This window comes from Streptomyces sp. NEAU-W12 (assembly GCF_026242095.1).
Classification (GTDB): domain Bacteria; phylum Actinomycetota; class Actinomycetes; order Streptomycetales; family Streptomycetaceae; genus Streptomyces.
This window is the reverse complement of record NZ_JAPJDM010000009.1, coordinates 148,925-205,453: the sequence shown is the minus strand read 5'-3', so window position 1 is coordinate 205,453 and position 56,529 is coordinate 148,925. Positions and strand designations below refer to the sequence as shown.

The window sequence follows — 56,529 nt, the reverse complement described above, 5'->3', positions numbered from 1 at the left end:
CGTGGCCCGTTCTCGCCGGGCTTCTGGCGCAGCCCGGTGCGCGGCGCCCGCTTCACCTCGGTGCTCGGGCTGGTACTCCTCGTGGGCCTCACGGTCCTGTTCCTGACGGGACTCCTGTCGTACGCCGCGTACAACCCGAACCTGTCACCGGTGAACGACAAGACCCCCGGCAAGGGGGTCCTCGGCTTCTACCTCTTCTCCTGGCCGACCGACCCGCCCTGGCTCTACCGGCTCACCCAGGGCGTCCACGTCACGTTCGGGCTCGCCCTCGTCCCGGTGCTGCTGGCCAAGCTGTGGTCGGTGGTGCCCAGACTGTTCACCCTCCCGCCGGCCCGCTCGGTCGCCCACGCCCTGGAGCGGATCTCGCTGCTCCTCCTCGTCGGCGGCGCGCTGTTCGAGTTCGTCACGGGCATCCTCAACGTCCAGCTCGACTACCTCTTCCCCGGCTCCTTCTACGCGCTGCACTTCTACGGTGCCTGGGTGTTCTTCGGCGCGTTCGTCGTCCACGCGGTGCTGAAGACACCGGTGGCACTGCGCACTCTGCGGCGGATGAGGGAGGAACGGAAGGGCGAGGGGGACTGCGGCGACGGCACCGACGGCACCGACGGCCTGGTGGCTCCCGAGCCGGATCCACCGACCGTCTCGCGGCGCGGGGCGCTGGGGCTGGTCGGCGGCGGTTCGCTGCTGCTGTTCGCCACCTCCGCCGGACGCAGCTTCGACGGGCCGCTGCGCCGGACCGCCGTCCTCACCCCGCACGGCGGTCCCGAGCCCGGCACCGGACCGAACGCCTTCCAGATCAACAAGACGGCCGCGTACGCCGGCATCCGCCCGGCCGAGACGAGCGAGGACGCCTGGCGGCTGGAGGTCGCCGGATCCACCGGCACCGTCGTCCGGCTGGACCGCGCCGGTCTGCTCGCCCTGCCGCAGCACAGCGCGGCGCTGCCCATCGCCTGCGTGGAGGGCTGGTCCACCTCGGACCAGTGGTGGCGGGGCGTACGGCTGCGGGACCTCGCCGCGCTCGTCGGCCACGACGACCCGGTCGACGTGTTCGTGGAGTCGCTGCAGCGCCGTGGCGCCTTCCGCCGCGCCGCGCTGCACGCCCACCAGGTCGCCGACCCGCGCTCCCTGCTGGCCCTGTCCGTCAACGGCGGGGAACTGTCCCCCGACCACGGCCACCCGGCGCGCGTCATCGTCCCCGGTGCGCCCGGCGTGCTCACCACCAAGTGGGTCGCCCGGCTGACCTTCGGCGACCTGTGAGGAGCACTGCCCGATGACACCGTCCACCCGCTCCACTCGATCCGCGAGGTCCGCGAGGTCCGCGCGAGCAACGGCGCGGCTCCGGCCGGTGCTCGGCAGTCCTCCCCGACTCCTCCTGCTGCTCTGCTCGTTCGCCCTGTGCGGGTACGCGGGGGCGCGGCTGCTCGACGGTGACCGGTTCCTGATCGCCCTGTGGTTCGTGGGCGCGGCCGTGCTCCACGACCTGGTGCTGCTGCCGCTGTACGCGACGGCCGACCGCCTGCTGGTGAGGAGCGCCGGCCGGCACCGGGAGGGGGTGAACCACGTACGGGTTCCGGCCGCCCTGTCGGGCCTGCTGCTGCTCGTGTGGTTCCCGCTGATCACCGGCAGGGTCTCGGAGCGCTACGCCGGTGCCACGGGGCTGTCCGCCGACGGCTACGCGACCCGCTGGCTGGTTCTCACGGCCGTCCTGTTCGGCGGATCGGCGGTCCTGTTCGCGGTACGGACGCGGAGGCGGGGACACGGGCCGGTACGGCGTCGGCGGCGTGGGCCGGTGGTGGACGGGACCCCGCCGCCGTCCGCCGACGGCTGACGGGCGGGGCCGGGCCGGACAAGGGCGGACGGCGAGGTGGCGGACCTCGGCCGCCCGCCCTTGTCCGTACGGGCTCGTCCGTGCGGGCTCGTCCGTACGGGCTTCTCCTTACGGGGATCAGCGTGCGGGCCGGTCCGGTCGGCCCGTGCGCAGCGCGACGAAACAGCGCTCGCCCGTCGACCACCGGGCGTCGGTGCGCCAGCCCCCGTGGTCCGCGTGCCGCAGGAGGGCCGGAGTGCCGAGGCGGGCCCAGGGGAAGGCCGGGCCGGGGCTGCCGTGCGCGTCGGTGACCTGCACCAGGGCGCGTTCGTCGACGTCCGGGTGTGATGCCGTCTCGACGAGCAGCAAGCCTCCCGGAAGGAGTAGTTGAGCCATCCGGGCGAGCAGGGCGGGCGGATCGCCGCCGATGCCTATGTTGCCGTCCATGAGCAGGGCGGTGCCCCAGCGGCCGGTGCCGGGCAGCGGGTCGAAGACGGAGCGGCGCAGCGCCTGCCCGCCGCAGCGGACGGTCCGCGCCACCGCGGCCTCGCTGACGTCGATGCCCAGGCCCCGCCTGCCCCGGGCGCCCAGCGCGGCGACCAGGCGTCCGGGGCCGCAGCCCACGTCCAGCACCGTGCCCTCGCAGCGCGCGAGCACGTCCAGGTCGGCGGCGTCGGCCGCCGCGCACCACCGCTCGACGTCCAGCGGCAGCAGCCACCCGTCCGCACGGCGCAGGAACAGCGGCCCCCGGCCGGTGCGCAGGGCGTCGGAGTAGGGATCGGCGGACCAGGAGGATTCCGGGGAGGACACCCGCCGGCCGGGCGTCCGCCGAGGCGCCGTGCGTGCGGCAGCCGTTGCCCGCACCGGGCTCACCGGTGCGTCGCCGTCAGCCGTGCCAGCCGGGCGGCGAACCGTCCGCCCGGTGCCGCGCCGGCGACCACTTCGGCGTCGTACGCCGTGTCCACGTCCCGCAGCCGCGGCAACTCCCGCACCCGCAGACGCGCGAGCCGCCGCCGCTGCGCGGCACCCGTGTCCGGGGTCGACATGGGGACCCCGCGCAGCAGCCCGGGGTCGGGCACGGCCAGCCCCAGTGCCCAGAAGCCGCCGTCCTCGGCGGGACCGAAGTACGCGTCGCAGTCGGCGAAGTCCACCGTCAGCAGCTCCGGCGTCACCTGGGGCGTGTCCATGCCGATGAGGAGGGCGGGTCCGTCGCACTGCGCGAAGGCGGCGGCCAGCCGTTCGTCGAGGCCGCCCGCGCACTGCGGCACGACCTCGAGGCCGGCCGGCAGCCACGGGCCCGGGGCGCCGTCCAGCACCAGGACCCGCCGCCGTGCGGGGGTGCGCGTCACCACGTCCAGGGTGTCCGCCAGCGCGGCCTCGGCGAGCCCCGCCGCCTCCTCGGGCGTGAACGGCGGCGTCAGCCGGGTCTTGACCCGGCCGGGACGGGGTTCCTTCGCGATGACGAGCAGGGTCACGGGGCCGGGCGCCGGGGGAGCCGCGCTCATGAGGCCGCCCCCGTACGCTCCGGTGCCCCGCGCAGGACCCGGTTCATGTCCCGTACCGCCTGGAACGTGCCGCGCCAGGTGCCGGTCACCTTGGACGTGCCGGAGCGGGGCAGGTACGGAACGTCGTGCTCGGTGACCCTCCAGCCCGCGTCGGCGGCCCGCACCACCATCTCGAGCGGATAGCCGCTGCGCCGGTCGGCCAGCCCGAGGGCGAGCAGGTCCGTGCGCCGGGCCGCGCGCAGCGGACCGAGGTCGCGCAGTCGCAGTCCGGTGCGGCGGCGCAGCAGCCGGGCGAGTGCGAGATTGCCCGCCCTGGCATGGGCCGGCCAGGCGCCGCGGGCCTGCGGCCGGCGCCTTCCGAGCACCAGGTCGGCCTTCCCCGCCCGGATCTCCTGCACGAACGGCACCAGGTCGGCCGGATGCAGGGAGGCGTCGCAGTCGCAGAAGCACACGATGTCGGCGGTGGCCGCGGTCAGCCCCGCGTGGCAGGCGGCCCCGAAACCCCGCCGCTGCTCGCGGAGGACGGTCGCGCCGAGCTCGCGGGCGATCCGGTCCGAGCCGTCCGTCGAACCGTTGTCCACGACGAGCGCGCGCCAGCCGGGCGGGACGCGCTCCAGCACCCACGGCAGGGCCTCGGCCTCGTCCAGGCAGGGGAGGACGACGTCCACACCCGCCGACGGCGGAGCGGAGGAGGAAGAGAAGGGGGAGGTGGTCACAGCTTTCACCCTACGAACGCGAACCCGGCATACCGGACATCGGTTCCTTACGAAACACGGACGTCGGCGGCCGGCCGCCCCGGACGCGCGCGCGGGGTGCGAGGCTGACCGCATGGAGCAGCAGCAGTCACCCGCGGAGGCCGGCGCCCGGGTCCTCGTCGTCGACGACGACCCCACCGTCGCCGAGATCGTCACGGGCTACCTGGACCGTGCCGGATACGTCGTCGACCGGGCCGGTGACGGCCCCGACGCGCTCGCCAGGGCGGCGGACCACTGGCCGGACCTCGTCGTGCTCGACCTGATGCTGCCCGGCATGGACGGCCTGGAGGTGTGCCGCCGGATGCGCGGCCAAGGGCCAGTGCCGGTCATCATGCTCACCGCGCGAGGCGACGAGGACGACCGCATCCTCGGCCTCGAGGTCGGCGCCGACGACTACGTGACCAAGCCCTTCAGCCCCCGCGAGCTGGTGCTGCGCGTCGAGTCCGTACTGCGCCGCACCCGCCCCGCCGCCTCCCCCGCGCCCGGCGTCCTGCGCGCCGCCGGGCTCCAGGTCGACCCCGCCGCCCGCCGCGCCACCAAGCACGGCACCGGACTGGCTCTGACCATCCGCGAGTTCGACCTCCTCGCGTTCCTGCTGCGCCACCCCGGGCGGGCCTACGCGCGGGAGGAGCTGATGCGCGAGGTGTGGGGCTGGGACTTCGGAGACCTGTCCACCGTCACCGTGCACGTACGGCGGCTGCGCGGCAAGGTCGAGGACGATCCGGCACGGCCCCGCCTCATCCAGACGGTGTGGGGCGTCGGCTACCGCTTCGACCCCGCGAGCGGGGAGGACTGAGCGTGCGCGACATGCTGCTCATCGCCCTGTTCGCCTTCCTCGGCGCCGCCGCGGCCGGGGCGCTCGGCGCGTGCGTCCTGCTGCTGATCCGGCGGCGGACGCTCACCGCGCATCTCGCGGTCGTCGTGGCCGTCGCGGTCACCGCGATGCTCGCGGGCACGCTGGCCGTCGCACAGGCGATGTTCCTCTCGGCGCACGACCTGACCGTGGTGACGACCGTCGTCGCGATGGCCGCCGTGGTCTCCATGGCGACCGCGCTGCTGCTCGGCCGCTGGGTCGTCGCCCGCAGCCGGGACCTGGCGCTCGCCGCCCGTTCCTTCGGCGACGGCGGGGACTTCGCCGCCCCCGACGGTCCGGTCACCGCCGAACTCGCCGCGGTCAGCAGGGAACTGCAGGCCACCAGCGACAAGCTCGCCGAGTCCCGGAACCGCGAGCGCGCCCTGGAGTCCTCCCGCAGGGAACTCGTCGCCTGGATCTCCCACGACCTGCGCACCCCGCTCGCCGGGCTCCGCGCGATGGCCGAGGCCCTGGAGGACGGAGTCGCCGCCGAACCCGACCGCTACCTCCGCCAGATCCGCACCGAGGTGGAACGCCTCAACGGCATGGTCGGCGACCTCTTCGAACTCTCCCGCATCCACGCGGGCGCCCTCACCCTGTCCCTCTCCCGGATGTCCCTGTACGACCTGGTCGGCGACGCCCTCGCCGGCGCGGACCCGCTCGCCCGCGAGCACGGCGTACGGCTCGTCGGCGCCCGGGTCGAACCGGTGCCCGTGGAGGTGGACGGCCGGGAGATGAGCCGCGTCCTGGGCAACCTGCTGGTCAACGCGATCCGCCGGACCCCGGCCGACGGCACCGTCGCCGTCGCGGCCGAACGCTTCGCCGACGGCGTGGTCCTCTCCGTGACGGACGGCTGCGGCGGCATCCCCGACGAGGACCTGCCCCGCGTCTTCGACACCGGCTGGCGGGGCACCCACGCCCGCACCCCGCCCGCCGGCGCGGGCCTGGGCCTCGCCATCGTCCGCGGCCTCGTGGAGGCCCACCGGGGCACCGCCGCCGTCCGCAACGTCACCGGCGGCTGCCGCTTCGAGGTCACCCTCCCCGCACCGGAGAACTGACCCCCGCCGGCCTGCCCGCCCCCGTCCGGGGAGGACTTCAGTCCCCCCGCAGCCCCGCCGCCGCGAACTCGCGCATCCCGTCCTCGAAGGTGATCTCCGGTTTCCAGGACAGGCCGGTCCGCAGACGGGTGGAGTCGGCCGTGATGTGGCGGACGTCGCCCAGCCGGTACTCGCCCGTGACCACCGGTTCCGGGCCGCCGTACGCCGAGGCCAGGGCGTGGGCCATCTCGCCGACCGTGTGGGGCGTGCCGCTGCCCGTGTTGTACGCGGTGAGCGCGCCCCGCGCCGTATCGGCCTCCAGCGCCGCGGCATTGGCCGCCGCCACGTCCCGTACGTGCACGAAGTCCCGGCGCTGACGGCCGTCCTCGAAGACGCGGGGCGCCTCGCCGCGGGCCAGCGCCGAGCGGAAGAAGGAGGCCACGCCCGCGTACGGGGTGTCGCGGGGCATCCCGGGACCGTAGACGTTGTGGTAGCGCAGCGACACCGCCCTCCCGCCCGTCGACCGGGCCCAGGCGGCGGCCAGGTGCTCCTGCGTCAGCTTGGTCGCCGCGTACACGTTGCGCGGGTCGACGGGAGCGTCCTCGCCGACCGGGCCGGGGGAGAGGGCCGACCCGCAGGCGGGGCAGGCGGGTTCGAAGCGCCCGGCCTCGAGGTCGGTGACGGCGCGCGGGCCGGGACGCACCACCCCGTGCCGGGTGCAGGAGTAGCGGCCCTCGCCGTACACCACCATCGACCCCGCCAGGACGAGGCGCCCCACCCCGGCCGCCTCCATCGCGGCCAGCAGCACCGCCGTGCCCAGGTCGTTGTGGGAGACGTACGCGGGGGCGTCGGCGAAGCCGGTGCCGAGGCCGACCCTCGCCGCCTGGTGGCAGACGGCGTCGACACCGGACAGGGCGTCGCGCACGGCGCCGGCGTCGCGCACGTCCGCCGCCGGATCGGTGCGGACGTCGTACACCACGGGCTCGTGCCCGCGCGCCCGCAGCGCCTCCACGACATGGGACCCGATGAACCCGGCACCGCCGGTGACCAGTACACGCATACGGCCACGCTAGGCCCGCGCCCCCGCCCGAAGGCCGCTCCACGCCCCGCACGTCACCGGTCCGTAAGACCCGGAGTCCGGCATGGCGTCAACCGTCGGCGGGGCCCGGCCCGTCGAGGGGGGGAGCCGTACGGTGAGGACCGTCGGCCCCCCGTCCGCCGGTGCCCGGCCCGACCTCGCCGCCGTGCGCCCGGGCCGGGGACCTGGCGACCGCGAGGCCCGGCCCGCTGGCGCCCGGCCGCGGCCGCGGGCCTTGCCGACCCGGTGGAACCGGTCGAGCACCCGCTCCCGGCCCTCGGCCGGGATGCCGGCCCGTCGTCGGCGACCCGTGTCAGGCCCGGACACGGCCACGGACGCGTCGGCCCGGGCGCCGGGCGGGGTGCGCACGGCGGCGTCGGCCGACGGGTTGTCCAGCACCTGCCGGACGCGTCACGGGTCCACCCGCGGCCTCGGCTGCCGCCGCCCGCCGCCGCCCGCCGTCGTCTCCTCGTGGCCGTACTCCGTGCGGCTCCGCGCCCCCCGGCAGTGTCACCGTCAGGGCGCGGTCCGGGTGGCTCGCGCGGACCGCCGTCCACGACGGGCAGTCGTACGTCCTCCCCCGCTCCTCCTGCGGCACCCGGTCCCGGAGGCGTTCCGGACAGCGGGCTTCAAGGGCGTTTCCCGTGGTGGGCGCGGGGCAGGTGGCTGCGGGGGGCAGCCCGTCCGGCGGGTGGGTGTGCCACGGACGCGGGGCGCACGGGCCCGGGGACACGGACAGCACGTTCCCCGGGCGCTGTCACAGGTGCCGTCTACACTCGACCGGCGGCAGACCGCGCGGCCGTCTCGGCAAGAATTTCCAGCCACCCGAAGGGCATCCGGCGTCTTGATACGGATCGAATCAGTCACGAAGCGCTATCCGGACGGCACGGTGGCGGTCGACCGGCTCTCCCTGGAGATTCCCGACCGCTCCGTCACCGTCCTCGTCGGACCGTCGGGGTGCGGCAAGACGACCACCCTGCGCATGATCAACCGCATGGTCGAACCCACCGAGGGAACGATCCTGCTCGACGGCGAGGACATCCAGCGCCGGCCGGTCACCAGCCTGCGCCGGTCCATGGGATACGTCATCCAGAACGCCGGACTGTTCCAGCACCGCACGATCGTCGACAACATCGCCACCGTGCCCCGCATGCTCGGCTGGGGCAAGCAGCGGGCCCGGGAGCGGGCGGCGGAGCTGATGGAGCGGGTGGGCCTCGACACCGCCATGGCCAAGCGGTACCCGTACCAGCTCTCCGGTGGCCAGCAGCAGCGCGTCGGGGTGGCGCGGGCGCTCGCCGCGGACCCGCCGGTGCTGCTGATGGACGAGCCGTTCTCGGCCGTCGACCCGGTGGTCCGCAAGGGCCTCCAGGACGAACTCCTGCGGATCCAGGAGGAGCTGGGCAAGACCATCGTCTTCGTCACCCACGACATCGACGAGGCGGTCAAACTCGGCACCATGGTCGCCGTCCTGCGGGAAGGCGGCCGGCTCGCCCAGTACGCGCCGCCCGCCGAACTGCTGTCCGACCCCGCCGACGCGTTCGTCGAGGACTTCCTCGGCGCCGACCGGGGCATCCGCCGGCTCTCCTTCCTCACCACCGCCGCGCTGGAACTGGCCACCGACACCGTGATCCGGCCGGACGCCACCGCCGAGCGGATCGGCGCCGCCGACGCCGCCCACCTCCTGGTGACCGACGACGAGGGGCGCCCGCTCGGCTGGTCCGAGCCGCGCCGGCTGACCGCCGGGGACATCCGCACCGACCAGCTCCTGCCCTACGGGCGGCCGTTCGTGCCCGGCGTGGACTCGCTGCGGGTCGCGCTCGACTGCGCCGTGCTCTCCCCGACCGGCTGGGCCGTCGCCGTGGACGACGCCGGCCGGGTACGGGGCGTCGTCTCCCAGCAGACCATCGGCGACGCCATCCGCACCGCGCACCAGGACGGCCGCGCCGGCGACGAGAAGGTCGCCGGATGAACGGCTTCTTCGACATCCCCAGCGACCTCCAGCACACCTGGACCGGCCTGATCGGGGTGCACCTGAGGGAGGCGCTGGTCCCGGTCGCCGCCGGGCTGCTGCTCGCGCTGCCCGTCGCCCAGCTGTGCGGCCGCTTCCGCTGGCTGTACCCGCCGGTGCTCGGCCTGACGACCGTGCTGTACGCCATCCCGTCCCTGGCGTTCTTCGTCGTCCTGATCGACTACACCGGCCAGACCGAACTCACCGTGATGATCCCGCTGGCCCTGTACAGCCTGGTGGTGCTGATCCCGGCGATCGTCGACGGCGTGCGCTCGGTACCGGACGAGACCCTGGCCGCCGCCACCGCCATGGGCTTCGGCCCCGTACGGCGCTACACCCAGGTGCAGCTGCCGATCGCCGCGCCCGCCATCATCGCCGGCCTGCGGGTCGCCACCGCGTCCAGCATCTCCCTGGTCAGCGTCGGCGCCCTGATCGGCAACCAGGGAGCCCTCGGCAACCTGCTCGCGGCCGCGCAGAAGTACGACCGGCCCGAGCTCGCGGTGAACGCCGTGCTCACCATGGCAGTCCTGGCGATCCTGTGCGACGCCCTCCTGGTCCTGCTCAGGGTCCTGCTCACGCCCTGGATGCCCCGTGGCGCCCGGTCCGCCTCCGGGGCCGGGTCCGCCGTGCGGCCGGGACGGTTCGAAGAAGCCGAGGTCGAGGCCCCGTGAACATCATCGACTTCGCCCACGCGTTCTTCGGCGACAGCGCCAACTGGCAGGGCTACGACGGCATTCCGCAGCGCTTCCTCGAGCACGTCCAGTACTCGCTGCTGGCGCTCGCCGTCGCCGCCGCGATCGGCCTGCCCGTCGGCCTGCTGACCGGGCACACCGGCCGCGGCGGGAACGCGCTCGCCTTCATCGCCAACGCCGCCCGCGCCCTGCCCAGTTTCGGCCTGCTGGTGCTGGTGGTCCTGCTGATCGGCTTCGGCCTGCTGCCCGTGATGATCCCCCTGGTCGTCCTGGCCGTCCCGCCGATCCTGGTGACCACCTACGAGGCGGTCCGCACCGTGGACCCCTCACCGGTGGACGCCGCCCGCGGCATGGGCATGCCCGAGTCGCGGATCCTCTTCCAGGTCGAGGTGCCGGTGGCGCTGCCGCTCATCCTCAGCGGACTGCGCTCGGCGGCCATCCAGATCGTCTCCACGGCCACCATCGCCGCGTACGTCAGCCTCGGCGGCCTCGGCCGGTACATCATCGACGGGCTCTACCAGCGCGACTACGAGAAGGTGGTCGGCGGTGCCACCCTGGTGGCGGTCCTGGCGCTCGTCACGCTCACGCTGTTCTGGGCGGCGGGACGCTTCGTGGTGTCGCCCGGGGTGCGCAGGCGGTAGGAGCGGGCACCGGGGCGCCTCGTCGCACGGTCCGACGCGTACGAGTGCCAACCGTGATCCGGCCGCGCTTGACGGAGAGTGAAGCGGCTGGATTGGATCGGTGGATGACTCATACCGCCAAGAGCAGCTGGTCCAGAACGAGGCACACCGGTGCGGCGGCCGTCGCGCTCACCGCGGCGGCGGCCCTGCTCGCGGGCTGTTCGTCCGGCGACACCTCCGACAACCCCCTCGAGGAGGAGAAGGCGGAGGCAGGCACCGTCGTCGTCGGCTCCAACAACTTCGCCGAGAGCACTCTGCTCGCCGACATCTACGGCGAGGCGCTCAGGGCCAAGGGCCTCAAGGTCACCTACAAACACAACATCGGCAGCCGGGAGACGACCTACGGTCTGATGAGGAACGGCTCCATCACCGTTCTGCCCGAGTACAACGGTTCCCTGCTCGCCCACCTCGACCCCGAGGCCGAGCAGGAGTCCGCGGAGGCCGTCAACACCGCCGTCAAGGCCAAGCTCGACAAGAAGCTGACGCTGCTGGACCCGTCGCCGGCCGAGGACAAGGACTCGGTCGGCGTCAACGCCCGGACCGCCGAGAAGTACGGCCTCACCGAGTCGTCGACGCTCGCCGACCTCGAGGACATCGCGCCGGAGCTGGTGATCGGCGGTTCGCCCGAGTTCCAGACCCGGCGCCAGGGCCTGGAGGGCCTGAAGTCCGTCTACGGGCTGGAGTTCAAGTCGTTCAAGGCGCTGGACGCGGGCGGCCCGCTGACCCAGGCGGCGCTCACCCAGAACGAGGTGCAGGCGGCGGACATCTTCACCACGGACCCGACGATCGTGAAGGAGAAGTTCGTCGTCCTGAAAGACCCGGAGAACCTCTTCGGATTCGCCAACGTGACCCCGCTGGTCCACAAGGACGCCCTCCCCCAGGAGGGTGTGGACGCGCTCAACGCGGTCTCCGCCAAGCTGGACACCGAGACCCTGCTCGACCTCGACGCCCAGGTCCAGTTGGACAAGAAGGACCCGCTGGACGTGGCGAAGGCCTGGCTGGAGTCGGCCGGACTGGTCTGACGGGGAACGGGCGGCCGTCCCGGACGCTTCGCCGGCCGAGGCCCCCGGAGCGACGGTTCTTCTTCCGGGGGCGGGGCGCGGTCCGCAAAGGGCCGCGCCCCGCCTGCGTTCCCGGCGTGCCCCACCGCACCTGACCCGCGCCTCTACCCCGCCGGCGTGGCGGCGGCGATCAGCCGGTCCAGCAGGGCGATCAGCACGTCCCTGGACGACGTCCGGTCCCGCGCGTCGCACAGCAGCACCGGCACGCCCTCCGGGAGGGCCAGCGACTCCCGGATGTCCTCGACCGGATAGGGGTGCTCCCCGTGGAAGCCGTTCACGGCGATGACGAACGGGATGCCCCGGCGCTCGAAGAAGTCGATCGCCGCGAAGCTGGACTCGGGCCGGCGCACATCGACCAGGACCACCGCGCCCAGCGCGCCGAGGGACAGGTCGTTCCACATGAACCAGAACCGCTGCTGGCCCGGTGTGCCGAACAGGTACAGCACGAGGTCGTCGGAGACGGTGATCCGGCCGAAGTCCAGCGCCACGGTGGTGGCACGTTTCTCCTCGATGCCGTCGAGGTCGTCGACACCCAGGCCCGCCATGGTCAGCGGTTCCTCGGTGCGCAGCGGGGCGATCTCGCTGACCGAGCCGACCATGGTGGTCTTGCCCACGCCGAAGCCCCCGGCGATCAGAATCTTGACCGTGTCGGGTGCCGGACGCTCGGTGGGCGCCGTAGCGGTGATGTCAGAGCCGGCCAAGGCCGTCCCTCACTTTCTGCAGCAGATCCAGGTCCGGGGAGGTACGGGTGACGTGGTGCGGGGGGCGGACGGTGATCCGGCCCGCCTCCAGCAGGTCGCAGAGCATGATCACGACCACGCTCATCGGGAGGTCGAGGCGCGCCGCGAGTTCCGCCACCGCGAGGGGCTCCGCGCACAGCCGCAGAATGCGGGTGTGCTCGGGTTGCAGCCGGGTGGCCGCCTCGGGCTGGGGCTCGACCGTCGTCACCGTCGTGATGAGCGTGAAGTCGGCGCGGCTGGGCTGCGTCCGGCCGCCGGTCAGCGTGAACGGTCGGACGAGCCGGCCCGGGAAATCGCCTCCGCCCACCTCACGCGCCGGAGTCGGAGGAACCTGTCGTGCCCCGGGGCGCCGCGCTGAGGTGCTCGCCGATCTTCTTCACCAGCATGTTCATCTGGTACGCGACCACGCCGACGTCCGCGCCCGGGCCGGTGAGCACCACGAGGTGGGCGCCGGGCCCGGCCGAGGTCAGGATCAGATAGCTGTTGGCCATCTCGATGAGGGCCTGGCGCACCGGGCCGCCGCGGAAGTCCATGCTGACGCCCTTGCTGAGGCTCATCAGTCCGGACGCGGTGGCCGCCAGACGTTCCGCGTCGTCGCGCAGGAACCCGGTGGACTTGCTGACCACCAGCCCGTCCTCGGACAGGACCACGGCCTGGTTCACGTCGGCGACCCGCTCCACGAGTCCGGTCAGCAGCTGATCGAGCTGGGTGTGAGTGGCGGGTATGGGGCGTGTCATGACGGTGTTCCTTCTTCGGCGTTCGGCGTTCGGCGTTCGGCGTTCAGCGGTCGGCGGGCGGTGTCGGGAGGTCTCGGGAGGCGGCGGGCACCTCTGCGGGCACCCCGGGGGATGCTGTCATGGCGTCATCGGCGGCCGGCCGCGCACAACCGTCGTCGGAACCGGCGTCGTCGTCGCGTGCCTCGAACGTGCCGCGCTGGAAGCCGGCGAGGGAGGAGGCGGCGTGTTCCGCCGTGAAGTCCGCCGCGTCGTCCTCGACGGCCTGTGCCGACGCCTCCTCACGGAGTTCGGCGGCCAGGCTGGTCTGCGGCACCCGGCGGGGGAGCGGGGTGAGCCCGTTCGACCGGGGTGCGGGAGCGGTGCCGGCCGGGCGGGCGGCGGTCCGTGCGGGGGCCGCGGAGCGGGACGGCGACGGCGGCCCGCTGGGAGCCTGTGTGTTCGGGGTGCTCGGGGTGCTCCCGGTCTCCGGGGCGTCCGGGCCGTCCGTGGCGGACGTCCTGCCGGTGGTGCCGGCCCCGCTCGTGGCGTGCTCCGTGTCCGCCGGGCCTGCCGGGCCCGTGGCCCCGCCGTCGAGGGCCGCCGGAGCGGCCGTGCCGCCCGGGGCGCCCGCCGGGCGGTGTCCGTTCGCCGCGCCGCCGACGGCGAACGCGGCCTCCCGGGGGGTGCGTGCGGCCTCCCGCACCACGATCGCGTGCGGCACCAGCACGATCGCCGTCGTCCCGCCGTACGGCGACGGGCGCAGGGTGACGGTGATGCCGTGCCGGTGGGCCAGCTGGGAGACCACGAACATGCCGAGCCGGAGGTCGTCGGCGAGCGCCACCACGTCGAACTGCGGAGGGCTGGCCAACTGGGTGTTGATCGAGGCGTAGTCCTCCTCGGACATGCCGAGGCCCCGGTCCTCGATCTCGACGGCGAGGCCCTTGGCCACCAGAGCGGCGCGCACCCCGACGGGGCTCGGCGACGGCGAGTAGACCGTGGCGTTGTCGATCAGCTCGGCCAGCAGGTGGATGACGTCGGCCACCGCGGGCGGAGCCAGCGCGACCTCCTCGTCGGTGTGCACGTCCACCCTCTGGTACTCGGCGACCTCACCGACGGCACTGCGCAGGATGTCGATCAGCGCGACCGGCTCGCTCCACGAACGGCCGGGCCGCTCGCCGCTGATGATGACGAGGTTCTCCTCGTAGCGGCGCAGCTGGCTGGCCGTGGAGTCCAGTTCGTACAGGCCCTTGAGGACCTCGGGGTCGGTGTGCGTGCGTTCCAGCAGGTCGAGCTTGCTGAGCTGGAGGTTGACCAGGTTCTGGCTCTGCCGGGCGATGCCCAGGATGACCTTCTGGAAACCGAGCCGGGTGTCGGCGAGCTCGACCGCCGTGTGCACCGCGGTGCGCTGCGCCGTGTTGAACGCCTGGGCGACCTGGCCGAGTTCGTCGTGGCCGTAGTCCAGGGGCGGGGTCGCCGACTCGGCGTCGACCTTCTCGCCCCGCTCCAGCCGGGCCACGACCTCGGGCAGCCGCTCCTCGGCCAGGCTGAGGGTGGCCTCCCGCAGGCCGCGCAGCCTGCGGGACAGCGAGCGGGTGATCCGCCACGACATGCCGACGCACAGCAGCAGGGCGACCAGACCGCCGGCGCTGAGGGAGGCCGCGGTCAGCAGCAGACCGCGGGCCTCGTCGGCACTGCGGCCGAGCAGTGCGTCGGTCTGCTCCTCGATCAGGGCGGCGTACTGCGGGGTGACCTTGTCCAGCGCGGCGTCCCACTGCTTCTGGGCGTCCGGCAGGCTGATCCTCCCGCCCTCGGCGGTGGGACGGGAGTCGCGTACCGCGTCCTCGACGTCCTGCAGGGTCCGCCACTCGGGGCTCTGCAGGATCTTCTCGGCCTGCGTCTTGGTGCTGCCGCGCAGGGACGGCACGATCTGGTCCTCCACCAGCCAGCGCTGGGTGGTGACCAGCTCGGCGAAACCCGCCCAGGACTCGTCGTCGAGCTCCCCGGACGGCCAGGCCAGGGTGAGATGCGCGTCCTCCCGGGAGAGCATCTCCGCGGCCTGCTCGAGCGAGACCAGGGGCCCGGCCTGCGAGGTCAGGTCGCCGTCGTCGACCTGCGACAGCTCCTGGAAGGCGTGGATCTGGTCCTGGATGATCGAGGAGTACTGGTCGAGTGCCTGCTCGGCGGTGATGTCGCTCGGCGCGTCCACCTGGTCCCGGTAGTACTCCAGGCTGCCCACCGAACCGAGCACCGAGTACAGCGGGTCCGACACGCGGTCCGGTGCCTCGGCGATCGCGTCGGCCTGTCCGACCAGCCGGGCCACCGCCTTGTCGGTCTTCTCGCGCTGTGCGTCGAGGGCGGCCCGGGAGTCCTTCGGCGAGGCCAGCCAGGCGGCGGTCAGCCGCCGCTCCTGCTGCAGGGCGAGGGTCGCGTCGGTGCCCATCGCGCCGGTCGACCGGCTCAGTTCCGTCTGGGTACGAAGCCGCAGCCCCTCCGAGAACATCTGGATCGTGGTCACACCCCACATGGCGGCGAGGGTGACGGTGGGCACCAGTGCCAGGAGGACCAGCGAGAGACGTATGGAGCCGAGACGGCGCCGGGCACCTGTCCGTGGAGACATCGTCGTCCTAGAGCGGTCGGATCATCGGAAAAGCGGGCGGAGAGCGGCGGAGGAACGGGCTGTGGACGCGTCAGCAGGACGTGCGTCCGGTACGACACAGGTGATGTGCAGGATGTTATCCGCACACGTGACCGTGCAGCCCGTTCGTAACCGAATCTTTGGGTACGTCCTCACGGGATGTCCCGGTCACCGGGTGCCGTTGGCGGCGAACTCGGCGACCGAGGCGGCGTTGGTCTTCGTGACGAAGGCGGGCCCGGTGAGAACCGGCGACACCCCGCCGCCGCTGATGTTGCCGTTGGTCCGGTACAACCACAGCGCGTCCACGGAGAGATAGCCCTGGAGGTAGGGCTGCTGGTCCACGGCGAACTGGATGTCACCGCTGCGGACGGCCCGCACCAGCTCCTCGTTGAGGTCGAAGGTGGCGACGTGCGCCCCGGTGTCGGCCTCCTTGGCGGCGTCGGCCATGGCGAGGGCGTACTGAGCGCCGTTGGCGACGACCTCGTCGATGGTCGGGTCCTGCCGCAGCGTGGCGGTGACGATGCCGGAGACGGCGCGCTGGTCGGAGCCGTCCACGTAGAGGTTCTCGACCTTTCCGTCGAACGTCTTCCGCACGCCGGCGCACCGCGCCTCCAGTGCGACGTTGCCCCGCTCGTGGACCACGCAGAGGGCGTTCTTGGCCTTCAGCTCGTTGAGCTTGTTGCCGACGGCCTGCCCCGCGACGCCCTCGTCCTGACCGAAGTACTCCAGCAGCCCCGCCGACTTCCAGGCGTCGATGCCGGAGTTGAGCCCGACCACGGGGATCCCCGCCTTGCGCGCCTCGTCCACCGGCCCCTTCATCGCCTGCGGCTTGGCCAGCGTCAGGGCGATGCCGTCCACCTTGTCGCGGACGGCGTTGCGCACGAGTTCGGCCTGGCCGTCCGGGTCCGGGTCGCTCACGTACGTGAGGTTGATGCCGTCCTTCGCGGCGGCGGCCTCGGCGCCCTTCTTCACCCGGTCCCAGAAGGCGTCCCCCTCACCGCCGTGCGTGACCATCACGACGCTCATCCCGTCGCCGGCCGCGCCCGGGCCCTCCGCGTCCGAGGAGTCTTCGGCCGAGCCGAAGACGGAACAGCCGGTCACCACCAGGACGACGGCTGCCGCCAGGGCCGAGAGACGGACGGGCCGCCTCGGGAAACGATGGACCTGGGGACGAGTGTTCATGAGGGAGCGGACCTCGCTGTACGCCGAGCTGGGGGAGGAAGGGGGAGCGGGGGACGAGAGCAGGGGCGGAACCGTGATGTGTACGCCGACCGGGTGACGACTCCCGCTGGGACCGGAGCCAATCGCGTCTTCCTGCCGGTAGTCAAGTGATCAGCCACGGGAAGTGAGATGCCGCTGCCGCATTGTGATGAACGGTGGGTTCCGTGGCGGCGGGGACGGACGGCACCCCTGCGCACCGAACCGCGCGGACGGTACGGAAACGGCTCCACGGCGCACGGACGAACCGGCGCCGGCCAACGTCCTTCGCGGTCTCGGTGTTCACCGGCGCACGCGGGCGGAATGCGGGCCCGGGCCCCGGTCGCGGGCGGCCGGGGCGCGGAACCCCCGGGCTCCGGGGGTTCCGTATCTGCCGCCTGCCGCCTGCCGCCTGCCCCCTGCCGCTCGCCACCCACCGCCCCCCACCCGCCCGGCCGGACACCCTCGATGCCCCCTCCGGTGGAGGCGCGTTCCCCTCGCGGCCGCCCACCGTTCCCTTTCCTCTGCGCGACTGCCACACTCAGATACCGGACGTGCTGTTTTCTTTCGGCGTCCGTGACCGAATTGCCGGATGTGTACCGCGCCATGAAAGGACCCGGTGTGGCGAGTGCGGTCTCAGGGTGAGTTATCGTGTACGCGGGGTTAAAACAAACGGCACGACCCGTTCCTTTCCGGCTCAGGAGTTCAGTCGATGGCGAGGCAGGTACGCGCCGAGCAGACCCGCGCGACGATCATCACGGCCGCCGCCGATCTGTTCGACCGACAGGGCTATGAATCGACCAGTCTCAGCGACATCGTCGAGCACGCCCACGTCACCAAGGGAGCCCTGTACTTCCACTTCGCGGCGAAGGAGGACCTGGCGCACGCGATCCTGGAGCTCCAGTCCGCCACCTGCCGCAGGCTGGCCAGGGACACCGAGATCCGGGGCCACACCTCCCTGGAGGCGCTGATGCGCCTCACCTTCGGCATAGCCCGCCAGTCGGCCGAGGACCCCGTCCTGCGGGCCGGGCTCCGCCTCGCCACCGGGGGCGCCCGGCCCCGTCCGCCGCTTTGCCACCCGTTCGCCGAGTGGATGGACATCGTCACCGCCCGACTCGTCGGCGCGGTCAAGGAGTCCGACGTCCATCCCGAGGTCGACATCGACGTGGTGGCCCACTCCCTCGTCTGCTTCTTCATCGGCACCCGCGTCGTGGGCCGCACCCGGGAACCCGTCGCCCGCCAGCCCCGCCGCACCGCGGAGATGTGGCAGCTCCTCATCCGGGGCCTGGTACCGGTCACCCGCAGGGCCCGCTACCTCAGCCTGGCCGCACGGCTGGAGCGGGAGATCGCCCCCGTCTGACGCGAGGCCGCGGGACCCACGCGGGCCGGCCCCGGCGGCCCGGCCCGCACCGCTGCGGCGACCGGCCCCGCCGCCCGGCGCCGCGCGTTACGGTGAGCCGCATGCCCGACACCCCCACCGCCCCCGTGATCCTCGGCAACCGGCCCGGCTCGTTCCCGCACGGCGTGCTCGCCGAGCGGCACCCCGCGATCATCCGACAGGTGCGCGAGGCCTTCCCGTACGAACCCGGGCAACAGCACGCACTCGACGCCCTGCTGGCCAACTGCACCGAGGGCGCCGTCGAGCCCCTCCCCGCCGACGCCCACGACCGGGAGCGCTGGACGGCCTGGGGGATGGACGCGTACGCCGGGCAGACCTGGTACGACGTGCCCTGGCTGTGGTCCGAGAGCTGGTTCTACCGCCAACTACTGCAAGCGGTAGGCTACTTCGGACCTGGCCCCTGGCAGGGCATCGACCCCTTCCGCCCTTCCAAACGCGCCGAACTCGACTCGCCCGCGACGGACGAGGAACTCGCCGCGCTCGAGGACCTGGCCGGCCGGCCCGCGGACGAACAGGGGCAGGCCCTGCTGCACGGCTCGCTGTGGGGCAACCGCGCCGACCTCGGCTTCCGGCTCTCCGCCGAGGGGGCCGACCTCGCGGCGGCCGTCCCCGCGCTGGTCGCCGACGACGCCGAGAGGCTGTGGTCGCTGCTGGAGGCCTCCCGTCCGGGCACCCTCGTCCTGGTCGCGGACAACGCCGGACGCGAACTCGTCCCCGATCTCCTGCTCGTCGCACACCTGCTGGCCCGCGGAACCATCGGCCGGGCGGTGCTGCACGTCAAGCCGTACCCGTACTACGTCTCCGACGCCACGACCGCCGACGTCGTCGACGCGTTGCGCCGGCTGGTCGACGCCCGGGGGGCGGCGGCCGGTTACGGCCGCCTGCTGTGGGGAGCCCTCTCCGACGGCCGGCTCACCCTGCGCGCCCACCCGTTCTCCTGCTCCCCGCTGCCGTACGAGGAGATGCCCGACGACCTCCGCGCCGACTTCGCCCCGGCCGCGCTCACCCTCGTCAAGGGCGACCTCAACTACCGCCGCCTGGTGGGCGACCGGACCTGGCCGCCCACCACCCCCTTCACCGACGTCACCGGCCACTTCCCCGGACCGGTCGCCGCCCTGCGCACCCTGAAGTCCGATGTCGTCACCGGACTGGCTCCCGCGACGGAGGAGGCGCTGGTCGCGGCCGAGGGGCAGCGCTGGCGCACCGGCGGCACCCACGCGCTGATCCAGGTACGGGCGTAGCGGTCCGCACCCCGTGCCGCAGGCGCGCATCCGGCACCCGGCACCCGACACCGGAATTTCGGCATGTCGGCATTTCGGCGAGGGTTCACGCGATGGTGTGATCATGTCCGGGCCGGTGGATGCCGCCACGGAGCCACGGGTAGTGCCGGGCCATGACCCAGCCGTTCGAACTTCCGCACTTCTACCTGCCGCACCCCGCGCGGCTGAACCCGCATCTCGACCAGGCCCGGGCCCACTCGTCGGCGTGGGCGCGCGAGATGGGCATGCTGGAGGGGTCCGGAGTCTGGGAGCAGGCCGATCTCGACGCGCACGACTACGGCCTGCTCTGCGCCTACACCCATCCCGACTGCGGCGGGCCCGCCCTCTCCCTGATCACCGACTGGTACGTGTGGGTCTTCTTCTTCGACGACCACTTCCTGGAACTGTTCAAGCGCGGCCAGGACCGCGAGGGCGGAAAGGCCCACCTGGACCGGCTGCCGCTGTTCATGCCGCTGGACCCGTCGGCCCCCGTGCCCGAGCCGCGCAACCCGGTCGAGGCGGGCCTCGCCGACCTGTGGGCGCGCACCGTGCCCGCGATGTCCGAGGACTGGCGCGCCCGGTTCGCCGTCGCCACGGAACACCTTCTCAACGAGTCGCTGTGGGAACTGTCCAACATCAACGAGGGACGGATCGCCAACCCCGTCGAGTACATCGAGATGCGCCGCAAGGTCGGCGGCGCCCCGTGGTCGGCGGGGCTCGTCGAGTACGCGACCGCCGAAGTGCCCGCCGCCGTCGCCGGAACCAGGCCGCTCCGGGTGCTGATGGAGACGTTCTCCGACGCCGTGCACCTGCGCAACGACCTGTTCTCCTACCAGCGCGAGGTCGAGGACGAGGGCGAGAACAGCAACGGCGTCCTCGTCCTGGAGACCTTCTTCGGCTGCACCACCCAGCAGGCCGCCGACACCGTCAACGACATCCTCACCTCGCGGCTGCACCAGTTCGAGCACACCGCGTTCACCGAAGTGCCCGCCCTCGCCCTGGAGAAGGGCCTCGCCCCGCACGAGGTCGCGGCCGTCGCGGCGTACGCGAAGGGCCTGCAGGACTGGCAGTCCGGTGGCCACGAGTGGCACATGCGCTCCAGCCGGTACATGAACGGGGGCGCGCGGGAGACCGCCCCGTGGGCGGTGCCCACCGGGGCGGGCACCTCGGCCGCCGACGTGCGCGGACTGCTCGCCGCCGCGGGCGCGGCGAGGCTGCGGGCGCACACCCACGTGCCGTACCAGAGGGTCGGCCCGTCCCTGATTCCCGAGATCCGCATGCCGTTCCCACTGGATCTCAGCCCCCATCTCGACGCCTCCCGCGGCACCCTCGTCGACTGGTGCCGGCGGACCGGCATCCTGAGCGAAGGCGTCTGGGACGAGGACAAGCTCGACGCCTACGACCTCGCGCTGTGCTCTGCCGGAATCGACCCGGACGCCACCCCCGAGGCCCTCGACCTCAGCGCGCAGTGGCTCGCCTGGGGCACCTACGGCGACGACTACTACCCGCTCGTCTACGGGCACCGCCGCGACCTGGCCACCGCCCGGCTGACCACCGCCCGCCTGTCCGACTGCATGCCCGTCGCCGGGGAACCCGTGCCCCCGGCGGCCAACGCCATGGAGCGGGGCCTGACCGACCTGTGGGCCCGCACCACGGCGGGCATGACCCCCGAGGAGCGGGGGCCTCTGAAGAACGCCGTGAACGTCATGACCGAGAGCTGGCTGTGGGAGCTGGGCAACCAGATCGTGCACCGCGTGCCCGACCCGGTCGACTACCTGGAGATGCGCCGGCAGACCTTCGGCTCCGACCTCACCCTCGGCCTGTGCCGGATGGGCCACGGCCCGGCCGTCCCGCCCGAGGTCTACCGCAGCGGCCCGGTCCGCTCGCTGGAGAACGCGGCCGTCGACTACGCCTGCCTCCTCAACGACGTCTTCTCGTACCAGAAGGAGATCGAGTTCGAGGGCGAGATCCACAACGCGATCCTCGTCGTGCAGAACTTCTTCGGCTGCGACTACCCGACGGCGCTGGGCGTCGTCCACGACCTGATGAGCCGCCGCCTGGACCAGTTCGAGCACGTCGTGGCACATGAACTGCCTCTGCTGTACGAGGACTTCGAGCTGTCCCAGGAGGCGCGCGCGATCATGCGGGACTACGTGCTGGACCTGCGGAACTGGATGGCCGGCATCCTGCACTGGCACCGCAGCGTGAACCGCTACAAGGACGCGTGGCTCTCCGGCCGGGCCCACGGCTTCCTCCCGGACCGCACGCCCGCGGCGCCCATGGCCACCCGGGTCTGAGGGGGAGGCGGTCTCACTCCTCCGTGACTCGTCGGTCTCCGCGGATCCGGGTGGCACTCCAGCCGGAGGCGATCCGTGGAACAGACTGCGTGGCGACCCAGACCGGTGCCCGGCCGAGAGACGACCGGTGCCGGAGGCACGGGCGAGGCCGCGGACCGGAACGGAACGGGAAACGGGGACGGCTCCGGAGCCGAGGACCGGCCCGCGGCGGGAGACAGGGCTGCCGGGGCCCGGTGCGGTTCCGGCCGCGTCCGCATGCCGCGCGGCGGCGGGGAAGCAGGCTGGGACCACGCTGTCCGCGATGGCCGTCGGCGCTGTCCCGGTGCTCTCCGGGGTGGGCGTCGGGGCGATGGGCGCCACGGTCGTCGGCGCGGACGGGCTCGCAGGGCTGCAGCGCCGGGCAGGGCTCGCGGGCGCTGCCCGGCCGTCCGCCCGCATCGGTGCGAGGCGGGCGGCTGGTGCGCGCGGGGCCGCTCCCCGGCGGACCGGGCGGGGCGACATGCCGGACCGACGCGGCGAACCGGCTCGCGCCGCCCCCGCCCGCCGGGCAGGATGCTGCTCGTAGCCCCGCGTCCGCACCTGCCCCGGAGGCCTTGATGACCGGCAGTACGTCCTCGTCCCGCACCGTCGCCGACGACGTGTTCCGTACCCGTGCGGAGCGTGCCGCGGGGGAGACCGTCATAGTCGTAGTGGACTGAACGGCCCCGACGTCCTCTCCCCGCCCACCGAACGACAGCGGCGCGACCATGACCCAGGCACCGACACCCACCGCGGACACCGTCCGCCGACTGGTCCGTACCCTCCTCCGGGACGAGGGGGACGGCGAGACCGCCGACGGACCGGACGTGCTGCCCGTCGACGAGAGCGCTGCTCCCGCCACCTGGTGGGTCGGCACCCGGCACGTGCTGCGCCTCGCACTCGACCGGGAGACGAGCACGCGCCGGCGCCGTGAGCTGCGGCTGCGGGAACTCGTCCGCCCCCACATGCCGGTCGCGGTGCCGTCGAGCACGGCGCACGGCGAATGGGCACCGGGCCTGGCCTACACCCTGGACACCAGGCTGTCCGGCGGGTCGGCGGAGGAGCACCGGGTGTCCGCCGTCGGCGAGACCGATCTGGCCGGGCTGTTCACCGGACTGCGCGGGGTACCGCTGCCGCGGGCGGAGACGCTCGGTGTGCCGCGTGTCTCCCCGCGCTCCCTGGAGGCACTGCGCCGGGCCGCCGGGCAGGCCGCCGAACGGCTGGCCGCCGCCGACGAGTTCGCGCCCGCCCGCCTGCGGCAGCTCACGCCGTCCGCCGCCGACCGGCTCGCCGCCCAGTCCGGTTCGCCGGTCCTCGTCCACCATGGCCTCACCGGCGCGCATCTCGTGGTCAGCACCGACGGCCGGGTGCGCGGGGTCCTCGGCTGGGCCGGGGCGGTGGTCGGCGATCCCGCCGAGGACATCGCGGGCCTGGCGCTCGCCGTGGGCTCCCCGGCCGCCGTACGCGCCGCCACCCTCGCCGGCTACGGCGCCCGCCCCTGTCTGCGCGGCCTGTGGCTGGCACGCTGCGACGCCGTCCTCCACCTCGCCGACGCCCTCGGCGGCGGCGGAGGAGCCGGCCCGCCGGCGGGGCCCATGCCGCTGCCGCTGCTGCGCGTCCGGCTGCGCCGGGCCTGGGAGGCGATCCTGCTGGAGCGCGTGACGGACCTCCGCAGCGCCGAGGACATGCCGTAGGCGCGCCGTCGGGTCACCTCCGTCGGGTCACTCCTGCAGCAGGATCACCGCTGACTCGCCGGGCAGGTGCAGGACCCCGTCCGCGCCCGGTACACCGACGGGCTCCCAGGCGGCGAGTACGCGCGCATGCGGGACGCCCAGGGAGACCGCGGCCGGCCCACCGGCCAGGTTCACGGCCACCAGCACGTCCCCGCGCCGGAAGGCGAGCCAGCGCCGCTCCTCGTCGAAGACCACCCTGGTGTCGGCGAGGTCGGGGTCGGTGAGGTCCGGCTGCGCGTGACGCAGCGCGACGAGCCGCCGGTACCAGGCCAGCACGCGGGCATGGGGTTCGCGCTGTGGCTCCGACCAGTCCAGGCAGGAGCGGTCACGGGTGGCGGGGTCCTGCGGGTCGGGCACGTCCGCCTCGGCCCAGCCGTGCGCCGTGAACTCCCGCCGCCTGCCGTCGCGTACCGCCTCGGCGAGTTCGGCGTCGGTGTGGTCCGTGAAGAACTGCCAGGGCGTGCCCGCCGCCCACTCCTCGCCCATGAACAGCATCGGCGTGAACGGCGCGGTCAGCGTGAGGGCTGCCGCGCAGGCCAGCAGGCCGGGGGAGACCAGCGCGGCCAGCCGGTCGCCCCGGGCCCGGTTGCCGATCTGGTCGTGGGTCTGGCTGTAGCACAGGAGCCGGTGCCCGGCGGTCCGCGTACGGTCCAGGGGCCGCCCGTGCCGCCGGCCGCGGAAGGAGGAGTACGTGCCGTCGTGGAAGAAGCCGCCGGAGAGCGTCTTGGCGAGTGCCGTGAGCGGGGCGCGCGCGAAGTCGGCGTAGTAGCCCTGCGACTCCCCGGTCAGCGCGGCGTGCAGGGCGTGGTGGAAGTCGTCGTTCCACTGTGCGTGCAGCCCGTGGCCGCCGTCCGCGCGGGGCGTGACCTCCCGGGGGTCGTTCCGGTCCGACTCGGCGATCAGGAACAGCGGCCGGCCGGTGTCGGCCGACAGGGCGTCCACGGCCGCCGACAGCTCCTCCAGGAAGTGGCGGGCGCGCGTGTCCGCCAGCGCGTGCACCGCGTCCAGGCGCAGCCCGTCGATCCGGTAGTCGCGCAGCCACGCCAGCGCGCTCTCGACGAGATACGTCCGCACCTCGTCCGAGCCGGGGGCGTCCAGGTTGACGGCGGCACCCCACGGGGTGTGGTGGGTGTCGGTGAAGTACGGGCCGAATCGAGGAAGATGGTTCCCGGACGGCCCCAGGTGGTTGTGCACCACGTCGAGGACGACGCCCAGGCCCAGGGCGTGCGCCCGGTCCACGAACCGTTTCAGCGCCTCGGGACCCCCGTACGGTTCGTGCACCGCCCACAGCGAGACCCCCTCGTACCCCCAGCCGTGCCGGCCGGGGAAGGGACACACCGGCATCAGCTCCACATGGGTGACGCCCAGCCCGGCGAGATGCTCCAGCCGCTTCGCGGCGGCGTCGAACGTGCCCTCGCGCGTGTACGTGCCCACGTGCAGCTCGTACAGGACGGCACCGGGCAGCGGGCGCCCGGGCCAGACCGCGCGCCAGGCGAACGCGTCGTGGTCGACGACGGCGCTCTCCCCGTCGGGCCCGTCCGGCTGCCGGCGCGAGCGCGGATCGGGCAGGACCGGCCCGCCGTCCAGCGCGAAGCCGTACCGGGAGCCGTCCCGCGCGTCCGCCTCGCCCCGCCACCATCCCTCCCGTCGCGGATCGCGCGTCAACACGCTCGTGACGCCGTCGCACTGGAGCGTCACGTCGCCGGCCTGCGGTGCCCACACCTCGAACTGCACGGACGGTTCCCCTTCGTCTGCTCACCGTGATGTAGCCAGACCATGGTCATACATCGGGGACCGATCCGCCGGTGAATGTTCCCTCTGCGCCGGGTGTCGCTGCCGCGGGAGCGGAGGAGGCCCGCGCGGCGCTTGTGCCGTCTCCTGGACAGTCCGGCCGGTGCTGACCGACAATCAGCGGTGTGACGCCGTCATTCGAGTTCAACACGTACCCCGCGCGGCTCTCCGACGTGGAGCGCGACAGGGCGCTGAAGGTGCTGCGGGACGGCGTCGCCGTGGGGCGGCTGTCCCACGACACGTTCATCCGGCGCATGGAGCTCGCGCTCGCGGCCCGGTGCCCCGACGAACTCGTCCCGCTCACCGCCGACCTGCCCACCGAGGGCCGCTTCTCGCGCCTGGTGTTCGGCTCCGTGGAGGCGGTCTCCGGGTTCACGGTACGGCTGCGCGGGGCATGGCGGGCCGAGCGGCTGCCGAAGCTGCTGCTGCCCCATCCGATGACCGCCCACCCCTTGCGCATAGGGCGTGATCCCGTCAACGGGCTGCGGCTCCACCACGAGACGGTCTCCCGCATGCATGCCGAACTCCGCCGGCAGGGCGGCCTGTGGGTGCTGCGGGACCTCGGTTCCACCAACGGCACGACGGTGAACGGACGTCGGGTGGTCGGTGCGGCCGTCGTCCGCGAGGGCGACCAGATCGGCTTCGGACGGATGACGTACCGGCTCGCGGCGAACTGACCGGCCGTCCGGAGAGGAACATCGACCTCCCTTCGGCTTCCACGGTGTGGCCGCACCCCGCACTGGTCTGCCCCGGACCGGCCGACGCCCGGGACCCCGGCACGGGCACGGGCACGGGCGACGGCAGCGGCGGCGTGCGTCCGCTCCCGCCCGTGAGCACCGCCCGGCTGACCGCGCTCACCCTCGCGGGCCGCAGGCCGGCGCTGCGCACCGCGGGGCTGCTGCACCGGCCGGCCACCCCCCGGCCACGATCCGGCCGGGGCGCTGCCGGAGCCGGACCGGCTCATCGACGCGTGGTGCGCCGACTACCGCGACACCTGCGCGACACGCCGGATCCCGGTCGCACGTCAGGCCGAGCAGCAGGCACGGATCGCGGTCGCCGCGTTCGAACCGGCCCTACGGCGCCCCCGCACACTCTCCCGTTCGGGTGAGCCGGGCTGGGGTCCCGGCGGCACCGTGCCGATGCATCTGGAATGACGTACACCTCACCCACAGCGGTACGGGGCGCGCTGCTGGCGGCGACCGCCCTCCTCGCCTTCCTCGTCCCCACCCCCGCGCAGGCCGACCCGGCCCCCCGAGGCGCAGCCGCCTCCGACAACTGGCTCCTCCTCGGTGTGGACCAGGGCGAGACCCGGACCGGCACGACATCCGGCCGCCTGCTCCTCTGCGACCCGCCCCAGGGCCACCCGCGCGCGGCCGAAGCCTGCGCGGAACTCGACGCGGCGGACGGGCGCATCACCGGCATCCCGGCCCGGGACACCTACTGTCCGATGGTCCACGCCCCGGTGACCGCCCACGCGCGCGGCCAGTGGCGAGGGCAGCCGGTCGAGTACACGGAGACCTTCCCGAACCGGTGCGTGATGGAGGCCCGGACCGGCTCCGTGTTCGCTCTGGACGGGTCCTAGAAGACCCATGGGGGCGCCGGGAGCGGGCGGGGTCAGCCCGCTCCCGGTCCTGCTCCCGCGCCCGCGCGGGCGTGCAGCGCCGCCGCCACGACCGTGCGGACCTGATGCTCCACCTGGTGCGCCACGGGCACCCAGCGGGCCCGGAAGTGCACGGCGAACGCGTCGCTCCACAGGGCGACCAGGCGCTCGAGCCGCGCCGCCGCGTGCGCGTCGGTCTCCCGCACCTCCCGCAGCAGCATCGCCGCCGCCCGCAGCGGCACCCGGCGCGTGAACGCGTCCACGCTGGCCACGTACGCCCTGGTGCCGTCGGGCGGCGGGGTGCGGACCAGGTCAGCGGCCAGCCCCGGGACCAGATCCAGCCCCCAGGTGGCCGCCCGCAGCAGCGGGCCGCCGGCGACGCCGGCCCCCTCCATGGCCCCGGGCCGGGCCTCCTCCAGCACCTGCCGCACCTCGCGCGCGTCCCGCAGCAGCCGGCCCGCGAGATGCCGCAGCGTCTCGGCCGGAGCCGGATGCGGCTCCGGATCGTCCACCAGGGCGCCGGCCCACATCGGGACCTCGACGACCGCCGTCAGACCGCCGTAGCGGTGCGCGTGGTACCAGGTGCTGTGCCGCGCGTCGTCCGGCAGGCTCGGATACGCCGGACCGGACCCCGCCGCGGGCATCACCCGTACCCCGGGGCCGGACGCCGGCCAGCCCGCCGCGTCCGAGGCGCCCGTCTCCACCGGGATGTGCAGTTCCGCGGCGGACTTCGCGAACGGTTCGGCGAGCCCCGGCACGTCCCTCGTCAGCTGGACCCAGCTGCCGCCCAGGTCGGTTCCGTGCAGCGACACCTGGAGGTAGGGGCGCAGCTCGTCGATGACCCCGGTCAGGGCCAGGGTCTCGGGCGGCAGCCGGTCGGGCGGCAGGGCCGAGGGGGCCCACTCCGGCTGTTCCCGGCCGACGGGACGGAAGAAACCCAGGTGATAGTCGTACAGGCTGTCCGGCCTCGTCGCCGTATGGAGGCTCGCTCCGTCGGGGTCCGCGCACAGCAGGAAGTGCCAGGACGTGCCGTCCCGCAGCTCCCGCTCCGCCACCGCCCGCCGGGCCAGCGCGAGCAGCGTGGCCCCGCCGGCCGGCTCGTTGGCGTGGGCGCCCGCGACCACCAGCACGGCCCGCCGGGCGTGCCCCACGGACAACAGGTGCAGCGGTCGCTCCGCGCGGGAGAGTCCCACCTGCCGCAGGACGCACAAGCCGGGCCGTCGGGCCGTCAGCGTGCGGGCGGCGGACACGAGTTCGGCCACCGTCGGGTAGCGCAGCTCCGGCAGGAGACCCACCCCCGTCCACCACCCGTCGTCGCACACCGCAGTACCCCACGGCCGCGGACCGGTGTCAAGGGCGCGGCGGGGGAGGCCCCAAAGGGGCGCACGCGGCGTGCACGACCGGCGCATCCCCCGTCTCCCACCCGGGCGACCCGGGCAGGTTCCTCCGCGCCCTGTCGCCGGACCCGCTTGTGCCCGGCTCGTGCCGCGCGGCGCCACGTACGCTCTTCCTCGGGTCCTCGGGTCCTCGGGTCCCCCGGGTCCCCCGGGTCCCCCGGGCAAGAGGTCCCCACCCGCCCCACCGGGACCCGTCCGACGCCGCGAACCCGCCACCCCCGGGCGGACGGCGCGACGCGGGTCGGACGACAGGCCCTACGCCCCGCCCGGCTCCCCGGTGCGCTCCAGCAGGGCCACCGGCGACCGCTCGAACAGCTCCGCCACCCGCACGTGCCCCGTGAACTCCCGGCCGGGCAGCAGCACGTCGGTCCAGCGGCCCGGCGGCAGCGCCAGCCGGGTCTCCCGCCAACCGCCCGCCTCCGCCAGCCGCAGCGACAGCCGGGTCACGGCGGTCAGCACCGCGCCGGACCGCACGAACGCCACGCAGTGCCCGGCCCCCGGCCCCTCGGCGGTCAGCGGTTCGTACGACGCCGTGTCGCCGAACACCCCGGGCCGCCGCGCCCGCAACCGCAACGCGGCCCGCGTCACCGCCGCCTTGCCGCCGCCGGCCGCGTCCTCGCCGTCGGCCGCCCCGGCCGGGAAGTCCACCGCACGCCGGTTGTCCGGGTCCACCAGGGCCCGGTACTCGGACTCGGTGCCCTGGTAGACGTCGGGCACGCCCGGCATCGTCAGATGGACCAGGGCGGCGCCCAGCACGTTCGCGTGGATGTACGACTCCAGCGAGGCCCGGAACCGTAGGACCCGTCCGCCCGTGGCCCCGCACGGCCCCGCCGCCACGAACCGGGCCACCGCCTCCTCGTACGCCGGCTCCTGCTCCGTCCAGTTCGTGTGCAGGCCCGCCTCGCGCACATGTTTGAGCAGCGCGCCCGTCACCCGCTCCGGGTCCGCCGGGCCCAGTCCGAACACCGTCTGCCAGGCGGCCCACGCCAGCTGCGGGTCCGGTACGTCCTCGCCGACGTGGGTCACCTCCGCCAGGACGTCCGCCCAGCGACCGGGGCACTCGGTGAGCACGTGGAGCGCGGCCCGCACGTCGGCGCTGCGCTTGGTGTCGTGCGTGGTGACGACGGTGCCGGTGGCCGGCCAGTCGCGCTGCACGCGCGCGCAGTACGCGTGGAACCGCTCCGGGGACAGCGCCGGAGAGCCGGGGTCGTGGCCCACCTCCGTCGCCGACAGCAGCGGCACGTAGCGGTAGAACGCCGTGTCCTCCACCGACTTGGCCCGCAACGCCGACGCGGTCTGCGCGAACCGCGTACGGAACTCCACCTGCCCCGGCCCGTCGCCGTACCGCCCGAGCACCAGATCCCGTACGACGTCCACCGCCCCGGCCTCCTCGGGGACGGCGAAGGCGCGCCGCGCGTCGGCCGCGGCCTCCCCGGTGACCACGCCGGCCGGGTCCACGGAGGCGTAGGGCCGGTAGACCTCGAGCCGGACCAGGAGTTCCTCGAGCGCGGTGCGCAGGGCCCAGGGCGCGCGGTCGCGCAGCGCGGGCTCGGGCGACGCCGCGCACACGCGGTCGGCGACCCGGGTCAGCCGGTCGACCTCGGTGGCCAGCTCGTGCGTGAGCACCTTGTACCCGGCCCGCCGCACCGTCGCCTCCCACTCGCCGCCCCGGTCCGGCTGCGGCGCCGCGAACCGGCGGTACCGGCCGAGCAGTTCCCCGGCCCCGGCCGGGTCCGTGAACAGCCCGTCCACGTGCCGCAGGGCGTCGTAACCGGTGGTGCCCGCGACCGGCCAGGAGGCGGGCAGCGGCTCGCCGTCGGAGAGGATCTTCTCCACCACGGTCCAGCGGCCCCCGGTCGCCGCGTGCAGTCGGCGCAGGTACTCGTCCGGGTCGGCGAGCCCGTCCGGGTGATCGACCCGCAGCCCGTCGACGACGCCCTCGCGCAACAACTGGAGGATCTTGGCGTGGGTGGCCTCGAACACCTCGGGGTCCTCCACACGCACCCCGATCAGCTCGGAGATGCTGAAGAAGCGGCGGTAGTTCAGCTCGGTGCGGGCCAGCCGCCACCACGCCAGGCGGTACCACTGGGCGTCCAGGAGCTGTGGCAGCGGCAGACGGGCGGTGCCCTCGCGCAGCGGGAACGCGTGGTCGTGGTAGCGCAGCACGTCGCCGTCCACCTTCAGCCGGCCGAGCTCCGCGCCGAGCGGCCCGCCCAGCACCGGCAGCAGAATCCGGCCGCCCTGCGCCTCCCAGTCGATGTCGAACCACCGCGCACGGCGCGACGAGGGCCCCTCGCGCAGCACCTCCCACAGGACCCGGTTGTGGCGCGGGGACATCGCCATGTGGTTCGGGACGATGTCCACGACCAGGCCGAGACCGTGCTCGCGCGCGGTGCGCGACAGGTCCCGCAGCGCCGGCTCGCCGCCCAGCTCCCCGCGCACGTGCGCGGGGTCCGTCACGTCGTAGCCGTGCCGGGAGCCCGCAACCGCCTCCAGGACCGGCGACAGGTGCAGATGGGAGACTCCGAGCGAGGCCAGATACGGCACGGCGGCCGTCGCGGCGGCGAACGGGAAGTCGGGCTGCAGCTGCAGCCGGTACGTGGCGGTGGGCACCGGGGGCCCGGGGCGCTGGGATCGCTCGGATCGCTCAGAGGTCATGCAGACGTACGTACCCGCCCTGCCGCCCTTCCTGTCACGAGTCCCTCGGCCGGCGTGCCACGGGCCGCGCCCCCGCCCCGTCCGCGCCGTCGTCCGTCACGCCGGCCGCTGGAGCACCGTCAGGCTCCGGTCGGTCAGGGTCAGCCGGGTGCCGGCCCGCACCTTCGGGCCGGCACCCGGCGGGACTCCGTCCTCGCGGGCGGTGTCGACGACCACCTGCCACTGCCGGCCGTGGCCGACGGGCACCACGAACTCCAGCGGGCCGGGAGACGCGTTGAACAGGAGCAGGAACGAGTCGTCCGTGATGCGTTCCCCGCGCTGGCCCGGCTCCGAGATCGCGTTGCCGTTGAGGAACACCGTCAGCGCCGAGGCCCGCGCCTGGTCCCAGTCCCGCTGGGCCATCTCCGCCCCCTCGGGAGTGAACCAGGCGATGTCGGACAGGTCGTCGTGGGTGCCCTCGACCGGCCGTCCGTGGAAGAAGCGGCGCCTGCGGAACACCGGATGGTTCTTGCGCAGCCACACCATCGCGCGGGTGAACTCCAGCATCCGCAGGCGGGCGTCGCCCGCGCCCTCGCCGTCCCCCTCCTCGCGCTCGCGGCCGCTGCCGGGCCCCCGCTCCGCGGGCCAGGAGAGCCAGGCCACCTCGTTGTCCTGGCAGTAGGCGTTGTTGTTGCCGTGCTGGGTGCGGGCGACCTCGTCGCCGTGACTGATCATCGGCACGCCCTGGGACAGCATCAGCGTCGCGATGAAGTTCCGCATCTGGCGGGCCCGCAGCCGCAGCACGTCCGGATCGTCGGTCTCGCCCTCGGCACCGCTGTTCCAGGAGCGGTTGTGGCTCTCGCCGTCCCGGTTGTCCTCGCCGTTGGCGGCGTTGTGCTTGTCGTTGTACGAGACCAGGTCGTGCAGCGTGAAGCCGTCGTGGCAGGTCACGAAGTTGATCGAGGCCAGCGGGCGCCGCCCGTCGTCCTGGTACAGGTCGGACGAGCCGGTCAGCCGGGAGGCGAACTCCGCGAGCGCGCGCGGTTCACCCCGCCACAGGTCCCGCACGGTGTCCCGGTACTTGCCGTTCCACTCGGTCCACAACGGCGGGAAGTTGCCCACCTGGTAGCCGCCCTCGCCCACGTCCCACGGCTCGGCGATCAGTTTCACCTGGGAGACCACCGGGTCCTGCTGCACCAGGTCGAAGAACGACGACAGCCGGTCCACCTCGTGGAACTGCCGCGCCAGGGTCGCCGCGAGGTCGAAACGGAACCCGTCGACGTGCATCTCGGTGACCCAGTACCGCAGTGAGTCCATGATCATCTGGAGGACGTGCGGGGACCGCATGAGCAGGGAGTTCCCGGTACCCGTCGTGTCCATGTAGTAGCGGGGGTCGTCGGTCAGCCGGTAGTAGGAGGGGTTGTCGATGCCCTTGAGGGACAGCGTCGGGCCCAGGTGGTTGCCCTCGGCCGTGTGGTTGTAGACGACGTCGAGGATGACCTCGATCCCGGCCTCGTGCAGCGCCTTCACCGCCGACTTGAACTCGAGCACCTGCTGACCGCGGTCGCCCCAGGACGCGTACGCGTTGTGCGGGGCGAAGAAACCGATGGTGTTGTAGCCCCAGTAGTTGTTCAGGCCCATGTCCACCAGGCGGTGGTCGTTCACGAACTGGTGGACCGGCATCAGCTCCAGTGCCGTCACGCCGAGTTCGGTCAGGTGTTCGATCACTGCCGGGTGTGCGAGGCCCGCGTAGGTGCCGCGCAGCTCCTCCGGCAACCCCGGATGGCGCATGGTGAGTCCCTTGACGTGCGCCTCGTAGATCACCGTGTGGTGGTACTCCGTCCGGGGCGGCCGGTCGTCGCCCCAGTCGAAGTACGGGTTGACCACCACCGACGTCATCGTGTGCGGCGCGGAGTCCAGGTCGTTGCGCTCGTCGGGCGCGTCGAAGTGGTAGCCGTACACCTCCTCGCCCCACTGGACCGCCCCGCTGATCGCACGCGCGTACGGGTCGAGCAGCAGTTTCGCCGAGTTGCAGCGCAGCCCCCGGTCGGGGGCGTACGGCCCGTGGACACGGAAGCCGTACCGCTGTCCCGGCATGACGCCGGGCAGGTACGCGTGCCGTACGAACGCGTCGCTCTCGCGCAGTTCGACCGCCGTCTCGGAGCCGTCGTCGTGCAACAGACACAGCTCTACTCGGTCCGCGGCCTCCGTGAAGACCGCGAAATTCGTGCCGGCGCCGTCGTACGTGGCACCGAGGGGATACGCCTCGCCAGGCCAGACCTGCATGGACACGACTCTTTCAGGTGTACGGCGCCGATGGGGAGCCTTGGCCCGGAGTGTTGCCGTGTCGTCCGTTGCCGTGCTGTCGTCATACCGACCGTCGTACGGGCTGCCGGGTTCCCGGCGGGCCGGCGCGGCGTGATCCCTCCGTGGCCTCGTGGATCTCCACGCGTCTGCCCCGGCCGCAACCTCTGTATGCGCGTTGTGACTTCGTGCACTCACCGTGCACGGGCGCAGTAGAACAGGGTTGCGGAAAGCGGAAGTTGAGAAACGACCGTGCCATCGGGCTGCACCGCGCACCGCAAGCGGAGTACTCTCCTTGATCGTTGGGGCTGGGAGTGCTCGGGGGAGCGGAAGGCGGTGCGCGGGTGGGCTCGGGAGGGTTGGAGCTGCCCCCTGGTGACGAGGGTCACGAGGGGAACTCCACGGAGGTCCCGCCCGGTGCGGTGTCCCTGGCACGGCCGATGGACGCGGGCTCGATCGGGCCGGACCTGGAGTGGGGAGTCGACGCCTGGCGCGAGGTGCGGACCCGTGCCCAGCGGGCCGGCCGTGCCTACATATGGCTGAACCTCGTGGAGCAGCGGCTGCGCTCGGTGGTGGCCGCGGTGCTGCGGCCCGTCTACGAGCCCGTCCACGGCGACGACTGGGTGGTCGCCGCCGCCGGACCCGCCGGGCAGGAGTGGGTGCAGCGGGCGGTCGCGGTGCGCGAGGTCAGCCGTCGCAAGGGCTATCTGCTCGACCCGGCCGACGACAACGTCGTCTCCTTCCTCACCCTCCCGCAGCTGCGGGAGCTGATGGTCCAGCACTGGCCCTGTTTCGAGCCGTACTTCGACGACCGCCGGGACGTCGAACTCGCCCTGGACGAGCTCGAGGTGACCCGCAACGTCGTCTCCCGCAACCGGGCACTGTCCGAGGCGGTGCTGAACCAGGCCGAGCGGGCCTCCGCGCGGCTGCTGGAGATGCTCGGCGCGGACGGGGACGTGCCGTCCGCACGCCGGCTGCCCGTCGACGCGGTGGAGGACCTGGTCGGCGACCGGTACGCGGACGTGGTCGCCGTCCACCCCGACCGCGTGCGGCTGCTGCGCCAGTTCCCGGCCGAGGACATCTTCGGCGGCGCCCGCCGCCTGGACGCCATCGGCATCGGCCTCAATCTGCTGGTGCAGAACTTCTCCGGGCGCCGCCTGGTGCGGCTCGCCGAGTCCGGCTGCCGGGTGCGGCTGCTGTTCCTCAACCCGGCCTCCAGCGCGGTCAAGCGCCGCGAGCGCGAACTCGGCCTCAAGCGAGGGGAGCTGGGCCGCGCGGTCGAGATGAACATCCTGCACATGCGCCGGGTGCGCTCCCGGCTGCGCGATCCGGGCGCGTTCGAGATCCACGTCTACGACGAGACGCCCCGCTGCACGGCGTACCTCGTCGACGGGGACGGCGCCGACGGCGTCGGTGTGGTGCAGAGCCATCTGCGCCGGGCCCGGGGGATGGAGGCACCGGTGCTGGTGCTGCGCAACGGCAGCAAGGTGGTCAGACCGGGCGAGACCGAAGAAGGTGGATTGTTCCCCACGTACCGTGAGGAGTTCGAGCAGATGTGGGTGGATTCCCGCCCGGTGTCGTGAACCGTTCGTGACGGTGAGCGGAATGCGACCCTCGGGTTGTCAGTGGTGCGTGCGAAGGTAAGAAGCACTGGGGGAACGCACCACACAGAAGGGGGGCCGCCCATGGGCTGGCACCGGGAGCTGCTGATCGGCTTCGACCTCGAGACGACGGGCACCGACCCGCAGGAGGCGCGCATCGTCACGGGAGCCGTGATCGAGGTCAGGGACGGAGTGCCGCAGGGGCGCAGGGAGTGGCTGGCCGACCCCGGTGTGCCCATCCCGGCGGACGCGGTGGCGGTCCACGGCATCAGCGGCGAGCGGGCAGTGGCCGAGGGGAGCCCCGCCGACCAGGTCGCCGACCAGGTCGCCGACGTCCTCACCGGTCACTGGAGCGCGGGCGTCCCGGTCGTCGCCTACAACGCCACGTTCGACTTGTCCCTGCTCTCCGCCGAACTGCGGCGCTACGGGCTGCCGTCGCTGAGGGATCGGCTGGGTGGCAGGGGACCCGCCCCGGTCGTCGATCCGTACACGATCGACCGCAGCGTCGACCGCTACCGCCGCGGCAAGCGCAACCTGGAGGCGGTCTGCGCGGAGTACGGCGTCGCTCTCGACTCCGCGCACGACGCGGCGGCCGACGCCCTCGCCGCCGCCCGGCTGGCCCGCGCGATAGCCGACCGCCACCCGGGGGTCGCGGCGCTCGGCCCGGCGGAGCTGCACCGCCGCCAGATCGAGTGGTACGCCGCATGGGCGGCGGACTTCCAGAGCTTTCTGCGCCGCAAGGGCGACGCCACCGCGACGATCGACGGCACCTGGCCCCTGCGCGAGCCCGCGGGCTCGCGGGTCTGACCGGGGCCCGGATCGGCGCCGGGGCCAAGGGCCGAGTCGGAAAAGGGCCGAGTCAGAAGGGGTGCCAGCGGACCGTCGGGTCGCCGTCGCGCAGGGACGCCACCCGGCGTTCGAACTCGGCCAGGGCCTTCGGGTTGCTCGGGGCGTGCTGCGCGACCCAGGCGCAGCTGGCCGTCTCCCGCGCGCCGCGCAGCACCGCGCAGCCCTCCCACTCGCGCACGTCCCAGCCGTAGGTCCCGGTGAAGGACGCGTACGCCTGCGACGGCAGCCCGTAGCGGTCGTGGGAGAGGGCCATGACCACCAGGTCGTGCTCGCGCAGATCCGCGGAGAAGGTCTCCAGGTCGACCAGGACCGGGCCGTCCGGCCCGACGTGCACGTTCCGCGGCAGCGCGTCCCCGTGGATCGGTCCCGGCGGCAGACGGGGTGTCAGGGCCGCGGCGGCCGCCGCGAAACCGTCGCGCCGCTCGCGCAGATACGCCGCGTCCTCGGGGGCGATCGCCCCGCCCGCGAGCCGCAGCCAGCGTTCCACGCCGCCCAGCAGCTCGCGGGGCGGCAGCCCGAAGGCGGGAGAGGGGAGGGCGTGGACCACCCGCAGCAGTGCGGCCAGATCCCGGGGTTCGGCGGGTCGCACCGGCGCGGGCAGCCGGTGCCAGACCGTCACCGGGTGACCCTCGACCAGCAGGGCCTGCGGTCGCGCCGCCCGCACCGCCGGCACCTCCTCCTCGGCGAGCCACAGCGCGATCGCCATCTCCCGGCGGGCGCGCTCCAGCAGGCCGCTGTCGCGGCCCACCTTGACGACCAGGTCGCCGGAGGCGAACACCGCGTTCTCGCCCAGGGCGAGCAGCCGCGCCTCCCCGGCCGCGCGTCCCGGCAGCACGTCCGCCGCCGCCAGGACGTCCCGCGCCCGTGCCTCGTCCATCCGCCCGCCTCCGTGCCTGTGCCTGGTCCCGCGCTCGTGTGCGCCCTCGGTCAGTGTCCCATTCGCACAGGTCGGCGACGTGCGCGGTGTCCGTCGGCGGTGGGCCGCGGGTGGGACGGCCGCCGCGGGAGCCGTCGCGCACCCCTAATCGATTGCACGATACGTATCGTCTCGCCTAGGGTTCGGGGCATGACCAGTCCCGCTCACATCGCCATGTTCTCCATCGCCGCCCACGGCCACGTGAACCCGAGCCTCGAGGTGATCCGCGAGCTCGTGGCCCGCGGCCACCGGGTGACGTACGCGATCCCCCCGGTCTTCGCGGACAAGGTCGCCGGGACCGGCGCCGAGGTGAAGCCCTGGAGCTCCGTCCTCCCCGGGCCGGACGACGACCCGGAGGACTGGGGCACCACCCTGCTGGACAACGTCGAACCGTTCCTCGACGACGCCGTCCAGGCCCTCCCGCAGCTGACGAAGGCGTACGAGGGGGACACCCCCGACCTGGTGCTGCACGACATCACCTCGTACCCGGCACGCGTGCTCGGCCACCGCTGGGGCGTGCCCGTGGTTTCCCTCTCACCGAACCTCGTCGCCTGGGAGGGGTACGAGAAGGAGATCGGCGAGCCGATGTGGGAGGAGCCGCTCAGGACCGAGCGCGGCCAGGCCTACTACGCCCGCTTCCACGCCTGGCTGGAGGAGAACGGGATCACCACGCACCCCGACCCGTTCGTGAGCCGGCCGGCGCGCTCCCTCGTCCTGATCCCCAGGGCACTGCAGCCGAACGCCGACCGGGTCGACGAGAGCAGGCACACGTTCGTCGGCGCCTGCCAGGGCGCCCGCGACGCGGAGGGGGAGTGGCAGCGGCCGGCCGGTGCGCAGAAGGTCGTCCTGGTGTCGCTCGGATCGTCGTTCACCAAGCAGCCCGCCTTCTACCGGGAGTGCGTCAGGGCGTTCGGCGACCTGCCCGGGTGGCACCTGGTGCTCCAGGTCGGCAAGCACGTCGACCCCGCCGGGCTGGGCGACGTACCGGCCGGCGTCGAGGTGCGGTCCTGGGTGCCGCAGCTCGCGGTCCTGAGGCAGGCAGACCTGTTCGTCACCCACGCGGGCGCCGGCGGCAGCCAGGAAGGGCTGGCCACGGCCACGCCGATGATCGCCGTACCGCAGGCCGTGGACCAGTTCGGCAACGCGGACATGCTCCAGGGCCTCGGTGTCGCCCGGCATCTCCCGATGGAGGAGGCCACCGCCGAGGCCCTCGGCGCGGCGGCCCTCGATCTCGTCGGCGACCCGGAAGTCGCCCGCCGGCTGGAGGAGATCCGGGCCGGGATGGCCGAGGAGGGCGGCACCCGCAGGGCGGCCGACCTCATCGAGGCGGAGCTGCCGCAGCGCGGCTAGGGCCTGGAGCGGGAAGGGGCACGGCCACGGGGCCGGCCCCGCACCCGCTCGCCCTCGTCCGCGCCGTGGTCCGTGCCCGTTCCCCGGCCCGGATCCTGGTCCACACCCCCCTTCGCCACCGGCGCGCCCGCGTGCCCGCGTGCCCGGCACGGCGGGCCGTCCCCCGTCGCGCGGCGTGTGCGGGCTCTCCGCCGCCCTGTCCTGGCCGGAGCCGCCCACCAGCGGCACGTACACGAAGGCGACGTTCCGTTCCTCGTGCACCCTCGTCCCGACCGGGCCGCGCGAGGCGCCCGGGCTCACCGCCTGCTCACGGAAGCCGGCCGGCGCGGCCCGCACGTCGCGCCCGCCCCCACGGGGCACGACGGCCGTCCCAGGGTGTGCGGATGGCGACGACATACGCGGCACTGCTGCGCGGCATCAACGTGGGCGGCAACAGAAAGGTCCCCATGGCCGACCTGCGCACCCTGGTGGAGGGCCTCGGCCACGACGCGGTCCGCACCCATCTCCAAAGCGGCCAGGCCGTGTTCACCACCAGGAGCGAGGGGCCGGGGGACAAGAGCGCGGATCCGGCCGGGGACCCGGCCGAGGACGTGCTGGCCGCCGGACTCGCCGACGCCGTCGAGCGGCACTTCGGCTTCGCCGTCGACGTGATCGTGCGCGACCACGCCTATCTGCGGGCGGTCGTCGACGCCTGTCCTTTCCCGGCCGCCGAGCCGGCGCCCAAGCAGTTGCACGTCACCTACTTCTCCGCCGCCGTCGACGCCGACCGTTTCGCGCACATCGACCGGGCGGCCCACCTGCCCGAGGAGTTCCGCCTCGGCGACCGTGCCCTGTACCTGTACGCTCCGGACGGCCTGGGCCGCTCCAGGCTCGCCGAGCGCCTGGCCGCGCCCCGGACCACCCGGGGCGTCATCGCCACCACCCGCAACTGGAACACCGTCGTCAAGCTCATGGAGCTCACCCGTGACTGATCCGTACACCGCCGCCGACGCAGCCGTCGAGGCCGAACTGAAACTCCTCGACCCCGAGGTGCGCCGCTCGCCCGAACGCGTCGGGGAACTGCTTCATCCGGAGTTCGTGGAGATCGGCGCGTCCGGACGGGTTTGGGACCGCGACGCGATCATCGCGCTGCTCGCCGGCGAACGCGACGCGGGGGGCCCCGCCGGCACCGTCTCCCGGATGAGGGCCGTGCAGCTGGCCCCCGACACCGTTCATCTCACCTTCGACACGGACCACAACGGCCGGTGCGCCCACCGCAGTTCCCTGTGGCGCCGCACCGGCCGGCAATGGCTGCTCTACTTCCACCAGGGGACGCTGTACGACCCGGACGCGGTGACCGGCGGCTGAGCGCCCCACCGACCCGGACGCCGTCGCCGTCGCCGCAGAGGCCTCAGGCCCCCACTGCCCCGATCGCCTCCGCCGGCGCCGGTGTCCGTGCCGCGTCGTACCGCTGCACCAGCACCCGCGCCACCTCCGGCGCCGGGCCGAGGACGTCCGCCAGGACGTCCGCCAGGGCCGCGCCCCGTGCGATGCGGTCCGGAAGGAAGCCCGGAGCCAGCACGTACGGGGCCACGGCGACGCGTTCGCAGCCGAGGGCCCGCAGTTCGCGTACCGCGTCCTCGGTGCGGGGCAGGGATGCGGAGGCGAACGCAGGCCGCACGGCGCACCAACCGGTGTGCCGCCACTCCCGCGCGATTTCTGCGATCACTGCGATCGCCTCCGGGTCGGTGGACCCCGCCGAGGCCAGGACGACCCCGGTCGAGGACTTGTCGGCGGGCGTCAGGCCCGCCTCGTACAGCCGGCGTTCCAGCGCGGCCTGGAGCAGGGGGGACGGCCCCAGGACGTCCGCCTGGCGGACGCGCAGCCGCGCGTCCGCGTCCGCGAGGACCGCCGGGATGTCCGCCTTGGCGTGGAAGGCGCGGGTCAGCAGCAGCGGGAGGGCCACCACGTCGCGCACGCCCTCCGCCGCCAGGGAGTCCAGCACCCCCGGTACGGAGGGGACGTTGAAATCGAGGAATCCGGTCTCCACCCGCAGCTCCGGCCGCAGCGAGCGGACCCGCCGTACCAGGGCGTGCACGGTCGCCGCGTGCCGCGGATCGCGGCTGCCGTGGGCGATGACGAGAAGAACCGGACGGCGCATGATCGGATCAGTCCTTCCCCAGCAGGCCGCGGCTGCGCAGGACCCACCGCTCCAGCGGACTGAAGATCAGCAGGTCGATGGCGATACCGACGGTCAGGATCAGCAGGATCGCCTCGAACACCATGGCCATGTCGCTCGCGTTGCGGCCGTTCTCCAGCAGCTGCCCGAGGCCGATGCCGAGATCGGGGAACGACGCGATGATCTCCGCGGCCATCAGCGAACGCCAGGAGAACGCCCAGCCCTGCTTCAGACCCGCCACATAGCCGGGCAGCGCGGCCGGCAGCACGACGTGCCAGGTGCCCTTCAGTCCCGTCGCGCCCAGCGTGCGGCCGGCCCGCAGGAACAGCGGCGGCACCTGGCTGACGCCGGAGACCAGACCGTTGGCGATCGAGGGGACCGCGCCGAGCAGGATCACCGCGTACATCATCTGGTTGTTCAGGCCCAGCCAGATCACCGCCGGCGGCACCCACGCCACCGACGGCAGGGACTGCAGTCCGGACAGGATCGGGCCGATCGCCGCGCGCACGAACCTCACCCGCGCCACCAGCAGTCCCAGCGGCGTACCGATCAGCAGAGCGAAGAAGAAGCCGAGCAGACCGCGCGAGACGCTGGTCCAGATGTAGCCGAGCAGCTCGCCCTGGAGCCACGCGTCCCGGACGACGCCCCACACGGCGCCCGGAGGGGGCAGCTTGGTCGGGTCGTCGACGATCCTGAAGGAGACCAGCGCCTGCCACACGGCCAGCACCAGGGCGACGGCGACGACGGGCGGCAGGATCTTCTGGACGAAGGTCTGACGCCACGGCCTGCGGGTCTGCTGCCTCGTCTCCAGCGCGTCGAGGCCCGCTTCCAGACCGGCGAGGTCGTGCGTGTCCGTCTCGTCCTTCGCGGCCTTCGCGGTGGTTTCAGTGCTGGCCATGGCGGCGGATCTCCCCACGGAGTTGCTCGGTGATCTCGACGGACAGTTCCGCGACCGCGGTGTCCTCGATGCGGCGGGGGTGTTCGATGTCCACCGTCCACTCGTGGGCGATCCGGCCCGGCCGGGACGACAGCAGGACCACCCGCTGCGCGAGCCGGACGGCCTCGCGCACGTTGTGCGTGACGAACAGGACGGACAGCCGGCCCGCGGCGGAGCCACTGGTGTTCGCAGTGCGCCAGACCCGGGTCAGCTCGTCGTGCAGCACGTCCCGGGTGATGGCGTCCAGTGCCGCGAACGGCTCGTCCATCAGCAGCAGCCTGCTCTCCTGGGCGAGCGCACGGGCCAGCGCGACCCGCTGGCGCATGCCGCCGGACAGCTCGTGCACCCGCTTGCCGTGGGCGCCCTTCAGCCGGACCAGCTCCAGCAGCTCCTCGGCCCGGCCGCGCCGCTCCGCCTTCGGCACGCCCCTCAGCTTCAGGGCGAGTTCGATGTTCTTGCCCGCGGTCAGCCACGGGAACAGCGCGTGCTCCTGGAACATCAGCGCCGGGCGGCCGTCCGTGCTGATCGCGCCGGCACTGGGCGCGTCGAGGCCCGCGACCAGGTTGAGCAGCGTGGACTTGCCGCACCCCGAAGCCCCCAGCAGGGTGACGAACTCACCGGGCGCGACATCGAGCGTGATGTCGTCCAGCACGAGCTGCTGCCCGGCCGGGCCCGCGAACGACTTCGAGACATGCTCGATCCGGGCGGCGTGGGTGACCGCCTCGGTGCCGTCGGCGGCCTTGGCGAGGGTCGTGGCCATGGTCGTCACCTCCTGGGACGTTTCTTCGGGTTCCGGGATCAGCTGGTGCCGAGACCGGCGTCGTCGACGGCGGGTGCGCCCTCGGCCGCGAGGACCTTGTTGAGGAGTTCCAGGTCGTAGATGCCCTTCAGGTCGGGCCGCTCGAGCAGGCCCGCGTTCACGGCGTGCTCCGCCTGGGTGCCGAGGGTGGCGGCCAGCGGGTCGTCGGTGAACCGGATCGACTCCCATGCCGGGTCAAGGACGTCGGCGGGCAGCGCCTTGCCGGAGTCGGCCGCCAGCTGTTCGTTGGCGGCGGCCTTGGCCTCGTCCGGGTGTTCGTTGATCCACCGGTTGGTGGAGACCGACGCCTGGAGCACCGCCTCGACGGCCTTCGGGTGCTTCTCCAGGAACTCCTGGCGCACGACCAGGTTCGTGATGACGAACTTCTCGTCCGGCCACCGGGAGGCCTCGTCCAGCAGGACCTTCCCGCCCTCGGCGACCAGCTTCGACGCGGTGGGCTCCGGTACCCACGCGCCGTCGACCGACCCGGCCGCGAAGGCGTCCGGGGTGACCTTGTTGTCGCTGCGGACGACCGTGACGTCGCCCTTGCCGCTCTGCGCGTCGACCGTCCAGCCCTGCTCGGCCGCCCAGTCGAGGAACGCCACGTCCTGCGTGTTGCCGAGCTGCGGGGTCGCGATCCGCTTGCCCTCGACGTCCTCCAGGGACTTCACCCGGTCCGGGTTCACCACCAGCTTCACCCCGCCGGACGCCGAACCGCCGATGATCCGCAGGTTCCTGCCCCGCGACTTCGCCCAGCCGTTCACGGCCGGGGACGGCCCCATCCAGGCGATGTCGATGGAACCGGAGTTGAGCGCCTCGATCGCGGACGGCCCCGCGTTGAACACCGCGTACCGTGCCTCGGTCGCGCCGAGCTCCTTCTGGAAGAAACCCTTCTGCTTGCCCACCAGCGCGGTCCCGTGGGTCAGATTGCCGAAGTGGCCGAGCCTCACGGCGTCGAGACCGTCGGTCTTCCGGGCCCCGGCGGCGATCTCGACGCCGGGATCCTCCTTGGCCCGGGAGCCGTAGCCGCAGCCGGCCAGGACCAGCAGGACGACCAGCGCGGTCGTCGCGGCGAACGCGCGGCGCGGGGTGGCGGGGAAGGCAGACACGGGAGGTGTTCCTCTCGGTGGCCCGGCTCTCACGTACTCGGCTGGTCGTACTCAGCCGGCCGTGTCCGGGGGATCGGCGGGTTTTCGGCGGTGGCGGCGGTGGCGGCGGTGGACCAGGGCGGCACGCGAGCGGTGCGCGCGCTCCCGGTGGGCCGGGGGCGTCACCCGCATCGCGCGACCCCGCCCTGCCCGCTGCCGAGCTGCCCGCCGCCGATCCGGCCGCCCTCCTTGGCGAAGGTGGCGAAGGCGTCGGTGGCGGGCAGACCGGCCGGTTCGCGGGCCGGGACGCGGAGGTGCCGCATCGTCAGAAGTCCCATCCGTCGTCCTCGGCCGCGTCCTTGACCGGGGCCGGGGCGGCGAAGGACTCGCCGGCCATGCCCGCGGTGAGCGTGGTGCCGTCGCTCGGGTCGATCAGGATGAACGAACCGGTGCGCCGCGAGTCCGCGTACGAGTCGGCCGGCAGCGGCTCGGCGGTACGGATCTTCACCCGGCCTATGTCGTTGGCGACGAGCCTGCCGGGGTGCGGGTGCAGCGACAGGTCGTCCAGCGTCAGCCGGGCCGGGATGTCCTTCACGACCGCCTTGACCGTCCGGGTGCCGTGCTTGAGCAGCACCCGGTGGCCGACCGTCAGCGGCTGGTCGGCCACATGGCAGACGGTGGCCTCGACGTCCTGCGTGGTGGCCGGCGCGTCCTTGCTCGGGACGAGCAGGTCCCCGCGGGAGATGTCGATGTCGTCCGCCAGCAGCAGCGTCACCGACTGCGGCGTCCAGGCCGCCTCCACGGGCGTGCCCAGCAGGTCGATCCCGGTGACCGTCGTGGTCCGGCCGGACGGCAGCACGGTCACCTCGTCGCCGACGCGGAACGTGCCCGCGGCGATCTGGCCGGCGTACCCGCGGTAGTCCGGGTGTTCGGCGCTCTGCGGCCGGATCACGTACTGCACGGGCAGCCGGGCGTGGCAGTGCGCCAGGTCGTGGCTGACCGGCACCGTCTCCAGGTGCTCCAGCACCGTCGGACCGCCGTACCAGTCCATGTGCGCCGACGGCTCCACCACGTTGTCGCCGACGAGCGCCGAGATCGGGATCGCGGTGACCTCCGGGACGCCCAGCTCGGTCGCGTACGCCGTGAACTCCTCGGCGATCCGCGCGAACACGGCCTCCTCGTAGTCCACCAGGTCCATCTTGTTGACGGCGAGGACGGCGTGGGGCACGCGCAGCAGGGCGGCGATGGCCGCGTGCCGCCGGGTCTGCTCGACCACGCCGTTGCGGGCGTCGACGAGGATGACGGTCAGCTCCGCGGTGGAGGCGCCGGTGACCATGTTGCGGGTGTACTGCACATGGCCCGGCGTGTCGGCGAGGATGAACCGGCGCCGCGGCGTGGCGAAGTAGCGGTACGCCACGTCGATGGTGATGCCCTGTTCCCGCTCGGCCCGCAGCCCGTCGGTGAGCAGGGCGAGGTCGGGAGTCTCCTGGCCGCGGCTCGCCGACACCCGCTCCACGGCCTCCAGCTGGTCGGTGAGGACCGACTTGGAGTCGTGCAGCAGCCGGCCCACCAGGGTGGACTTGCCGTCGTCGACGGAACCGGCGGTGGCGAACCGCAGCAGGGTGGTCTCCGCGAGCGCCTCGCTCGTGATCGTGCTCATGTCTAGAAGTACCCCTCGCGCTTGCGGTCTTCCATCGCGGCCTCGGAGAGCTTGTCGTCGGCGCGGGTCGCCCCGCGTTCGGTCAGCCGGGAGGCGGCGATCTCGGTGATCACCTTCTCGATGGTGTCGGCCCCGGAGTCGACCGCGCCGGTGCAGGACATGTCGCCCACCGTCCGGTAGCGGACGAGCCGCCTCTCGACGCTCTCGCCGTCCTTCGGGCCGCCCCACTCGCCGGCGGTCAGCCACATGCCGCCCCGCTGGAACACCTCGCGGTGGTGGGCGTAGTAGATCTCCGGCAGTTCGATGTTCTCGCGGGCGATGTACTGCCACACGTCCAGCTCGGTCCAGTTGGACAGCGGGAAGACCCGGACGTGCTCACCGGGCGCGTGCCGGCCGTTGTAGAGGTTCCACAGCTCGGGCCGCTGGCGGCGCGGGTCCCACTGGGAGAACTCGTCGCGCAGCGAGAACACCCGCTCCTTCGCGCGCGCCTTCTCCTCGTCCCGCCGGCCGCCGCCGAACACGGCGTCGAACTTCTCGGCGGCGATCTTCTCGGTGAGCGGCACCGTCTGCAGCGGGTTGCGGGTGCCGTCGGGGCGCTCGCGCAGCACACCGCGGTCGATGTAGTCCTGCACGGAGGCGACGTGCAGCCGCAGCCCGTGCCGGGCGACCGTGCGGTCGCGGTAGTCGAGGACCTCGGGGAAGTTGTGCCCGGTGTCGACGTGCAGCAGCGAGAACGGGACCGGCGCCGGCGCGAAGGCCTTCAGCGCCAGGTGCAGCATCAGGATGGAGTCCTTGCCGCCGGAGAACAGGAGCACCGGGTTCTCGAACTCGCCGGCGACCTCGCGGAAGATGTGCACCGCCTCCGACTCGAGGGCGTCGAGGTGGGAGAGGGCGTAGGGGCCGGCCGCCCCGCCGGTGCCCTCGTCGCCGGTCGTGACCGTGGCCACGGTTGTCATACCAGTCCCCTTTCGCTCAGCAGGGCGTGCACCGCCGCGGCGGATTCCTGGACGGTCTGGTGCTGCGACTCGATGCGCAGATCGGGAGAGACGGGAGCCTCGTACGGGTCGTCCACGCCGGTCAGCCCGGTGAGTTCGCCCGCGGCCTGCTTCGCGTACAGGCCCTTCACGTCGCGTACGGAGCACACCTCGAGGGGAGTCGCCACGTGCACCTCGACGTACGACGTGCCGTTCGTCTCGTGCCGCCCCCGGACCGCGGCCCGGCTGTCCGCGTACGGCGCGATGACCGGGACGAGCGCGGTGACGCCGTTGCGGGCGAGCAGTTCGGCGACGAATCCGATGCGCTGCACGTTGGTGTGCCGGTCCTCGCGGCTGAAGCCGAGGCCCGCGGAGAGGAACTCGCGGATCTCGTCGCCGTCGAGCAGTTCGACCCGGCGGCCCTGCTCGCGCAGCCGGGCGGCCAGCTCGTGGGCGATGGTGGTCTTGCCTGCGCTCGGCAGACCTGTGAGCCAGACGGTGGCTCCGGTCGTCACGTCGGTCTCCTGGTTCGTAGAGGGCGAGGTGGGCCCGGTGCGGGGCCGCGAAGGCGTGGAGGGCTCGGTCATGTCAGCCGTGCAGTCCGCACTCGGTCTTGCCGCGGCCCGCCCAGCGGCCGGCCCGGGCGTCCTCGCCCTCCAGCACCCGGCGGGTGCAGGGGGCGCAGCCCACCGACGCGTATCCGTCCGTCAGCAGCGGGTTGGTGAGCACGCCGTGCTCGGCGACGTAGGCGTCCACGTCGTCCTGGGTCCAGCGGGCGATGGGGGAGATCTTCACCTTCCGCCGCTTCTCGTCCCAGCCGACGACCGGGGTGTCCGCCCGGGTCGGGGACTCCTCGCGGCGCAGCCCGGTCGCCCAGGCCAGGTACCCCCGCAGGCCCTCCTCCAGCGGCCGCACCTTGCGCAGGGCGCAGCACAGGTCGGGGTCGCGGTCGTGCAGCCTCGGCCCGTACTCGGCGTCCTGCTCGGCGACGGTCTGTCGCGGGGTGAGTGTGATGACGTTGACGTTCATCACGGCCTCCACGGCGTCCCGGGTCCCGACAGTCTCCTCGAAGTGGTACCCGGTGTCGAGGAACACCACATCCACGCCGGGCAGGGCGCGGGAGGCGAGATGGGCGACCACCGCGTCCTCCATGGAGGAGGTCACGCAGAAGCGCCCGCCGAAGACCCCGGCGGCCCACCGGAGGATCTCCAGGGCGGAGGCGTCCTCCAGGTCGCGGCCCGCCTGCTCGGCCAGCGCCTTCAACTCGTCGGTGGTGCGCTCTTCCTGAACCGCCGTCATGTCCGTTCCCCTCCTGTGCCCGTGCCCGTGCCTGTGCCCGTGCCCGTGCCCGGGTCCGGCCGGTCGAGCCCCTGGGCGAGCAGCCCGAGGAACTTCAGCCGGAAGGCCCGGTTGCACGCCCCGCACTCCCAGACCCCGTGCCCTTCCTCGCCGGGGCGCAGGTCCTCGTCACCGCAGTACGGGCAGTAGAACGGCGCGGCGCGCTCGCTCACGACAGGGCCTCCGCGTCCGCGCGGGCCGCCCACGTGGCGAACCGCTCGCCGTCCTCGCGCTCCGCCTCGAAACGCTTCAGGACCCGCTCGATGTAGTCCGGCAGCTCGTCCGAGGTGACCTTCAGGCCGCGCACCTTGCGGCCGAAGGACGGATCCAGGCCGAGCGCGCCGCCCAGGTGCACCTGGTAGCCGCTGACCTGCCGGCCCTCGGCGTCGGTGACCAGCTGGCCCTTGAGGCCGATGTCCGCGGTCTGGATACGGGCGCAGGCGTTCGGGCAGCCGTTGATGTTGATGGTGAGCGGCTCCCCGAAGTCGGGCAGCCGGCGCTCCAGTTCGTCGATGAGGTCGCTGCCGCGCTCCTTGGTCTCCACGATGGCGAGCTTGCAGAACTCGATGCCCGTGCAGGCCATCGTGCCGCGCCGGAAGGTCGACGGCCTGACCCGCAGGTCCAGCGCCTCCAGGGCGTCGACGAGCGAGTCCACCCGGTCCTGCGGCACGTCCAGGACGATCATCTTCTGCTCGACCGTGGTGGACACCCGTCCCGAACCGTGGTCCTCGGCCAGCGCGGCGACCTTGGTGAGCAGCGAGCCGTCCATCCGGCCCACCCGCGGCGCGAAACCGACGTAGAACCGGCCGTCCTTCTGGCGGTGCACCCCGATGTGGTCGCGCCACTGCTGCGCGGGCATCACCGGCGCCGGGCCGTCGGCCAGCCCGCGGCCCAGGTAGTCGTCCTCCAGGACCTGGCGGAACTTCTCCGGCCCCCAGTCGGCGACCAGGAACTTCAACCGCGCCCGGGTGCGCAGCCGCCGGTATCCGTGGTCGCGGAAGATGGAGATGACGCCCTCCCACACGTCGGGCACGTCCGTCTCGGGCACCCAGGCGCCCAGCCGCACACCGAACTTGGGGTTGGTCGACAGACCGCCGCCGACCCACAGGTCGAAGCCGGGGCCGTGCTCGGGGTGGACCACGCCGACGAAGGAGACGTCGTTGATCTCGTGGGCGACGTCCATCAGCGGGGAGCCGGAGACGGCCGTCTTGAACTTGCGCGGCAGGTTGGAGAAGCGCGGGTCGCCGATGTACCGGCGGGCGATCTCCTCCAGCGCCGCCGAGCCGTCGATGATCTCGTCCTCGGCGACCCCGGCGACGGGGGAGCCGAGCATGCCGCGCGGGGTGTCGCCGCAGGCCTCCGTGGTGGACAGGCCGACCGCCTCGAGCCGTTCCCAGATCGCGGGGACGTCCTCGATGCGGATCCAGTGGTACTGGATGTTCTGCCGGTCGGTGATGTCGGCGGTGCCGCGGGCGTACGTCTCGGCGATCTCGCCGATCACGCGCAGCTGCTCGGTGGTGAGCCGGCCGCCGGTGATGCGGACCCGCAGCATGAAGTACTGGTCCTCGAGCTCCTCGGGCTCCAGCACACCGGTACGGCCGCCGTCGATCCCGGGGCGGCGCTGCGTGTACAGGCCCCACCAGCGCAGCCTGCCGCGCAGGTCGTTGGGGTCGATCGAGTCGAAGCCCCGCTTCGAGTAGATCGTCTCAACACGTGTCCGTACGTTGAGACCGTCGTCGTCCTTCTTGAACTGCTCGTTGCCGTTGAGCGGGGTGAAGTGTCCCGCGGCCCACTGGCCCTCTCCGCGGTGGCGGCTCACCTTGCGGCGGGGGGTCGCGGCGGCAGGGTTCTGCGGGCTGGCGGCCATGGTTGATACGCCCTTCGGGACAGACGGGGATACGGCTCTGAACCGCGCATGACGGTGCGGGGGTGCGCGGCGCGTCATTGCGCGGGAGTTCGGTGGAGCGAGGAGGAACCGGACGGAACCATGCGGTACCGGTCGGGGTGGACCGGACCGGAGCGGACCGAAGGAGAACTGTCGGGTGCTGCTGAACGTGCTCTCAGCGCACCGGACAGATGGCGCTGGACATGCGGCCGAGGTCGACGTGCCGCCGACTCACCAAGGCGATTTCCGTTCCAGGCATGACGGAAGCGTGGCACGGAGATCTGGACACAGTCCAGCTTCGTCCATGATGCGGACGCCTTCGTCTCGACATGGGAGACGTAGGTGGTTTTGGTCACAGGCGGCGCGGGCGGTCTTGTCCGTGCAGCTCAGGAGGGGTACGTGCCGGGAACGCGTACGTGGGCGAGCGACGGGGACGCGGCGGAAGGGGCGGCGGAGGTGGCGGATGGCGTCCCGCCGGGTGGTGCGGCCGGTCAGGGCGCCGGAGCCGACCGGGCGGGGACGGCGGGGCGGGGACGGCGGCTCCGTCGGTCCGGGGGCCCGACCCTCCCGGCAGGGCGCCTTGCGGGCCGCCGCCTCTGCGGAGGTCGCCGAGGGCCTCGCACCGGAACGCGCAACGCTTCACCTCCCGCACCACGACACGGGACGCGGCCAGGGAACGGCGGGTCAGAGCGGGTGCGCTCCCGGCCACGGGCCCGGGGCGGCGACCTCGGGCTCGTCCTCGACCCTGGTGTCGAACAGCCGGAATCCCCGCCGCCGGTAGTTGTCCATCGCGTGCTCGCCGTCCTTGCTGCACGTGTGCAGCCAGACCCGCGCGGTCGGCTTGCGCCCCGGCCAACGCTCCGCCAGATCCCAGGCCCGCGCGACGCCGTGGGACAGCAGGTGCCCGCCGATGCGCCGGCCCCGGAAGGCGGGGAGCAGCCCGAAGTGGACGATCTCCACAACCCCGTCGTCCTGCGCCTGGAGCTCCACGTACCCCGCGGGGGTCCCCCGCTCGTACGCCACCCAGGTCTCCGTGCCCGGCCGCTCCAGGTGCTCCAGCCACCGCGCGTACGTCCAGCCCAGCCGGTCGGTCCACCGGATGTCACCGCCGACCGACGCGTACAGGAAACGGCTGAACTCCGGGGACGGCACCTCGGCGCGCACGACCCGTACGTCGCCCTCCGGCACGGCGGCCGGCAGGAGATCGGTGGGCGCGGTCTGCTCCAGGGACCAGGTGGTCACGGCGACGGTCGTCATGCCGGAAAGGGAACCATCCGGCGCGGACACCTGTCGAGTGCCCGGTCCGTGCGGTGCGGGCGGTCCGTGCGGTGCGGGCGGCGGCGGGCCCCTGGCCGGGTACAGCCGCCGGGGCCGGCGGTCGGGATCAGTCCAGCGAGCCGTCGACGGAGGTCAGGGGCAGGGCGAAGAGCATGCGGCCGGACTGGGACCACACCTCGCCGGTCTCCTGCCAGTAGGACAGGGACGCCGACGCGCCGCTCCAGCAGCGGTGCGTCTGGTCCGCCCCGCACCGGGTGGGCCGGGCCCCCTCCGTGTCCTGCCGCCACAGCGTCCCGCGCTCGTCCGACGTCCCGGTCACCCGGCCCAGGTACCAGCCCGACCCGTACGACAGCACACTGCGCACATGGGTCAGCTCCGTCTCGTACGCCGCGGCCGGGTCCACCTTCAGCAGGGGGTCCGTGGCCAGCAGTCCCGCGCGGGCCCCGCCGTCGTCGAACGCGTACCGCCACAGCCGGGTCGGCCCGTCGTGGTCCTCGGTGACCGCCTCGTGCGCGACCAGGCTGTCCGGCGCCGTGCTGCGGTCCAGGGAGATGCCGCCCGGCTGCGGGGCGGCCGCGTCGGCCGTCCGGTAGGCGGCGACGGCGGGCAGCACGTACCGCGCCCCCGCCGCCGACCAGCCGCCGGGCACCCGCCCGACCGTCGAACCGCCCACGGTGGCCCGCTGGACGCGGTCCACGTCGTACACGTACAGCGCGCTGCCGTCCCCCCGCCCTGCGGTGACCAGCAGCTTGTCCTGGTACCAGACCATGCCCGTCACGGGGGAGACCAGCCCGCGGTAGTCCTGGCCCCCGGAGACCGGGACGGCGAGCTGCGCCCAGGTGTAGCGGAGGTCGTCGGGGTCACCGGCGTCGATGAACGCGACCCGCGCGAGTCCCTGCCCCGCGCCGGCACCCGTCACGGCCGGGTCCTGCGCCGCGGTGCCGTCCGCCTCGGTGCCGCCCTGGCTCCAGGCGGAGAGCACCACCCGGTCCGGGCCCCAGTGCCCGTCGTCGTCCGCGTCCCCGGAGGTGGTGACGGCGCCGGGACGCCAGCCCTCGACGTCGGCGCCGTCCCAGCAGTACGCGCGCGTGGCGGCGGGCTCCAGAGGCAGCCCGCGCCGGTCCTCGTCCGTACAGGATTCCGCGTCGCGCAGGGAACCGTCGGTGTCGTCGAGCACGGCCCCGACGCCGACGGGCCGCCCCATCTCGGAGGAGAGCCGGTCGAGCCACTCCGGTGGCACACGGGTCTCGGACAGCCGCAGCGGTGCGGTCTCGGCGGCCCTGGTGAGCGGCTTCAGCGCCCCGGGGTCGTCGGCGTCGGTGGCCTGCGACGTACTGATCATGGTGGCCGCCGCGGTGAGCGCGAGCGCGGTTCCGGCCAGCGTCGCCCGCAGCGCCTTGCCCCGCCTGCGCCGACGGTGTCTGCCGCGATGCTTCATAACGTCCTCCCGAGGCGAGCCAACTGCGTCCGGCGATCCGACCGTTGACCTTCCGACCGATGACCGTCGACCGTGGAGCAGGTGAGGGTGGCCCGTGGGGCGATGCTACGGCAGACAGCCCCGCAGGGGGTGGAGACCCCGCACATCCGCAGAACGAGCGGCCCGGCGCACGGTGATGTGCCGTGCCGGACCGTCAGGGCCCGGCCCTTCCGGGCCGGGGGCCGGGCGGACTCTCCGGGCCGCGGTGCCGGCCCTCTCTCACCGTCGGGTGCCGGCGGCCGTCGCCCAGCGCCGGGGCCGTCGAGTGCGGCAGCAGGTCACGCGGGTCCTCCGGGAGCAGGACGTCGATGTCGGCGCCCTCCGTGAACCGGTACGGCCGGTGCTCCAGCAAACCCCCCAGATAGCGCCGCACCCTGGACAGCTCGGCGCGCACCGTCACCGTACGGGCCGGGTCCCCGAACACGTCCTCGGCCAGGCCCGCGGCGCTGCGGCCGGCCCGGTGCACGGCCAGCAGATACAGCAGTTCGGCATGGCGGGGGCTCAGCCTCCGGGACCAGGAACCCGCGCCGCCGGACACCGCCAACGACGCGCCGCGCGGCTCCCGCAGATCCAGCACGACGCGGCTCGCCGCGCGGGACACCGGCCCGTCCGCCGCCCGCACCAGCCAGCCCCCGGCCAGCGGCTCCAGGGAGCACCGGCCCAGCGTCGGCAACCACCGCGTCCCGGCCGACAGCGCGTCCGGCAGCGCCAGCCGTCTCGTGTACGGCATGCCGGTCACCGCGGCCGTCCACCCGTGCCGGTCCACCACCAGGGCCCGTCCGCCGGTCCGGGCCAGCACCGGCGCCGCCACCGACCGCAGCCGTTCCAGCGACTCCAGGTGGTGTTCCCGGAGCCGGGCCTCGGCGAGCTTGGCCACCGAGCCGACCCAGGCCAGCGTGGACGGATGCACCGTCTCCAGCGGCCCGCTCACATCCACCACGCCGATCAGCCGCCCGTCCCGCGGATCGGTCAGGGGCGCCCCCGCACACGTCCAGGCGGCGTGCGACCGTACGAAGTGCTCGGCGGCGAACACCTGCACCGGCCGCCGGGTCACCGCCGGGGTGCCCACACCGTTGGTGCCCACGACGTCCTCGCGCCAGTCCGCACCCACCGCGAAACCGAGGTCGTCCGCCTTGCGCAGGACCGCCGGGCTGCCCTCCCGCCACAGCACCCTGCCGTCCGCGTCGGCCACCACCATGATGTGACGGCCGGCGTCCGCGAACGGCAGCAGCCCTTCCCGTAACACCGGCAGCACATGCCGCAGCGCCGAACCCTCCCGCCGCCGCTGTACCTCCGCGCGGGACAACAGCCCGGCCCGGACGTCGTGGTCCGGGTCGACGCCGCTGCGCAGCACCCGCTCCCAGGACTCCTCGATCACCGGCCGGGGCGCCATGGGCGCGCGCTGCCCGGAGAGCGTCGCGGAGCGGACCTCACTCAGCAGCCTGACCGCGCGCGTCGTGTCCACGCCGGCCAGATGCCTCACGTCCATCGGTGAGAGCGGCACTGGTCCTCCCGGGGAGAGACTCGGAGGACAGCACGCGGCCCACCGGCCGCGCCCCCGAGATCCGTTCTGGCTGTCGTCGGTCCATAGTGCCGTGCGTCCCCGGCGGGACCGTTCACCACGGACACAGACAGCGGCAAGTTGCAACCCCCTGCAACCCTGGCGGACCGGCCCGCGCTGTTCGAAACTTGAGCGACGCCGTCCCGAGCGGCGTCCACGGCTCCCAGGGGCCTGTGCGGCGGGGGTGGTGCCGTGTCGGCGCAGCACCACCCCCGCGTCACCACCGGGTCGTCGTGCGAGGGCGTCGAAACCGTTCCGTACGAGCCGGGCTGTCCGGGCAGGAGCGTCCCGGCCCGGGCGTCCGCCCGATCCGCCACCGGAGAGCTGCCGACGGACAACTGCTGTCGTCTCGCACCCGCTGCCGTCCCGCACCCGCTGCCGTCCCGCCCCGGGTCGGCTCACACCGGGGCCGGCCCCCGCCGCCTCACACCTCCGGCCGGGCCCGTTCCACCACCGTCGCGAGGTCGAGGGTGTGCGGCAGCGTCCCGAAGGCCGCGCCCCCGTCACCGCCCAGCCGTGCCGCGCAGAACGCGTCGGCGACCTGCGGCGGCGCGTACCGCACCAGCAGCGAACCCTGGAGCACCAGCGCGAGCCGTTCCACGAGCCGCCGCGCACGCCCCTCGGCACCCTCCAGGTCGGCCAGTTCGGCCAGCAGGTCCTTGATCGCGCCGTCCAGCCGGTGATCGGCCCCGCGTGCCCGCCCGACCTCGCCGAGGTACGCGTCCAGCACCTGCGGGTCCCGGTTCAGCGCGCGCAGCACGTCCAGCGCCTGGACGTTGCCCGCACCCTCCCACACCGAGTTCAGCGGGGACTCGCGCACCAGCCGGGGCATCCCCGACTCCTCCACGTACCCGTTGCCGCCCAGGCACTCCGCCGCCTCCACCGCGAGGGGCGCACACCGCTTGGTCACCCAGTACTTGGCGGCCGGCACCGCGATCCGCAGTAGCGCCCGCTCCCGCTCGCTCCCGTCGTCACAGGCGGCGGCCAGCCGCAGCGCCAGCGTGGTGGCCGCCTCCGACTCCAGGGCGAGATCGGCCAGGACGTTGCGCATCAGCGGCTTGTCCACCAGCTTGCCGCCGAACGCCTCCCGGTACGTGCAGTGGTGCACCGCCTGCGCCACGGCCTGCCGCATCAGCCCCGCCGAGCCCAGCACGCAGTCCAGCCGGGTCGCCGCCACCATCCCGATGATGGTGCGCACCCCGCCGCCCTCGTCCCCGACCCGCCGCGCCCACGTCCCCGCGAACTCGACCTCCGAGGACGCGTTGGACCGGTTGCCCAGCTTGTCCTTGAGCCGCTGGATCAGGAACACGTTGCGCGAGCCGTCCTCGAGCACGCGCGGCACCAGGAAACAGGTGAGCCCGCCGGGCGCCTGCGCCAGCACCAGGAACGCGTCCGACATCGGGGCCGAGCAGAACCACTTGTGTCCGGTCAGCTCGTACGTCCCGTCCTCGGCCAGCGGCCGCGCGGACGTGGTGTTGGCCCGTACGTCGCTGCCGCCCTGCTTCTCCGTCATGCCCATCCCGAAGAGCACGCCGGACTTCTCGTGGGCGGGTCGCAGCGCCCGGTCGTACACCGCCGACGTCAGCCGCGGCTCCCACTCGGCGGCGAGCGCCGGGTCCGCGCGCAGGGCGGGCACGGCCGCGTGCGTCATCGACAGCGGGCAGCCGTTCCCGGCCTCCACCTGCGACCACACCACGAACCCCGCGGCCCGCCGCACATGCCCGCCCGGCCGCGCCCACGCGCCCGTCAGACCCGCCGAGACGCCCTTGCCGAGCAGCCGGTGCCAGGCGGGATGGAAGTCGACCTCGTCGATCCGGTGCCCGTACCGGTCGTGGGTGCGCAGCCGGGGCGGGTTCTCATTGGCCTGCGCCCCCCATTCCTGCACCTGGGCGGAGCCGGAGGTGTGTCCGAGCGCCGACAGCTCGGACAGGCCCTCGTCCCGCAGCGACGGGTCCAGATGCCGTTCCACGGCCTCCGTCAGCGCCCGGTCGGCGGTGAACACGTCGTACTGCGCCAGCGGCGGGGTCTGGTTGGTCACGGTGTGCGTGGTGCCTGCCATGAACACGAACCTACCCGGCACCGCCCTGCGCATCACTCCTCTGCATCACTCCTCCGCGTCACCTCTTCACATCGCTCCTCGGCATCACCCGGCGGGCGTCCCGCGTCCACTCCGCGTCCACCCCGAGACCCTTCGGGTGAGGCCGACCAGGCACGACGGATACCTTTGGTCCGTGCAGCCAGCAAGCGATTCCCCCGACGCGCCCTCCGGCCGACTTCACCGGGCCCGGGCCCTGTACCGCAATGTCTCCAAACGCAAGACCGCATGGCTGCTGCTCAAGGACACCGTCAACTCCTGCATGGAGTACCGGATCCTGGGCCTCGCCGCGGAGGCGGCCTTCTTCACCCTGCTGTCGGTGCCCCCGCTGCTGCTCAGCCTGATCGGCCTGCTCGGCTACGTCGACACCTGGACCGGTGCCGAGACCACCCAGAGCGTGCGGACCAACATCATCGAGGCCTCCCGCGCGGTGCTGTCCGACCGGGGCGTGAGCCAGATCGCCGAGCCGATCCTGGACGACGTGATGGAGGGCGGCCGGCCCGACGTCATCTCCCTCGGCTTCCTCCTCGCCGTCTGGTCGGGCTCCCGCGCGGTGAACGTCTTCATCGACACCATCACCGTCATGTACGGCCTCGACGGTGTGCGCGGCATCGTCAAGACCCGGCTGCTGGCCTTCCTGCTGTTCATCGTCGCCCTGCTGATCGGCTCGGTCGCGCTGCCCCTCATGGTGGCCGGCCCCGACGCCGTGGTCAGCGTCGTCCCCTGGTCGACGACGCTCGTGCAGATCCTCTACTGGCCCGTGGTGATCCTGCTGTCCGTGGCCTTCCTGACCACGCTCTACCACGTCTCCGTGCCCGTGCGCTCCCCGTGGATCGAGGACGTGCCCGGCGCGCTGGTCGCCCTCGCCATGTGGGTGTTCGGCAGCTTCCTGCTGCGGATCTACCTGACCAGCACCATCGAGGGCCCCACCATCTACGGCTCCCTCGCCGCCCCCGTCGCCGTCCTCCTGTGGATCGGCGTGGCCGCCTTCGCCGTGCTCGTCGGGGCCGCGGTCAACGCCGCGATCGACCGGGTCTGGCCGGCCGCCGCGACGGCCGCCGCCCGCGAGGCGAACGAGCGGCTGCGGCAGGAGCAGGTCGCCGAGTACGTCGCCCGCACCTCCGCGGCGGCCGGTGAGGAGGCCGACCCCGACATGCCCTCCGAGTTCCCCGAACGCTGGTCCCGCTTCCTGCCCCCGGAGGAGGTCACGGCCCGCCTGCGCACCCACGCGAAGAGCAGCCACCACCCCCAGCCGAGGAACGGGGAGGGGGCGGGGGACCAGGAGCCACCGCCCGACGAGGGCAAGTAGAGCGGGGCGGGCCGGGGGCGGACCGACGGCCCAAAACACCTCGCCGGGGCCGGAC

General features: G+C 73.4%; 49 protein-coding genes and 2 pseudogenes (1 of these 51 running past the window's edge). 21 read left to right on the top strand and 30 right to left on the bottom strand.

The window, feature by feature from the left end:
* Positions 1-1,257, top strand: the 3' portion of a protein-coding gene (locus tag ORI94_RS13720; RefSeq protein WP_266074950.1) for a molybdopterin-dependent oxidoreductase. Its footprint begins 69 nt before the window's first position; the window shows 1,257 of its 1,326 coding nt (coding positions 70-1,326); its start codon lies beyond the left edge, outside the window; the stop codon is at positions 1,255-1,257.
* Between the two features lie 88 nt (positions 1,258-1,345).
* Positions 1,346-1,828: a hypothetical protein gene (locus ORI94_RS13715; protein ID WP_266074948.1), complete on the top strand. Its 483-nt coding sequence runs from the start codon at positions 1,346-1,348 to the stop codon at positions 1,826-1,828.
* 117 nt (positions 1,829-1,945) lie between these two features.
* On the opposite strand, the gene ORI94_RS13710 is transcribed toward ORI94_RS13715, so the two are convergent.
* The 3 genes from ORI94_RS13710 to ORI94_RS13700 are packed head-to-tail and all read right to left on the bottom strand — an operon-like array spanning position 1,946 to position 4,037.
* Complete coding sequence (locus ORI94_RS13710) at positions 1,946-2,680, bottom strand: methyltransferase domain-containing protein (RefSeq protein WP_416237817.1); 735 nt, start codon at positions 2,678-2,680, stop codon at positions 1,946-1,948.
* A complete protein-coding gene (locus tag ORI94_RS13705; RefSeq protein WP_266074944.1) occupies positions 2,677-3,312 on the bottom strand; it encodes a TIGR04282 family arsenosugar biosynthesis glycosyltransferase in 636 nt (211 codons plus the stop codon). Before ORI94_RS13705 ends, ORI94_RS13710 begins: the two co-directional genes overlap by 4 nt.
* Positions 3,309-4,037, bottom strand: coding sequence for a glycosyltransferase family 2 protein (locus tag ORI94_RS13700; protein WP_266074943.1), 729 nt, complete (start codon positions 4,035-4,037; stop codon positions 3,309-3,311). Before ORI94_RS13700 ends, ORI94_RS13705 begins: the two co-directional genes overlap by 4 nt.
* A 103-nt stretch (positions 4,038-4,140) precedes the next feature.
* Between ORI94_RS13700 and ORI94_RS13695 the strand changes: the two genes are divergently transcribed.
* Together ORI94_RS13695 and ORI94_RS13690 are read left to right on the top strand one after the other, a co-directional pair.
* On the top strand, positions 4,141-4,863 hold the full coding sequence (locus tag ORI94_RS13695) for a response regulator transcription factor (RefSeq protein WP_266074941.1): 723 nt from the start codon (positions 4,141-4,143) through the stop codon (positions 4,861-4,863).
* A 2-nt stretch (positions 4,864-4,865) separates the two neighbouring features.
* Positions 4,866-5,978, top strand: coding sequence for a sensor histidine kinase (locus tag ORI94_RS13690; RefSeq protein WP_266074939.1), 1,113 nt, complete (start codon positions 4,866-4,868; stop codon positions 5,976-5,978).
* 37 nt (positions 5,979-6,015) lie between these two features.
* On the opposite strand, the gene ORI94_RS13685 is transcribed toward ORI94_RS13690, so the two are convergent.
* Positions 6,016-7,017 carry an NAD-dependent epimerase/dehydratase family protein gene (locus ORI94_RS13685; protein ID WP_266074937.1) on the bottom strand — a complete coding sequence of 334 codons (1,002 nt, stop codon included), beginning with the start codon at positions 7,015-7,017 and terminating at the stop codon, positions 6,016-6,018.
* Between the two features lie 862 nt (positions 7,018-7,879).
* On the opposite strand from ORI94_RS13685, the gene ORI94_RS13680 reads away from it, so the two are divergent.
* The 4 genes from ORI94_RS13680 to ORI94_RS13665 all read left to right on the top strand — a co-directional run bounded on the left by ORI94_RS13680 (position 7,880) and on the right by ORI94_RS13665 (position 11,437).
* On the top strand, positions 7,880-9,004 hold the full coding sequence (locus ORI94_RS13680; protein ID WP_266074936.1) for an ABC transporter ATP-binding protein: 1,125 nt from the start codon (positions 7,880-7,882) through the stop codon (positions 9,002-9,004).
* On the top strand, positions 9,001-9,714 hold the full coding sequence (locus ORI94_RS13675) for an ABC transporter permease (RefSeq protein ID WP_266074935.1): 714 nt from the start codon (positions 9,001-9,003) through the stop codon (positions 9,712-9,714). The genes ORI94_RS13680 and ORI94_RS13675 overlap by 4 nt, the downstream gene beginning before the upstream one ends.
* Positions 9,711-10,376, top strand: a complete 666-nt coding sequence (locus tag ORI94_RS13670; RefSeq protein WP_266074933.1) for an ABC transporter permease — start codon at positions 9,711-9,713, stop codon at positions 10,374-10,376. The genes ORI94_RS13675 and ORI94_RS13670 overlap by 4 nt, the downstream gene beginning before the upstream one ends.
* Before the next feature lie 104 nt (positions 10,377-10,480).
* Entirely contained in the window at positions 10,481-11,437 is a 957-nt protein-coding gene (locus tag ORI94_RS13665) for an ABC transporter substrate-binding protein (protein WP_266074931.1), read from the top strand.
* Between the two features lie 143 nt (positions 11,438-11,580).
* Here the strand turns inward: ORI94_RS13665 and ORI94_RS13660 are convergent, their stop codons facing one another.
* From ORI94_RS13660 to ORI94_RS13640, 5 genes are all read right to left on the bottom strand, one after another.
* On the bottom strand, positions 11,581-12,177 hold the full coding sequence (locus tag ORI94_RS13660; protein ID WP_266074929.1) for a GTP-binding protein: 597 nt from the start codon (positions 12,175-12,177) through the stop codon (positions 11,581-11,583).
* Positions 12,164-12,523: a DUF742 domain-containing protein gene (locus ORI94_RS13655; RefSeq protein ID WP_266074927.1), complete on the bottom strand. Its 360-nt coding sequence runs from the start codon at positions 12,521-12,523 to the stop codon at positions 12,164-12,166. Before ORI94_RS13655 ends, ORI94_RS13660 begins: the two co-directional genes overlap by 14 nt.
* Position 12,524: 1 nt before the next feature.
* Complete coding sequence (locus ORI94_RS13650) at positions 12,525-12,953, bottom strand: roadblock/LC7 domain-containing protein (RefSeq protein ID WP_266074924.1); 429 nt, start codon at positions 12,951-12,953, stop codon at positions 12,525-12,527.
* 43 nt (positions 12,954-12,996) lie between these two features.
* On the bottom strand, positions 12,997-15,549 hold the full coding sequence (locus tag ORI94_RS13645; protein WP_266074922.1) for a nitrate- and nitrite sensing domain-containing protein: 2,553 nt from the start codon (positions 15,547-15,549) through the stop codon (positions 12,997-12,999).
* Positions 15,550-15,735: 186 nt separating this feature from the next.
* Entirely contained in the window at positions 15,736-16,749 is a 1,014-nt protein-coding gene (locus ORI94_RS13640) for a substrate-binding domain-containing protein (protein WP_266074921.1), read from the bottom strand.
* A 727-nt stretch (positions 16,750-17,476) separates the two neighbouring features.
* On the opposite strand from ORI94_RS13640, the gene ORI94_RS13635 reads away from it, so the two are divergent.
* From ORI94_RS13635 to ORI94_RS13620, 4 genes are all read left to right on the top strand, one after another.
* Complete coding sequence (locus tag ORI94_RS13635; protein ID WP_266074920.1) at positions 17,477-18,124, top strand: ScbR family autoregulator-binding transcription factor; 648 nt, start codon at positions 17,477-17,479, stop codon at positions 18,122-18,124.
* 101 nt (positions 18,125-18,225) lie between these two features.
* The gene (locus ORI94_RS13630) at positions 18,226-19,404 is read left to right on the top strand and encodes a damage-control phosphatase ARMT1 family protein (RefSeq protein WP_266074918.1); all 1,179 of its coding nucleotides are present in this window, start codon (positions 18,226-18,228) and stop codon (positions 19,402-19,404) included.
* 152 nt (positions 19,405-19,556) lie between these two features.
* Entirely contained in the window at positions 19,557-21,719 is a 2,163-nt protein-coding gene (gene cyc2, locus ORI94_RS13625; protein ID WP_266074916.1) for a germacradienol/geosmin synthase Cyc2, read from the top strand.
* A 746-nt stretch (positions 21,720-22,465) separates the two neighbouring features.
* Complete coding sequence (locus ORI94_RS13620) at positions 22,466-23,431, top strand: aminoglycoside phosphotransferase family protein (RefSeq protein WP_266074914.1); 966 nt, start codon at positions 22,466-22,468, stop codon at positions 23,429-23,431.
* A 27-nt stretch (positions 23,432-23,458) separates the two neighbouring features.
* Here ORI94_RS13620 and treZ read toward each other — a convergent pair whose 3' ends face one another.
* Positions 23,459-25,204: a malto-oligosyltrehalose trehalohydrolase gene (treZ, locus tag ORI94_RS13615; protein ID WP_266074912.1), complete on the bottom strand. Its 1,746-nt coding sequence runs from the start codon at positions 25,202-25,204 to the stop codon at positions 23,459-23,461.
* A gap of 182 nt (positions 25,205-25,386) precedes the next feature.
* Here treZ and ORI94_RS13610 point away from each other — a divergent pair, with 182 nt between their 5' ends.
* The 3 genes and pseudogenes from ORI94_RS13610 to ORI94_RS13600 all read left to right on the top strand — a co-directional run bounded on the left by ORI94_RS13610 (position 25,387) and on the right by ORI94_RS13600 (position 26,843).
* Positions 25,387-25,938, top strand: coding sequence for a DUF1707 and FHA domain-containing protein (locus tag ORI94_RS13610; protein ID WP_266074910.1), 552 nt, complete (start codon positions 25,387-25,389; stop codon positions 25,936-25,938).
* 62 nt (positions 25,939-26,000) lie between these two features.
* Positions 26,001-26,415: pseudogene (locus ORI94_RS13605) on the top strand (dehydrogenase); the annotation flags it as partial.
* Positions 26,412-26,843 carry an SSI family serine proteinase inhibitor gene (locus tag ORI94_RS13600; protein ID WP_266074908.1) on the top strand — a complete coding sequence of 144 codons (432 nt, stop codon included), beginning with the start codon at positions 26,412-26,414 and terminating at the stop codon, positions 26,841-26,843. The pseudogene ORI94_RS13605 and the gene ORI94_RS13600, both read left to right, overlap by 4 nt.
* A 32-nt stretch (positions 26,844-26,875) precedes the next feature.
* Here ORI94_RS13600 and ORI94_RS13595 read toward each other — a convergent pair whose 3' ends face one another.
* From ORI94_RS13595 to glgX, 3 genes are all read right to left on the bottom strand, one after another.
* Positions 26,876-28,156 (bottom strand): M14 family zinc carboxypeptidase, encoded by a 1,281-nt coding sequence (locus ORI94_RS13595; RefSeq protein WP_266074904.1) that lies wholly within the window; start codon positions 28,154-28,156, stop codon positions 26,876-26,878.
* Positions 28,157-28,513: 357 nt separating this feature from the next.
* Complete coding sequence (gene treY, locus ORI94_RS13590) at positions 28,514-30,916, bottom strand: malto-oligosyltrehalose synthase (RefSeq protein ID WP_266074902.1); 2,403 nt, start codon at positions 30,914-30,916, stop codon at positions 28,514-28,516.
* 96 nt (positions 30,917-31,012) lie between these two features.
* On the bottom strand, positions 31,013-33,181 hold the full coding sequence (gene glgX, locus ORI94_RS13585; protein ID WP_266074900.1) for a glycogen debranching protein GlgX: 2,169 nt from the start codon (positions 33,179-33,181) through the stop codon (positions 31,013-31,015).
* Positions 33,182-33,543: 362 nt separating this feature from the next.
* On the opposite strand from glgX, the gene ORI94_RS13580 reads away from it, so the two are divergent.
* Positions 33,544-34,782, top strand: a complete 1,239-nt coding sequence (locus tag ORI94_RS13580; protein WP_266074898.1) for an SAV2148 family HEPN domain-containing protein — start codon at positions 33,544-33,546, stop codon at positions 34,780-34,782.
* A 102-nt stretch (positions 34,783-34,884) separates the two neighbouring features.
* Positions 34,885-35,607 (top strand): 3'-5' exonuclease, encoded by a 723-nt coding sequence (locus tag ORI94_RS13575; protein ID WP_266074897.1) that lies wholly within the window; start codon positions 34,885-34,887, stop codon positions 35,605-35,607.
* 52 nt (positions 35,608-35,659) lie between these two features.
* Here ORI94_RS13575 and ORI94_RS13570 read toward each other — a convergent pair whose 3' ends face one another.
* The gene (locus ORI94_RS13570; protein WP_266074895.1) at positions 35,660-36,526 is read right to left on the bottom strand and encodes a phosphotransferase enzyme family protein; all 867 of its coding nucleotides are present in this window, start codon (positions 36,524-36,526) and stop codon (positions 35,660-35,662) included.
* A gap of 152 nt (positions 36,527-36,678) precedes the next feature.
* On the opposite strand from ORI94_RS13570, the pseudogene mgt reads away from it, so the two are divergent.
* From mgt to ORI94_RS13555, 3 genes and pseudogenes are all read left to right on the top strand, one after another.
* A pseudogene (mgt, locus tag ORI94_RS13565) lies at positions 36,679-37,915 on the top strand (macrolide-inactivating glycosyltransferase).
* A gap of 383 nt (positions 37,916-38,298) precedes the next feature.
* Positions 38,299-38,886 (top strand): DUF1697 domain-containing protein, encoded by a 588-nt coding sequence (locus ORI94_RS13560; protein WP_266074893.1) that lies wholly within the window; start codon positions 38,299-38,301, stop codon positions 38,884-38,886.
* Entirely contained in the window at positions 38,879-39,262 is a 384-nt protein-coding gene (locus ORI94_RS13555; protein ID WP_266074891.1) for a DUF4440 domain-containing protein, read from the top strand. Before ORI94_RS13560 ends, ORI94_RS13555 begins: the two co-directional genes overlap by 8 nt.
* 43 nt (positions 39,263-39,305) lie before the next feature.
* On the opposite strand, the gene ORI94_RS13550 is transcribed toward ORI94_RS13555, so the two are convergent.
* The 16 genes from ORI94_RS13550 to ORI94_RS13480 all read right to left on the bottom strand — a co-directional run bounded on the left by ORI94_RS13550 (position 39,306) and on the right by ORI94_RS13480 (position 55,129).
* Complete coding sequence (locus tag ORI94_RS13550; protein WP_266074889.1) at positions 39,306-40,055, bottom strand: sirohydrochlorin chelatase; 750 nt, start codon at positions 40,053-40,055, stop codon at positions 39,306-39,308.
* A gap of 7 nt (positions 40,056-40,062) precedes the next feature.
* A complete protein-coding gene (locus tag ORI94_RS13545) occupies positions 40,063-40,971 on the bottom strand; it encodes an ABC transporter permease (RefSeq protein WP_266074887.1) in 909 nt (302 codons plus the stop codon).
* Complete coding sequence (locus ORI94_RS13540; RefSeq protein ID WP_266074885.1) at positions 40,958-41,770, bottom strand: ABC transporter ATP-binding protein; 813 nt, start codon at positions 41,768-41,770, stop codon at positions 40,958-40,960. Before ORI94_RS13540 ends, ORI94_RS13545 begins: the two co-directional genes overlap by 14 nt.
* Before the next feature lie 38 nt (positions 41,771-41,808).
* Positions 41,809-42,918 (bottom strand): aliphatic sulfonate ABC transporter substrate-binding protein, encoded by a 1,110-nt coding sequence (locus ORI94_RS13535; RefSeq protein ID WP_266074883.1) that lies wholly within the window; start codon positions 42,916-42,918, stop codon positions 41,809-41,811.
* Positions 42,919-43,079: 161 nt separating this feature from the next.
* The gene (locus ORI94_RS13530; RefSeq protein ID WP_266074881.1) at positions 43,080-43,235 is read right to left on the bottom strand and encodes a hypothetical protein; all 156 of its coding nucleotides are present in this window, start codon (positions 43,233-43,235) and stop codon (positions 43,080-43,082) included.
* Complete coding sequence (locus ORI94_RS13525) at positions 43,223-44,557, bottom strand: sulfate adenylyltransferase subunit 1 (protein ID WP_266074879.1); 1,335 nt, start codon at positions 44,555-44,557, stop codon at positions 43,223-43,225. The genes ORI94_RS13530 and ORI94_RS13525 overlap by 13 nt, the downstream gene beginning before the upstream one ends.
* Positions 44,558-44,559: 2 nt before the next feature.
* On the bottom strand, positions 44,560-45,513 hold the full coding sequence (gene cysD, locus ORI94_RS13520) for a sulfate adenylyltransferase subunit CysD (protein ID WP_266074877.1): 954 nt from the start codon (positions 45,511-45,513) through the stop codon (positions 44,560-44,562).
* The gene (cysC, locus tag ORI94_RS13515) at positions 45,510-46,046 is read right to left on the bottom strand and encodes an adenylyl-sulfate kinase (protein ID WP_042164224.1); all 537 of its coding nucleotides are present in this window, start codon (positions 46,044-46,046) and stop codon (positions 45,510-45,512) included. Before cysC ends, cysD begins: the two co-directional genes overlap by 4 nt.
* Before the next feature lie 73 nt (positions 46,047-46,119).
* Positions 46,120-46,830 carry a phosphoadenylyl-sulfate reductase gene (locus ORI94_RS13510; RefSeq protein WP_266074871.1) on the bottom strand — a complete coding sequence of 237 codons (711 nt, stop codon included), beginning with the start codon at positions 46,828-46,830 and terminating at the stop codon, positions 46,120-46,122.
* Complete coding sequence (locus tag ORI94_RS13505) at positions 46,827-47,042, bottom strand: hypothetical protein (protein ID WP_266074868.1); 216 nt, start codon at positions 47,040-47,042, stop codon at positions 46,827-46,829. The genes ORI94_RS13510 and ORI94_RS13505 overlap by 4 nt, the downstream gene beginning before the upstream one ends.
* Positions 47,039-48,736 (bottom strand): nitrite/sulfite reductase, encoded by a 1,698-nt coding sequence (locus ORI94_RS13500; protein WP_266074866.1) that lies wholly within the window; start codon positions 48,734-48,736, stop codon positions 47,039-47,041. The genes ORI94_RS13505 and ORI94_RS13500 overlap by 4 nt, the downstream gene beginning before the upstream one ends.
* Before the next feature lie 193 nt (positions 48,737-48,929).
* The gene (locus ORI94_RS35515; RefSeq protein ID WP_416237821.1) at positions 48,930-49,013 is read right to left on the bottom strand and encodes a putative leader peptide; all 84 of its coding nucleotides are present in this window, start codon (positions 49,011-49,013) and stop codon (positions 48,930-48,932) included.
* A gap of 425 nt (positions 49,014-49,438) precedes the next feature.
* Positions 49,439-50,011, bottom strand: a complete 573-nt coding sequence (locus ORI94_RS13495; RefSeq protein WP_266074865.1) for a GNAT family N-acetyltransferase — start codon at positions 50,009-50,011, stop codon at positions 49,439-49,441.
* Positions 50,012-50,138: 127 nt separating this feature from the next.
* Positions 50,139-51,470, bottom strand: coding sequence for a hypothetical protein (locus ORI94_RS13490; RefSeq protein ID WP_266074863.1), 1,332 nt, complete (start codon positions 51,468-51,470; stop codon positions 50,139-50,141).
* 193 nt (positions 51,471-51,663) lie between these two features.
* On the bottom strand, positions 51,664-52,998 hold the full coding sequence (locus tag ORI94_RS13485; protein WP_266074861.1) for a GAF domain-containing protein: 1,335 nt from the start codon (positions 52,996-52,998) through the stop codon (positions 51,664-51,666).
* A 496-nt stretch (positions 52,999-53,494) separates the two neighbouring features.
* Positions 53,495-55,129, bottom strand: a complete 1,635-nt coding sequence (locus ORI94_RS13480; protein ID WP_266074859.1) for an acyl-CoA dehydrogenase family protein — start codon at positions 55,127-55,129, stop codon at positions 53,495-53,497.
* A gap of 172 nt (positions 55,130-55,301) precedes the next feature.
* Here ORI94_RS13480 and ORI94_RS13475 point away from each other — a divergent pair, with 172 nt between their 5' ends.
* Positions 55,302-56,474 carry a YihY/virulence factor BrkB family protein gene (locus ORI94_RS13475; RefSeq protein ID WP_266074857.1) on the top strand — a complete coding sequence of 391 codons (1,173 nt, stop codon included), beginning with the start codon at positions 55,302-55,304 and terminating at the stop codon, positions 56,472-56,474.
* Positions 56,475-56,529: the final 55 nt, after the last annotated feature.

What these genes read in the sequence shown, in the direction of transcription:
- ORI94_RS13705 (WP_266074944.1), bottom strand. Translation starts at nt 3,312, where the DNA reads ATGAGCGCGGCTCCCCCGGCGCCCGGCCCCGTGACCCTGCTCGTCATC.
- ORI94_RS13695 (WP_266074941.1), top strand. Translation starts at nt 4,141, where the DNA reads ATGGAGCAGCAGCAGTCACCCGCGGAGGCCGGCGCCCGGGTCCTCGTC.
- ORI94_RS13685 (WP_266074937.1), bottom strand. Translation starts at nt 7,017, where the DNA reads ATGCGTGTACTGGTCACCGGCGGTGCCGGGTTCATCGGGTCCCATGTC.
- ORI94_RS13675 (WP_266074935.1), top strand. Translation starts at nt 9,001, where the DNA reads ATGAACGGCTTCTTCGACATCCCCAGCGACCTCCAGCACACCTGGACC.
- ORI94_RS13665 (WP_266074931.1), top strand. Translation starts at nt 10,481, where the DNA reads ATGACTCATACCGCCAAGAGCAGCTGGTCCAGAACGAGGCACACCGGT.
- ORI94_RS13650 (WP_266074924.1), bottom strand. Translation starts at nt 12,953, where the DNA reads ATGACACGCCCCATACCCGCCACTCACACCCAGCTCGATCAGCTGCTG.
- ORI94_RS13645 (WP_266074922.1), bottom strand. Translation starts at nt 15,549, where the DNA reads ATGTCTCCACGGACAGGTGCCCGGCGCCGTCTCGGCTCCATACGTCTC.
- ORI94_RS13640 (WP_266074921.1), bottom strand. Translation starts at nt 16,749, where the DNA reads ATGAACACTCGTCCCCAGGTCCATCGTTTCCCGAGGCGGCCCGTCCGT.
- ORI94_RS13635 (WP_266074920.1), top strand. Translation starts at nt 17,477, where the DNA reads ATGGCGAGGCAGGTACGCGCCGAGCAGACCCGCGCGACGATCATCACG.
- ORI94_RS13630 (WP_266074918.1), top strand. Translation starts at nt 18,226, where the DNA reads ATGCCCGACACCCCCACCGCCCCCGTGATCCTCGGCAACCGGCCCGGC.
- cyc2 (WP_266074916.1), top strand. Translation starts at nt 19,557, where the DNA reads ATGACCCAGCCGTTCGAACTTCCGCACTTCTACCTGCCGCACCCCGCG.
- ORI94_RS13620 (WP_266074914.1), top strand. Translation starts at nt 22,466, where the DNA reads ATGACCCAGGCACCGACACCCACCGCGGACACCGTCCGCCGACTGGTC.
- ORI94_RS13600 (WP_266074908.1), top strand. Translation starts at nt 26,412, where the DNA reads ATGACGTACACCTCACCCACAGCGGTACGGGGCGCGCTGCTGGCGGCG.
- treY (WP_266074902.1), bottom strand. Translation starts at nt 30,916, where the DNA reads ATGACCTCTGAGCGATCCGAGCGATCCCAGCGCCCCGGGCCCCCGGTG.
- glgX (WP_266074900.1), bottom strand. Translation starts at nt 33,181, where the DNA reads ATGCAGGTCTGGCCTGGCGAGGCGTATCCCCTCGGTGCCACGTACGAC.
- ORI94_RS13575 (WP_266074897.1), top strand. Translation starts at nt 34,885, where the DNA reads ATGGGCTGGCACCGGGAGCTGCTGATCGGCTTCGACCTCGAGACGACG.
- ORI94_RS13570 (WP_266074895.1), bottom strand. Translation starts at nt 36,526, where the DNA reads ATGGACGAGGCACGGGCGCGGGACGTCCTGGCGGCGGCGGACGTGCTG.
- ORI94_RS13560 (WP_266074893.1), top strand. Translation starts at nt 38,299, where the DNA reads ATGGCGACGACATACGCGGCACTGCTGCGCGGCATCAACGTGGGCGGC.
- ORI94_RS13550 (WP_266074889.1), bottom strand. Translation starts at nt 40,055, where the DNA reads ATGCGCCGTCCGGTTCTTCTCGTCATCGCCCACGGCAGCCGCGATCCG.
- ORI94_RS13545 (WP_266074887.1), bottom strand. Translation starts at nt 40,971, where the DNA reads ATGGCCAGCACTGAAACCACCGCGAAGGCCGCGAAGGACGAGACGGAC.
- ORI94_RS13540 (WP_266074885.1), bottom strand. Translation starts at nt 41,770, where the DNA reads ATGGCCACGACCCTCGCCAAGGCCGCCGACGGCACCGAGGCGGTCACC.
- ORI94_RS13530 (WP_266074881.1), bottom strand. Translation starts at nt 43,235, where the DNA reads ATGGGACTTCTGACGATGCGGCACCTCCGCGTCCCGGCCCGCGAACCG.
- ORI94_RS13525 (WP_266074879.1), bottom strand. Translation starts at nt 44,557, where the DNA reads ATGAGCACGATCACGAGCGAGGCGCTCGCGGAGACCACCCTGCTGCGG.
- cysD (WP_266074877.1), bottom strand. Translation starts at nt 45,513, where the DNA reads ATGACAACCGTGGCCACGGTCACGACCGGCGACGAGGGCACCGGCGGG.
- ORI94_RS13510 (WP_266074871.1), bottom strand. Translation starts at nt 46,830, where the DNA reads ATGACGGCGGTTCAGGAAGAGCGCACCACCGACGAGTTGAAGGCGCTG.
- ORI94_RS13500 (WP_266074866.1), bottom strand. Translation starts at nt 48,736, where the DNA reads ATGGCCGCCAGCCCGCAGAACCCTGCCGCCGCGACCCCCCGCCGCAAG.
- ORI94_RS35515 (WP_416237821.1), bottom strand. Translation starts at nt 49,013, where the DNA reads ATGCCTGGAACGGAAATCGCCTTGGTGAGTCGGCGGCACGTCGACCTC.
- ORI94_RS13495 (WP_266074865.1), bottom strand. Translation starts at nt 50,011, where the DNA reads ATGACGACCGTCGCCGTGACCACCTGGTCCCTGGAGCAGACCGCGCCC.
- ORI94_RS13490 (WP_266074863.1), bottom strand. Translation starts at nt 51,470, where the DNA reads ATGAAGCATCGCGGCAGACACCGTCGGCGCAGGCGGGGCAAGGCGCTG.
- ORI94_RS13485 (WP_266074861.1), bottom strand. Translation starts at nt 52,998, where the DNA reads ATGGACGTGAGGCATCTGGCCGGCGTGGACACGACGCGCGCGGTCAGG.
- ORI94_RS13480 (WP_266074859.1), bottom strand. Translation starts at nt 55,129, where the DNA reads ATGGCAGGCACCACGCACACCGTGACCAACCAGACCCCGCCGCTGGCG.